The following is a 57,671-nucleotide window of genomic DNA, read 5'->3' on the forward strand; positions in this document are numbered from 1 at the left end:
CGTGAGCAGGCCGTCAACGCCGCCGCCACCCGTCAATCGCTGTTGCCGTTCGACCTGGAACACGGCCCATTGCTGCGCGTGCAACTGCTCAAGCTTGCCGAGCAGGAACACGTGCTGCTGCTGACCCTGCACCACATCGTCTCCGACGGTTGGTCGATGAACGTGCTGATCGACGAATTCATCCGTTGCTATGACGCCCATGAGCGCAACGAAGCGCCCCAACTGCCAGCGCTGCCCATCCAGTACAGTGATTACGCCCTGTGGCAGCGCCGCTGGCTGGAAGCGGGCGAGCAGGCGCGCCAATTGGAATATTGGCAGGCTCGCCTGGGCGATGAACATCCGGTTCTGGAGCTGCCCACCGACCACCCGCGCCCGGCCATGCCCAGCTACCAGGGCACACGGCATAACTTCGCGATTGAGCCGGCACTGGCCGCGCAACTGCGCAGCTGCGCGCAAAAACACAACGTTACCCTGTTCATGCTGCTGCTCGGCGCTTTCAATGTGCTGCTGCACCGCTATACCGGCCAGGGCGACATCCGCGTCGGTGTGCCGATTGCCAATCGCAATCGCACCGAAGTCGAGGGGCTGATCGGGTTCTTCGTCAACACCCAGGTGTTGCGCACCGAACTGACCGGGCAAACGCGGGTTGCCGAGTTGCTGCAAGGTATCAAGGAGCATGCTCTGGGCGCCCAGGCCCATCAGGAGTTGCCCTTCGAACGGCTGGTGGAAGCGCTGAAAATCGAGCGCAGCCTGAGCCACACGCCGCTGTTCCAGGTGATGTATAACCATCAGCCGGTAGTCGCCGACATCGCCTCGGTCAGCACCGCATCGGGGCTGGAATTGGCCCTGGTGGAATGGCAAGGCCGCACCACCCAGTTCGACCTGACCCTGGACACCTATGAAAAGTCCGGCACCCTGCATGCCGCGCTGACCTACGCCAATGACTTGTTCGATACGCCCACCATCGAGCGCATGGCCCGGCATTGGATCAGCCTGTTGCAGGCCATGGTGCTCGATGGCGAACAGCGCATTGGCGAATTGCCCATGCTTGACGCGGCTGAACAGCAACGGCTGGTCCACAGCTGGAACCAGACCACCGAGGCGTACCCGACCGAGCGCGGGATTCAACACCTGATCGAAGACCAGGCGCGGCGCAGCCCCGATGCACCGGCACTGGTGTTCGGTACCACCACCTTGACCTACGCCCAACTGGATGCGCGCGCCAACCAGTTGGCCCATGCCCTGGGCGAGCAGGGCGTGGGGCCCGACGTGCTGGTGGGTATCTGCATCGAGCGCTCCATCGAAATGGTGGTTGGCCTGCTGGCGATTCTCAAGGCCGGTGGCGCCTACGTGCCTCTCGACCCTGAGTATCCCCAGGAACGCCTGGCCTACATGATCGAAGACAGCGGCATACAACTGCTGCTCAGCCAGCAGAGCCTGCTGGCGTCGCTGCCCGTCGCCGGTATCCAGTTGATTGCCCTGGACCAGCCGGCGCTATGGCTCGACGGCTACAGCAGCGAATCGCCGAACGTGGCCTTGCATGCCCTGAACCTGGCCTACGTGATCTACACCTCGGGCTCCACCGGCAAGCCCAAAGGCGCCGGCAATAGCCATCGCGCCTTGGTCAACCGCTTGAGCTGGATGCAACAGGCGTATGGCCTGGTTGCCAATGACGCGGTGTTGCAGAAAACCCCGTTCAGCTTTGACGTGTCGGTGTGGGAGTTCTTCTGGCCGCTGATGACCGGCGCCCGCCTGGTGGTCGCGGCGCCTGGCGAACACCGTGAACCGGCGCGCCTGATCGACACCATTGGCCGGCACGCCATTACCACCTTGCACTTCGTGCCGTCGATGTTGCAGGCGTTTATCCATGAGCCGGGCGTACAGGCGTGCGCAAGCCTCACGCGCATTATGTGCAGCGGCGAAGCCTTGCCCCTGGACGCGCAACAGCAAGTGTTCGCCAAGTTGCCCGCTGCGGCGCTGTACAACCTCTATGGCCCGACCGAGGCGGCTATCGACGTCACGCACTGGACCTGCATCGACGAAGGCGCCGACAGCGTGCCCATCGGCCGCCCCATCGCCAACCTCGGCACCTACGTGCTGGACGCACAACTCAACCCGGTGCCGGCCGGTGTCAGTGGCGAACTCTACCTGGGCGGCGTTGGCCTGGCGCGCAGTTACCACCGACGCCCGGCGTTGACTGCCGAACGTTTCGTGCCCAGCCCGTTCGTGACGGGCGAGCGCCTGTATCGCACCGGTGACCGCGTGCGCCAACGCGCCGATGGGGTGATCGAATACCTCGGCCGCCTCGATCATCAGGTCAAATTGCGCGGCTTGCGTATCGAGCTGGGCGAAATCGAAGCACGCCTGATGCAGCATCCACACGTGCGCGAAGCCGTGGTACTGGTACAGGGCGGCAAGCAGTTGATCGCCTATCTGGTGCACGCAGGCGAGGCGCCAACGGACCTCAAGGCCTGGTTGCTCGGCAGCTTGCCGGAATACATGGTGCCGACGCATTTCATTGCGCTGCCCAAGCTGCCGGTGACCGCCAACGGCAAGCTCGACCGCAAGGCGTTGCCAGCGCCGGATGCGGCTCAGCCGCAGGCATTTGTCGCCCCCCAAGGCGACCTGCAAACAGCCCTGGCTGCCATCTGGAGCGACGTGCTGGGCGTTGAGCAGGTCGGCCAGGACGATAACTTTTTCGAGCTGGGCGGCGATTCGATCATCTCCATCCAGGTGGTCAGCCGCGCCCGTCAGGCCGGCATTCGCCTGAGCCCGCGTGACCTGTTCCAGTACCAGAGCATCCGCAGCCTGGCCCTGGTGGCGCGCTTCGAGCAGGTCAGCCTGATCGACCAGGGCCCGGTCAGTGGCGAGGTGATGCTGACGCCCGTGCAACACAGTTTTTTCGTCCAACCGATCCCGGCGCGGCATCACTGGAATCAATCTTTGTTGCTGGTGCCCGGTGAGGTGCTTGAGCCTGCACGGTTGGAGGCCGCGCTGGCGCGGTTGATCCAGCATCACGACGCTCTGCGCCTGCGCTTTGTGCAGCAGGCTGACGGCTGGCAGCAGAGCCATGCCGCCGATGTCAGCGAACCGCTGTTGTGGCAATGCCAGGCCAGCACCGACGCTGAACTGGCGGTGTTGTGTGATGAAGCCCAGCGCAGCCTTGACCTTGCCCAAGGCCCGCTGCTGCGCGCCGCGTTGGTGAATTGGGCCGATGGCAGCCAACGTTTGCTGCTGGTGATCCATCACTTGGTGGTGGATGGCGTGTCTTGGCGCATCCTGCTTGAAGACCTGCAACAGGCTTACCGAGAACAGGTGCTGCCGGCAAAAACCAGTGCCTACCAGCGCTGGGCGCAACAGCTGCACCGCCACGCGCAGACCGTCGAGGAGCAACTGCTGTACTGGCAAGCCCAGTCCATCGACGCCGAACTGCCGTGTGATCACCCCGAAGGCGGCCTGCAAAACCGCCTGGGTGCCAAGCTGGAAACACGCCTCGACGTCGAGCACACCCGCCGACTGCTGCAAGACGCGCCAGCGGCCTATCGCACCCAGGTCAACGACCTGCTGTTGACCGCCCTGGCGCGGGTGATCAGCCGTTGGAGCGAGCAACCTGCTGCGCTCATTCAATTGGAAGGCCATGGTCGGGAAGACCTCTTCGACGACATCGACCTGAGCCGCACCGTCGGCTGGTTCACCAGCCTGTACCCGGTGCGCCTGCATGCCGAAGGCGAGTTGCCCGAGGCGATCAAGGCGGTCAAGGAACAACTGCGCGCCGTGCCCGACAAAGGCCTGGGCTACGGCCTGCTGCGCTACCTGGGCGCGCCACACGCGCAGGAAAGCCTGGCGAACCTTACCGCGCCGCGCATCACGTTCAACTACCTGGGCCAGTTCGACCGTCAGTTCAACGAGTCGGCACTGTTCGTGCCGGCCAGTCAGGGCAGTGGCCAGGCCCAGGATCCAGAGGCGCCGCTGGCCAACTGGCTGACGCTGGAAGGTCAGGTATATGGCGGCGAGCTGTCGTTGCAATGGGGGTTCAGCCGGGAGATGTTCGAGGCGGCGACTGTGCAGCGGTTGGCGGATGAGTACGCAGCCGAACTCAAGGCGTTGATCGAGCATTGCTGTGCCACGCCGGCAGGCCAGGTGAGCCCGTCGGATTTCCCGCTGGCACGTCTCACCCAGCAGCAACTGGATGCCTTGCCCGTGGCCGGGCCGGCCATCGCCGACCTTTATCCGCTGTCGCCGATGCAGCAAGGCATGCTGTTCCACACCCTGTTGGAACCCGAGGCACAGGCCTATATCAACCAGTTGCGCCTCGACATCGAGGGCCTTGATTTGCTCGCCTTCGGACGTGCCTGGCAGGCTGCACTGGATCGTCACGACATCCTGCGCAGCAGCTTCCATTGGCTGGGCCTGGACAGTGCTCATCAGCTGATCCAGCGCCAGGTCGACCTGCAACTGCAAGTGATCGAAGACCCCGACGCCGATTTCGACACCCTGGCCCAGGCCGAACGCGAACGCGGTTTTGCCCTGAATGCCGCGCCGCTGTTTCGCCTGACGCTGGTGCGCGGTGCTGGTGCGGCCTGGCACTTTATCTTCACCAGCCACCACATCCTCATGGACGGCTGGAGTAACGCGCAGTTGCTCGGTGAAGTCATCGCTCACTATGCGGGGCAGGCAGTGCTGGCGCCGCTCGGGCAGTTCCGCGATTACCTCGCCTGGCTGCAACAACAGTCCTCGGGCGAAGCGTTCTGGAAAACAGCCCTGGCGGCATTGCCGGCGCCGACTCTGCTGGCGCAAGCGCTGCGCACGCCGGTAGCCGGGGTGGGCATGGCTGACCATCACGTAGCACTGGAGAGCGACTTTACCCGCCGCCTCGGCGAGTTCGCACGCCAGCACAAAGTCACCCTCAATACCCTGCTGCAAGGGGCTTGGAGCCTGTTGCTGCAACGCTACACCAGCCAGGACTGCGTCGCCTTCGGTGCCACCGTGGCCGGGCGTTCCGCACCGCTGCCGGGGATCGAGCAGCAACTGGGCCTGTTCATCAACACCTTGCCGATCATCAGCGCAGCCTCGCCAGCCCAGTCGGCCGCGACGTGGCTCAGCGAACTGCAAGCGCTCAACCTCAGCCTGCGCGACCATGAACATGTGCCGCTCTACGACATCCAGGGCTGGGCCGGCCAGCAGGGCGCGCTGTTCGACACCTTGCTGGTGTTCGAGAACTTCCCGGTCGCCGAGGCGCTCAAGCAAGGCGCGCCGGCCGGCCTGACCTTCGGTCACCTGCACAACCATGAGCGCACGCACTATCCATTGACCCTGGGCATCGAACTGGGCGCCAGCCTGCGCCTGGAATTCAGTTATGACCGTGCCCAGTTCAGCGAGGCGCACGTGGCGCAGTTGAGCGCCAACCTGCAACACCTGCTGGCGCAATTGCTCGCAGACGCTCACATGCCGCTGGGCAACCTGCGCCTTCTCGACGCCCCTGCGCAACGGCAGATGCTCGCTCTGAGCCGCTCAGCCGCAGCGCCCCAGGCCAACGAACGCGTGCACCAGCGTATCGCAGCCCAGGCCGAGGCGACGCCAGACGCCCTGGCTGTACAGGCCGGTGACGCCAGCTTGAGCTACGCCCAGTTGAACCAGCGCGCCAACCGCCTGGCCCATCGCCTGTTGGCGCTTGGCGTCGGCCCCGGCCAACGGGTGGGCCTGGCTTCGCGGCGTGGCCCGCAATTGATCGTCAGCCTGCTGGCAGTGCTCAAAAGCGGGGCGGCCTACGTACCGCTGGACCCTGAATACCCAGCGGAACGTTTGGCCTACATGCTCGCCGACAGCCGCCTGGACGTGCTGCTCAGCGAAACCGGCTTGCTCGCCGACTTGCCTTTGCCCCGCGGCCTGACCCGCGTGGATTTCAGCACCAGTGGCGACGAACTGACCGGCTACCCGACGACCAATCCGCCTAATCACGCGGCGGCGGCTGACCTGGCCTATGTGATCTACACCTCTGGCTCCACCGGCCAGCCCAAGGGCGTGGCCATCGACCATGCCGCCCTCGGCCAGTTTTGTGACAGCGCCACGCTGTACAGCCGACTGAGCGCCGAAGACCGCGTGTTGCAGTTTGCGACCTTCAGTTTCGATGGTTTTGTCGAACAGTGCTTCCCGCCCCTGTGTGCGGGCGCGGCGTTGATCATGCGTGGCGATGAACTCTGGGATGCCGGGCAACTGGCGCAAGAGATTGTCGAGCAGGGCGTGACCCTGGCCGATTTGCCCGCCGCCTACTGGTACCTGTTGGCGCAAGAGTGCGCCGAGCACCGTCGCTCCCTGGGCAAGCTGCGCCAGGTGCATGTGGGCGGTGAAGCCATGTCAGTGGAGGGCGTGCGTGCGTGGTACGCCGCGGGCTTGGGCAATGTGCGCCTGGTCAACACCTACGGGCCGACCGAAGCCACGGTGGTCTCCAGCGTGCATGAGTGCCAATTGGCCGATGCCAACGACGCCTACGGCGTGCCAATCGGGCAGGCGATTGCCGGGCGCGGCCTGTATGTACTCGACAGCGGTTTCGAACTGTTGGCCACCGATGGCGTGGGCGAGCTGTGCATTGGTGCCGAGGTTGGCTTGGCGCAACGCTATTTCGACCGCCCGGCGCTGACCGCCGAGCGCTTCTTGCCGGACCCGTTTTCCGCCATGCCCGGTGCGCGGCTTTATCGCAGTGGCGACCTGGCCCGGTACAACCCGGCGGGTGCGCTGGAGTACGTCGGGCGTATCGACCATCAAGTGAAGATTCGTGGCCTGCGTATCGAAATGGGCGAAATCGAAGCCAGCCTGCAAGCCTTGCCAAATGTGCGAGAAGCCGCCGTGCTTGCGCAGCCGAGCGCGACCGGCGTGCAGTTGGTGGCGTACGTGGTGCCCGCCGAAGGCCAAGCGCTGGAGGCACAGGCACTGGCGGCGCGCTTGCGCCAGACGTTGCCGGACTACATGGTGCCGGGCCATTGGGTGTTCCTCGATGCCTTGCCGTTGAACCACAACGGCAAGCTCGACCGCCGTGCGCTGCCCACACCCGACCTGAACCAGGCCAGCGCCGCCTACGTGGCGCCGCAGAGTCCATTGCAAATCCAGTTGGCGGCGATCTGGCAAGCAGTGTTGCAGGTCGAGCAGGTTGGCCTGGAAGATCACTTCTTCGAACGCGGCGGCCACTCCTTGCTGGCCACCCAAGTGATCTCCCGGGTGCGCCACGACCTCAAGCTGGAAGTGCCGTTGCGGGCCCTGTTCGAACAGCCGACGCTGGCCGCTTTCGCAGCGGCGTGCGCAGGCGTGCAGGCCGATACCGCGCCTGTGATGCAGGCGGTTGGCCGTGACCAGCCGCTGGCGTTGTCCTTTGCCCAGGAGCGGCAGTGGTTTCTCTGGCAATTGGATCCCACCAGCGCGGCCTATCATGTGCCCACCGCCTTGCACCTGTGCGGTGAACTCGACATCGCGGCGCTGGAGCGCGCCGTCGAGGCCCTGGTGCAGCGCCATGAACCGCTGCGCACCACCTTTGTGGAGGCGGGCGAGCACACTGTGCAAGTCATCCACCCAAGCCTGGCCGTGCCGGTTGAACAACAAGAGGTCGACGCCGGCGCTATCGAGCAGGCGGTCACCGAAGAGATCCAGCGCCCGTTCGACCTGCGCAACGGCCCGCTGATGCGCGTCAAGTTGCTGATCGTCGCGCCTGATCACCATGTGCTGGTCATCACCCAGCACCACATCATCTCTGACGGCTGGTCGATGCAAGTGATGATCGACGAGTGGGTGGCGCTGTACCAAGGCAGCGCAGGGTTGCCGGCCTTGCCGATCCAGTACGCCGACTACGCCCAGTGGCAGCGCGACTGGATGGCGGCTGGGGAACAACAACGCCAGCTCGATTACTGGTGCGCTCGTCTGGGGCACGAACATCCGTTGCTGGACCTGCCCCTGGACCATCCACGCCCTGCAGTGCAGAGCCATCGTGGCGCGCGCCGCCAGATTCATCTGGAGCGTGCGCTGCTGACTGAACTCAAGGCCCTGGCCCAGCGTCAGGACGTGACGCTGTTCATGCTGTTGCTGGCGTCGTTCCAGACCTTGCTGCACCGCTACAGCGGCCAGGCACAGGTGCGTGTCGGCGTGCCGGTCGCCAACCGTAATCGCTTCGAAACCGAGCGACTGCTGGGCTTTTTCGTCAATACCCAGGTGCTGCAAGCTGACGTGCACGGGCAGATGCCGTTCGACCAGTTGCTGGCCCAGGTCAAGCAGCGTGCCCTGGAAGCGCAGGCCCATCAGGACCTGCCGTTCGAGCAGCTCGTGCAAGTGTTGCAGCCCGAGCGCAGCCTCAGCCATAACCCGCTGTTCCAGGTGATGTTCAACCATCAGGACAGCCTGCGTTCAGCCCCGGTACAACTGCCCGGCCTGGCTTTGCAGCCCGTGGATTGGGCCGGTCACAGCACGCAGTTCGACCTGAACCTGGAAACCGAGGAATCGGTGGACGGTCTCTGGGCCTCGCTGACTTACGCCACGGACCTGTTTGACGCGGCGACCGTGGAACGCCTGGCCGAGCATTGGCAAAACCTGCTGCGCGCGGTCCTGCAGGATGCCTCGGTGGCCTTGGACGACCTGGCGATGCTCAGCCCGTCGCAATGGCAGCACATGGTGCACGACTGGAACCGCAGCGACACCGACTACCCACGCGAACGCTGCGTACACCAGTTGTTTGAGGCCCAGGCCGCGGCGCAACCCGACGCCATCGCGCTGCACTTCAATGACGAGCACCTGAGCTACGGCGAACTCAACCGTCGCGCCAATCGGCTGGCCCATCGTCTGATCGACATGGGCGTCGGCCCGGACGTGCTGGTGGCGGTGCACGTGGAGCGTTCCCTGGACATGGTGGTTGGCTTGCTCGCGACCCTCAAGGCCGGTGGTGCCTATGTGCCGCTCGACCCGCAATTCCCGGCAGAGCGCCTGGCCTACATGCTTGAAGACAGCCGCGCCCGGGTATTGCTGACGCAACCGCACCTGCTGGGGCACCTGGCGCAGCCGCACGGCGTGCAGGTGCTGATGGTGGAGGAGGCCGGCACAGCGCAGCACAATCCCCAGGTTGCGGTGACACCGGAGCATCTGGCCTACGTGATCTACACCTCTGGCTCCACTGGCAAGCCCAAAGGGGTGATGGTTCGTCACAAGGCGCTGTGCAGCTTCACCAGCGGCATGGCCGGCACGTTGAGTATCGGCCAGGATGCGCGGCTGTTGTCGCTGACCACCTTCTCGTTCGACATCTTCGCCCTGGAGCTGTACGTGCCGCTGAGTGTCGGCGGTACCGTGTTGCTGAGCACCCAGGCAATGGCCCTCGACCCCGAGGCGATCCTTGATCTGGCCCAGCGTCAGGCGGCGAATGTGCTGCAAGCCACGCCCTCGACCTGGCGCATGTTGCTCGACAGCCCACGGGCTCATTCACTGCGTGGCATCGCCTGCCTGTGCGGTGGCGAAGCGTTGCCCGTCGATTTGGCCCAGCGCATGCTCGACCTGCAAGGCCCGCTGTGGAACCTCTATGGCCCGACGGAAACCACCATCTGGTCGGCGGCTCATCGTTTGCATCAGGCATTGCCGTTCGTTGGACGGCCCATCGCCAATACCGGCTTGTTCATTCTCAATGCCGGTCTCACGCCATGCCCCCAAGGTGTGTCCGGTGAGCTGCTGATCGGTGGTGTCGGCCTGGCGCGCGGTTACCACGGGCAGCCGGCGCTGACCGCCGAACGCTTCGTGCCCAACCCGTTTGGGGCTCCGGGCGAACGCCTGTACCGTACCGGCGACCTGGCACGCTATCAGGCGAACGGCGTGGTGGAATACATCGGCCGTGTCGACCATCAGGTCAAGGTCCGGGGTTTCCGTATCGAGCTGGGTGAAATCGAAGCCTGCCTGCGTGAGTTCGACGGCGTACGCGAAGCCGTGGTGCTGGCCGATAACGACCGGCTGATCGCTTACCTGGTCAGCACCGCGCCGCAGGCACCGCAGGTGTATAAAGCCGCGCTGCGCGAGCGTCTGCCGGACTACATGGTGCCCGCGCAGTGGCTGTTCCTTGACAGCCTGCCGCTGACCCCCAACGGCAAGCTCGACCGCAAGGCACTGCCCAAACCGGATGCCAGCCTGTCGCTCAAAGGCCATGTAGCGCCCGTCACCCCGCGCGAGCAGCAGGTGGCGGCGATCTGGGCCGAGGTACTGGAATTGCCCCGTGTGGGCCTCGACGATCATTTCTTCGAGTTGGGCGGGCATTCATTGCTGGCCACGCGGGTGGTGTCACGGGTGCGTCAGGCCCTGGCGCTGGAGGTCCCACTCAAGGCCTTGTTCGAACAGCCGCTACTGGGTGATTTCGTGCAGGCCTTGGGCGAGGAGGGCGTCACCGCGCCGGCGCTGATCAAGGCCGATCGCACGCAGCCTCTGCCGCTGTCTTATGCCCAGGAGCGCCAGTGGTTCCTCTGGCAACTGGACCCGGCCGGCGCCGCGTATCACATCCCCAGCGCCTTGCGTTTGCACGGGCCGCTGGACCTGACCGCGCTGCAAGAGAGCTTTGATAGCTTGCTGGCTCGCCATGAAAGCCTGCGCACGTATTTCCGTCAGGACGCCACCGGCGCGGTTCAAGTCATTGACGCCCAGGGCCGGGTCGATATCGAGCAGGTCGACAGCGACTATGCCGGCCTCAAGGCGCGGGTCGCGCAGGTGGTCGCCCAGCCTTTCGACCTGCTGCATGGGCCGCTGCTGCGGGTCACCTTGCTGCGCCTGGCCGAGGACGACCATGTGCTGGTGCTGGTGCAGCATCACATCGTCTCTGACGGCTGGTCGATGCAGTTGATGGTCGAGGAGCTGGTGCAGGCGTATGCCGCTAACAGCCAAGGCCAGGACGTGCAATTGCCGGCGCTGCCGATCCAGTACGGCGATTATGCCGTGTGGCAGCGCGGTTGGATGGAGGCGGGGGAGCAGGCGCGTCAACTGGCCTACTGGCGCGAGCAGTTGAGCGGCGAGCAACCGGTGCTGGAGTTGCCGTTCGACCATCCGCGCCCGGCACAGCCAAGCCATCGCGGCGCACGCTTGGGTATCGAGTTGCATCCGGAGTTGTTGGGCAGTTTGCGCGCATTGGCGCAGCACGCTGGCGTCACGCTGCCGATGCTGCTGTTGGCGTCTTACCAAGCGTTGCTGCATCGCTACAGCGGCCAGGAAGATGTGCGCGTGGGCGTGCCGATTGCCAACCGCAATCGCCTGGAAACCGAGGGGTTGATCGGCTTCTTCGTCAACACCCAAGTGCTCAAGGCCGATATCCACGGGCAAATGAGCAGCGAGCAATTGCTGCACCAGGTGCGCCAGCGTTCCCTAGAGGCCCAGGCTCACCAGGACCTGCCGTTCGAACAGTTGGTGCAGGCATTGCAACCGGAGCGCAGCCTTAGCCTGAGCCCGTTATTCCAAGTGTTGTTCAACCACCGTGTGAGCGCTGCCGACAGCCATCTGCATCGCCTGGCCGACTTGCACGTCGAAGTCCTGGATCTGGACGAAGGCGTGGCCCAGTTCGACCTGGCGCTGGATGTGGAAGAAAGCCCGACGGCCCTGCGTGCCTCCCTGAGTTATGCCACCGACTTGTTCGCCGTGGCGACCATCGAGCGCATGGCCGGGCATTGGCAGAACCTGTTGCGGGCGATGGTGGTCGACCCACAGCAGCCCATCAGCCAATTGAGCCTGCTGGGCGAGGATGAGCAGCAGCAGATTCTTGAGCTGTGGGACCAGACCGACGCCGGTTTTTCAGCCGAGCGCCTGGTGCACGAATTGGTCGGCGATCGCGCCCGGCAAACCCCGGACGCAGTGGCGGTTAAATTCGACGCGCAAACCCTGACTTACGGTGAACTGGATCGCCAGGCCAACCGCCTGGCCCATGCCTTGATCGCCCGTGGCGTCGGCCCGGAAGTGCGGGTGGCTATCGCCATGCCGCGCAGTGCCGAGATCATGGTGGCGTTCCTGGCGGTGATGAAAGCCGGTGGCGTGTATGTGCCGCTGGATATCGAATACCCACGTGATCGCCTGCTGTACATGATGCAGGACAGCCGTGCGCAACTGCTGCTGACTAACAGCCGGGCGCTGCAGCAACTGCCAGTTCCCGAGGGCCTGGCTACCCTGGCGATTGATCGCACCGAAGAATGGGCCGGTTATAGCGATGCGGCCCCGACTGTGGCGCTGGACGGCGACAACCTTGCCTACGTGATCTACACCTCCGGCTCCACCGGTTTGCCCAAGGGCGTGGCGGTGTCACACGGCCCGCTGGTGGCGCATATCATCGCTACCGGCGAGCGCTATGAAACCTCGCCGGCCGATTGCGAGCTGCACTTCATGTCGTTCGCTTTCGACGGCTCCCACGAAGGCTGGATGCACCCGCTGATCAACGGCGCCAGCGTGTTGATCCGTGACGACAGCCTGTGGCTGCCGGAATACACCTACGAGCAGATGCATCGCCATAACGTGACCATGGCAGTGTTCCCACCGGTGTACCTGCAACAGTTGGCCGAACATGCCGAGCGCGACGGCAACCCGCCGGCGGTGCGGGTGTACTGCTTTGGCGGTGATGCCGTGGCTCAAGCCAGCTACGACCTGGCGTGGCGCGCGCTGAAACCCAAATACCTGTTCAACGGCTACGGCCCGACCGAAACCGTGGTCACGCCGCTGCTGTGGAAGGCACGCAAGGGCGACCCCTGTGGCGCCGTCTACGCGCCCATCGGCACTTTGTTGGGTAACCGTAGTGGCTACGTGTTGGATGCGCAACTGAACCTGCAACCCATCGGCGTGGCCGGCGAGTTGTACCTGGGCGGCGAGGGCGTGGCCCGGGGTTATCTGGAGCGTCCGGCGTTAACCGCCGAACGCTTCGTGCCGGACCCGTTCGGCAAGCCTGGCAGTCGCGTGTATCGCAGCGGCGACCTGACCCGTGGGCGTCCGGATGGCGTGGTGGATTACCTGGGGCGTGTGGACCATCAGGTGAAGATCCGCGGTTTCCGTATCGAACTGGGGGAAATCGAAGCGCGCTTGCGTGAGCAAACCAGTGTCGGTGAAACCGTGGTGGTGGCCCAGGAGGGGCCGACCGGCAAACAACTGGTGGCCTATGTGGTACCGGCCGACGCCAGCCTGGCCGACCAGGTTGAGTTCCGTGACACCCTGCGTCGTGCCCTGAAAGCCGACCTACCGGACTATATGGTGCCCAGCCACTTCGTATTCCTGGCGCAGATGCCGCTGACCCCCAACGGCAAGCTCGACCGCAAGGGCTTGCCGCTGCCGGATGCGAGCCAGATGCAGCAGCAGTACTTGGCCCCGCAAACCGAGCTTGAGCAGCAGATCGCCACGATCTGGGCCGACATCCTGCACCTGCCGCAAGTGGGCCTGAACGACAACTTCTTTGATGTCGGTGGCCACTCCTTGCTGGCGATCCAGATTACCTCGCGGGTGCAGGCCGAGCTCGGCCTGGACGTACCGTTGATGGAACTGTTCCAGACTGAATCGCTGCGCGCCTACGTGCAGGCCGCAGCCACTTTCCGCGCCGGCAGCGTGGAAGATTTTGATGACCTTCGTGACTTCTTGAGCGAACTAGAGGCGATTTGAACCATGCTTTCCAACCCTAATATCGACCTGGTGTCGCGCTTTCTTCGCTTGCCTCTGGAGCAGCGCCAGCAGTTTTACCAGCGCCTGCAAAGCCGGGGCATGAGTTTCGCTCAACTGCCGATTGCTCCCACCCGCCACGACAGCGACACACCGACGTTGTCTTACGCCCAGGAACGCCAGTGGTTCCTTTGGCAACTGGACAAGGACAGCACCGCCTATCACATCCCAGGCGCCCTGCGTTTGCAGGGGCACTTGGACCTGGCAGCGTTGCAACGGAGTTTCGACAGCCTGCTAGCCCGGCATGAAAGCTTGCGCACGCAATTGGTCGATGACGGTCAACGCCTGTGGCAGGCAGTGATGCCGCAGGCACGGGTGCAGATCCAGCAGGCGCACGTCGACCAAGCGCAGTTGATGGCGCGGGTGGAAGAGGAGGTGGCGCGGCCGTTCGATTTGCACCAGGCCCCGTTGTTGCGTGTGACGCTGTTGCAACTGGCCGAGGATGAGCATGTGCTGGTGATGGTGCAGCACCACATCGTCTCCGATGGCTGGTCGATGCAGGTGATGGTGGAGGAACTGGTGCAGCTCTACGCCGCCCATAGCCAGGGCCATGACCTGCAACTTCCGGAGCTGCCGATCCAGTACGCCGACTACGCGCTGTGGCAACGCGGCTGGATGGAAGCCGGGGAACAGGCGCGCCAACTCGCGTATTGGCAGGCCCTGCTGGGCGGCGAGCAACCGGTGCTGGAATTGCCGCTTGACCGCCCGCGCCCGGCGCAGCAAAGCCATCGCGGTGCAAGCCTGCAGGTGCATCTGCAACCGACGCTGGTGGCGGGGCTCAAGCGCCTGGCGCAGCAAGAGGGCGTGACCGCGTTCATGCTACTGCTGGCGTCGTTCCAAGCCCTGTTGTATCGCTACAGCGGGCAGTCGGATATCCGCATTGGCGTGCCGAACGCCAACCGTAACCGTGTCGAAACCGAGCGGCTGATCGGCTTCTTTGTCAACACCCAGGTACTCAAGGCTGACCTTGACGGGCAGATGAGCTTTGCCGAGCTGCTGCAACAAACCAAACGCCGCGCCCTGGAGGCCCAGGCCCATCAGGACCTGCCGTTCGAGCAACTGGTGGTGGCATTGCAGCCTGAACGCAGCTTGAGCCATAACCCGTTGTTCCAGGTGATGTTCAACCACCAGACCGAGGCCCAGGGCGGCCGCGAAGGCCAACAGTTGCCGGGCCTGCGTGTGGTGGAACTGGACTGGGACAGCCAGACCACCCATTTTGACCTGAGCCTGGACACCCATGAATCCGCCGACGGGCTTTGGGCCGCGCTGACCTACGCCACCCACCTGTTCGACGCCGCCACCATCGAGCGCTTGGCGCAACACTGGCAACACCTGCTGCAGGCGGTGGTGAGCGCACCCCGCAGCCGCCTCTGTGAACTGCCAATAGTGGGTGCCGCTGAGCAACACAGGATGCTCCAGGACTGGAACACCCCGGCCGGTGTCACCCCCTTTGAGGCTGTACACCGGCTGTTTGAAGCCCAGGCTGATCAGCAGCCGGAACGTCAAGCCCTGGCCCTGGATGAGCAGACCCTCAGCTATGGGGAACTGAACCGTCAGGCCAACCGCCTGGCGCATTATCTGCTGGCTCAGGGCGTCGGCCCTCAAGGGCTGGTGGGGATCGCCGTGGAGCGCTCCTTTGCCATGGTGGTCAGCTTGCTCGCGGTGCTCAAGACAGGAGCGGCCTATGTGCCGCTGGACCCTGAGTACCCCCGCGAACGCCTGGCGCATATGCTTGAGGACAGTGGTGTGGGCCTGGTGTTGACCCAATCGCACCTGCATGGGCGCCTGCCGTTGCCGGCCCAGGTGCTGGCGGTGGACATCGACCGGGTCCAGGCGCAGTTGGCGTTGCGTGCCGACGATAATTTGCCGGTTGAGGTCGAGCCCCAGAGCCTGGCGTATGTGATCTATACCTCCGGCTCCACAGGCAAGCCCAAGGGGGTTGCCATCAGCCATGCAGCACTGAGTGAGTTCGCTGGCATCGCGGCGGATTACTCGCAGTTGGTTGCCCAGGACCGAGTGTTGCAGTTTGCCACCTTGAACTTCGACGGTTTCGTCGAGCAGCTGTACCCGGCGCTGACCCTTGGTGCCACCGTGGTACTGCGTGGCCCGCAGTTGTGGGACGGTGCCGAGCTGTATCGGCAGATCATTGCCCAGGGCATTACCCTGGCCGACTTGCCCACGGCCTACTGGAAGCTGTTCCTGCAAGATTGCCTGGCAGCAGGCCCAAGGACCTATGGTGCCTTGCGCCAGATCCATATCGGCGGCGAAGCCATGCCGTTGGACGGCCCGCTGTTGTGGCAGCGCGCCGGGCTCGGCCATGTGCGCTTGCTCAATACCTACGGGCCTACCGAGGCCACCGTGGTTTCCAGCGTGCTGGACTGCACTGACCCGAGCGCCGTCAGCGCCGGCGGTGCCAGCCCCATTGGCCGGGCGCTACCAGGGCGTGGCCTGTATGTGCTGGACCGTGACCTGAACCTGCTACCGCTGGGCGCCGTGGGTGAACTCTATATCGCCAGCGCCAATGGCTTGGCCCGTGCGTATTTGCAGCGGCCAGGCCTGACCGCCGAGCGCTTTGTCGCTGACCCGTTCAGCCCATCCGGCGAGCGCCTGTACCGCACCGGCGACCTGGCGCGCTATCGCGCCGATGGTGTGGTGGAGTATGTCGGGCGGGTCGATCACCAGGTCAAGGTCCGTGGTTTTCGCATAGAACTGGGTGAGATCGAAACTGTGCTGCTGGCCCAGGACAGCGTGCGTGAAGCGCTGTTGCTGGCTGCCGACAACCAACTGCTGGCCTACCTGGTACCTGCGCAGACGCTGTCTGAAACCGAGCGCGCCGAGGTGGGCGAACAGCTGATGGCCACCTTGCGCGACCACCTGCCGGACTACATGGTGCCGGCGCACCTGATCTTCCTCGAGCGCATGCCGCTCAACCCCAACGGCAAGCTGGATCGCCAGGCCCTGCCCAAGCCAGATGCCAGCGTGGAACAACAGGATTGGCGAGTGCCGGTCACCCCGTTGCAACAACAGGTGGCGGCGATCTGGGCGGCTATTTTGGGGGCCGAACGGGTGGGCTTGAACCAGCACTTCTTCGAACTGGGCGGGCATTCCTTGCTGGCGATGCAGGTGGTGTCACGCATCCGCCAGACGCTGAGCCTGGAAGTGCCGCTCAAAGCCGTGTTCGAACACCCGCGGCTGGAGGCGTTTGTCGCGGCCATGCAAGCCCAGGAGAGCTCATCGCCAACGGCGCCGGCCCTGCTGTCGGCCGGGCGCGTGCAGCCGTTGCCGCTGTCTTACGCCCAGGAGCGACAATGGTTTCTCTGGCAACTGGAACCCCACAGCGCGGCGTATCACATTCCCAGCGCGCTGCGCCTGAAAGGGCAATTGGACCTGGCTGCGTTGCAACGCAGTTTCGATAGCTTGCTGGCGCGTCATGAAAGCCTGCGCACTTATATCCGCCAGGATCACGACGGCGCGGTGCAAGTGATTGAGCCGCCAATGTCCTTGCCGATCACCCAGGCCGATGCCGATGAAGCCCAGCTCAACGCCAGGGTGCAAGCGCTGATCGCCCAGCCGTTCGACCTGCAAGAAGGCCCGTTGCTGCGTGTCACGCTGTTGCGCCTGGCCGCCGACGAGCATGTGTTGGTGTTGGTGCAGCATCACATCGTCTCTGATGGTTGGTCGATGCAGTTGGTGGTCGAGGAACTGGTGCAGTTGTATGCCGGTTACAGCCAGGGCCAGGACGTGCAGTTGCCGGCGCTGCCGATCCAGTATGCCGACTACGCCGTATGGCAGCGCAGCTGGATGGACGCCGGTGAGAAGCAACGTCAACTGGCCTACTGGCGTGAGCTGTTGGGCGGTGAGCAGAGCGTGCTGGAGTTACCGTTCGATCACCAGCGCCCGGCTGTGCAGAGCCACCGCGGCGCACGCCTGGCATTCGAGCTGACGCCGGAACTCACTCAGGGGCTCAAGGCTTTGGCCCAACAGCAGGGCGTGACCCTGTTCATGTTGTTGCTGGCATCGTTCCAGACCTTGTTGCACCGCTACAGCGGCCAGGAAGAAATACGTGTCGGCGTGCCGATTGCCAACCGCAATCGCAGCGAGACCGAGCGCTTGATTGGTTTCTTCGTCAACACCCAGGTGCTCAAGGCCGATGTGCATGGGCAGATGAGTGTCGAGCAGTTGCTGCAGCACGTTCGGCAACGCGCCCTGGAAGCCCAGGCCCACCAGGATTTACCGTTCGAACAACTGGTCGAAGCCCTGCAACCTGAGCGTAGCCTGAGCCACAACCCGCTGTTCCAGGTCATGTTCAATCATCAGACTGACGTCGGCCAGGCTCAGGTTCAGCACCAATTGCCAGGGCTGCGGGTAGAAGGCCTGGACTGGGACAGCAAGACCGCACATTTCGACCTGGACCTGGATATTCAGGAGTCCACCGAAGGTATATGGGCCACCTTGGGTTATGCCCAGGACCTGTTCGAAGCCAGCACCGTGCAACGCATGGCGCGTCACTGGCAGAACCTGCTGCAAGGTATGGTCGCCAACCCACGACAGCAGCTCAGCCAGTTGAGCCTGCTGGACGCGACCGAACAACAACAGATCCTGCAACTGTGGAACCGCACGGAGTCTGGCTTTTCGGCCGAGCGCCTGGTGCACGAATTGGTCGGCGATCGCGCCCGGCAAACCCCGGACGCAGTGGCGGTTAAATTCGACGCGCAAACCCTGACTTACGGTGAACTGGATCGCCAGGCCAACCGCCTGGCCCATGCCTTGATCGCCCGTGGCGTCGGCCCGGAAGTGCGGGTGGCCATCGCCATGCCGCGCAGTGCCGAGATCATGGTGGCGTTCCTGGCGGTGATGAAAGCCGGCGGTGTGTATGTGCCGCTGGATATCGAATACCCACGTGATCGCCTGCTGTACATGATGCAAGACAGCCGCTCGAAATTGCTGTTGACCCATTCGGCCGTGCAACACCGGTTGCCGATCCCGGACGGCCTCGAAGCCTTGGCGGTGGATCAGGTGCAAGCCTGGTCGGATTACAGCGATGCGGCCCCGACTGTGGCGCTGGACGGCGACAACCTTGCCTACGTGATCTACACCTCCGGCTCCACCGGTTTGCCCAAGGGCGTGGCGGTGTCACACGGCCCGCTGGTGGCGCATATCATCGCCACTGGCGAACGCTATGAGACCTCGCCGGCCGATTGCGAGCTGCACTTCATGTCGTTCGCTTTCGACGGCTCCCACGAAGGCTGGATGCACCCGCTGATCAACGGCGCCAGCGTGTTGATCCGGGACGACAGCCTGTGGCTGCCGGAGTACACCTACGAGCAGATGCATCGTCACAACGTGACCATGGCGGTGTTCCCACCGGTGTACCTGCAACAGTTGGCCGAACATGCCGAGCGCGACGGCAACCCGCCGGCGGTGCGGGTGTACTGCTTTGGCGGTGATGCCGTGGCTCAAGCCAGCTACGACCTGGCGTGGCGCGCGCTGAAACCCAAGTACCTGTTCAACGGCTATGGCCCGACGGAAACCGTGGTCACGCCGCTGCTGTGGAAGGCACGCAAGGGCGACCCCTGTGGCGCCGTCTATGCGCCGATCGGCACCTTGTTGGGTAACCGCAGTGGCTACGTGTTGGATGCGCAACTGAACCTGCAACCCATCGGCGTGGCCGGCGAGTTGTACCTGGGCGGCGAGGGCGTGGCCCGCGGTTATCTGGAGCGTCCGGCGTTAACCGCCGAACGCTTCGTGCCGGACCCGTTCGGCAAGCCTGGCAGTCGCGTGTATCGCAGCGGCGACCTGACCCGTGGGCGTCCGGATGGCGTGGTGGATTACCTGGGGCGTGTGGACCATCAGGTGAAGATCCGCGGTTTCCGTATCGAACTGGGGGAAATCGAAGCGCGCTTGCGTGAGCAAGCCAGTGTCGGTGAAACCGTGGTGGTCGCCCAAGAGGGGCCGACCGGCAAACAACTGGTGGCCTATGTCGTACCACTGGACCCGACGCTCCTGGATGATGCTGTCGCTCAATCCACCGGTCGCGAAACCTTGCGGCGCGCCTTGAAAACCCGCTTGCCGGACTACATGGTGCCGACGCATTTGATGTTCCTTGAGCGTATGCCGCTGACCCCCAACGGCAAGCTCGACCGCAAGGGCTTGCCGCTGCCGGATGTGAGTCAGATGCAGCAGGTGTATGTGGCGCCCGAGAGCGAGTTGGAGCAACAGGTGGCGGCCATCTGGGCCCAGATCCTGGGCGTGGAGCGTGTCGGTCTGGCCGATCACTTTTTTGAATCGGGGGGGCATTCATTATTGGCGATGCAGGTAATTTCGCGCCTGCGTCAACTGTTGGGTCGGGAAGTACCCCTCAGAACAATGTTTGAGCAACCGCGACTGCAGGGGTTTGTCGAGACCCTGTGCAACTCCCATGAATCACAGGCAAGTGTGCTTCAGATCCTGCCGGTCAGCCGTCAACAGCCGTTGGCGCTGTCTTATGCCCAGGAGCGCCAGTGGTTTCTCTGGCAATTGGATCCGCACAGTGCGGCCTACCATGTACCCAGCACCTTGCGCTTGCGTGGCTGGCTGGATCATGCGGCTTTGCAACGCAGTTTCGACAGTCTGGTAGCCCGTCATGAAAGCCTGCGAACGCAGGTACATCAGGACGAAGGGCAGGCCTTCCAGATAATCCGTGAAAACGGCACTGTGGCCATCCTTCATGAGCAGGTCAATGAGGCGGACATGCAGCGTCGGGTAGAGACCGAGATCGCGCAACCTTTCGATCTGCAGCAAGGGCCGTTGCTGCGCGTAACCTTGTTGCGCCTGGCCGAAGACGACCATGTGTTGGTGCTCGTGCAGCACCATATCGTTTCCGATGGCTGGTCAATGCAGGTGATGGTGGATGAGTTGGTGCAACTTTATGCCGCCTACAGCCAGGGCCAGGACCTGCAACTGCCGGCATTGCCGATTCAATATGCTGACTATGCCCAGTGGCAGCGTGACTGGATGACGGGTGGTGAACGCGATCGGCAAATGGGTTACTGGCAGGCTCTGCTTGGCGGTGAGCCGTCAGTGTTGGAGCTACCCCTTGATCGGCCGCGACCTTCGGTGCAGAGCTTTCGTGGTGCAAGCCTGGAGATCAAGCTTGCACCGGCACTAGTGGCGGGGCTCAAGGCCCTGGCGCAGCGTGAGGATGTCACGCTGTTCATTGTTTTGTTGGCGTCGTTCCAGGCTCTACTGCACCGCTACAGCGGGCAGCAGGATATTCGCGTGGGTGTGCCTATTGCCAATCGTAACCGGGTCGAAACCGAGCGCCTGGTAGGTTTTTTCGTCAACACCCAAGTGCTAAAGGGCGATATCGATGCGCAGCTGACGGTCACCCAGCTGTTGCAGCAGGCCAAGCACCGGGCGTTGGACGCCCAAAGCCATCAGGACTTGCCGTTCGAGCAATTGGTCGAAGCCCTGCAACCTGAACGCAGCTTGAGCCGCAATCCGTTGTTTCAGGTGCTTTTCAATCATCAGAGTCAAGCGCGTCTAGCCAGTACGAGCCAGCAACTACACGACCTGAGGATTGAAAGCTTGGAGTGGGGCACGCAAACCGCTCAGTTCGATTTGAGCCTGGACACACAGGAAACCGTCGATGGGCTATGGGCAACCCTGACTTATGCGACCGACCTGTTCGATGCCGCCACGCCCAATCGCATGGCGCGCCATTGGCAGAACCTGTTGCAGGCCATGTTGGATGACCCTCACCAGCGTGTCGCTCAGCTACCGCTATTGGAACCTCTTGAGCATCAGGTGATAGTCGAACAGTGGAACGACACGGCGCAGGATTATCGGTTGGAAGACAGCGTGCAGAGGCAGATCGAAGCGCAAGTGCGGCGCACACCGAATGCCCAGGCTTTGGTGTTTGGCGCTCAGACACTGAGTTATACGCAGTTGAATGCACGAGCCAATCGATTGGCGCACCGCTTGATCCAGGCCGGTGTCGCGCCTGATGTGTTGGTAGGTGTGGCGATGGAACGCTCCATTGAAATGGTGGTAGCACTTCTGGCTGTGCTTAAGGCAGGTGGCGCCTATGTGCCGCTGGACCCGGACTACCCGCGCGAACGCCTGGCCTACATGCTGCAAGACAGCAACGTACCGCTGCTGCTGACGCAGGCGCATTTGTTACAGGCCTTACCGGTCAGCACGCCCTCGCACTGTCTGGTGATCGAGCCCGACGATCACTGGCTGAGCGAGTATGCCGATACCGATCCTGATGTGGCCGTAGACGCGGAAAATCTCGCTTACGTCATTTACACCTCCGGTTCCACCGGCCAGCCGAAAGGGGCGGGTAACCGTCACTGTGCGTTGACCAATCGGTTGCTATGGATGCAACAGGCTTATACGCTCGGCGCCGAAGATACGGTGTTGCAAAAGACACCGTTCAGTTTTGACGTATCGGTATGGGAGTTTTTCTGGCCCTTGATGACCGGTGCACGGCTGGTGGTAGCGGCCCCTGGAGATCATCGGGATCCATCGAAGTTGGTGGAGTTGATCAATCGGCACCAAGTGACCACCCTGCATTTCGTGCCTTCCATGCTGCACGCATTCCTGCAGGATTCACAGGTGGCCAGCTGTCAGGGGTTGCGCCGTATCATCTGTAGTGGCGAAGCCTTGCCGGTGGGGGTGCAGCAACACGTATTCGCCGAGCTGCCGAATACGGGCTTGTTCAACCTGTATGGACCGACTGAGGCTGCGATTGATGTGACTCACTGGACGTGCGTCGATGAGCATCGTGACAGCGTGCCGATTGGCAGACCCATTTCCAATCTGCGCACTTACGTGCTGGATGCGCAGTTGCAGCCAGTCGCGGTGGGCGTTGCGGGCGAGTTGTACCTGGGGGGCGTCGGGCTGGCACGCAGTTACCATCGACGTCCCAGCCTGACCGCAGAGCGGTTTGTACCGTGCCCGTTCCAGCCTGGCACGCGGTTGTATCGTACCGGCGACCGGGTGCGACAGCGCAGGGATGGCGTGATCGAATACATTGGGCGCCTGGATCATCAAGTAAAACTACGCGGTTTGCGCATAGAGCTGGGTGAGATCGAGGCGCGCTTGCTGGAGCATCCACTGGTGCGCGACGCCTCGGTGCAAGTGCATGAAGGCAAGTATCTCGTTGGGTATGTGGTGCTGCAGGATTCGACACTCGCCTGGCGTGATGCACTGAGCACTCATTTATTGGCACATGTGCCGGACTACATGGTGCCTGCGCAGTGGGTACTGCTGGACCATATGCCACTGAGCCCCAACGGCAAACTGGATCGCAAGGCGTTGCCTGCGCCGGATTCAAACTTGCACGAACGGCACTTCGTCGCAGCGCGCAATACGCTGGAGCAAACACTTGTAGCCATTTGGCGCGAAGTCCTGGAGCTTGAGCAGGTGAGTGTCGAAGATAACTTCTTCGAGTTGGGCGGGCATTCGTTGCTGGTCCTGATGCTCAAGGAGCGCATCCGCAAAGCTGTTGGCGTGGAGTTGTCGGTGAGTCAGTTGATGCTCAATCCGAGCGTCGCAGGGCAGGCGGCTTGCCTTGAGGGAAGCGCTGGCAGTTCGTTGATCGTGAGGCTCAACAGTCAAAGCCGTGGAACACCGTTGTACCTGTTCCATCCCAGCTATGGCTCGGTGCATTGTTACAAGGCGATTGCCCTTGCGTTGCGTGAGCACAGGCCGGTGATGGGGGTGATGTGTCGCGCCTTGGCCGAGGAGGGCAGCGAGGTGCCTGCCTGGGCTGCAATGGTCGAGGACTACACGACGCAATTGTTGAAGGCTCAGCCCGAGGGTCCGTTCCGTTTGGCCGGTTGGTCGCTGGGGGGCAACCTGGCGATGGAAGTCGCCTATGGCCTGGAGCAGGCGGGCCGACAGGTCGAGTGTGTTGGCTGGATCGACGCATCCCCGCCGCAGTGGGTCAAGCCGTTTTGGGATACGACGGTGATGGTTGACGAAAGAGATATTTCTGCCAATGAACGGCGTGTGGAACTGTTGGAGGTGATGTTCCCTGAGTTCTCCCAGCAGATTCATGCCCACTGGTCCGAGCTGCAATGCTTAGAGGCTGCAGAAGGCGAGCAATGGACTGCATTCAGCCACTGGGCCGAGGAAACCCTGGGCTCGCGTTTTGGCGAGCTCAAGGATGAGTTGCTCAGTGGCCACGAAGCGCAGATTTCCTGGGAGGTTGACCGCATTCTCGGGCAGCGCCTGCACGATGCCGACTTCAAGGCGATCAAGGCACCGATAAGTTGCTGGTGGGCGACCTTGAGTCGTACTGGGGTACATCATCAATTGATTGAGGCGAGCATGCTGGAAGTTGCAGTGCAATCAACGATCGAGCGCTCAGTGTTGATCGAGACCAGCCATGACCGATTAATCGATAACGCAGAGTTCGTCCATAGCTTCGCTGCCGCGATGAGCTGACCAGAGGCCAATATGAAAAGCCCCCAGTCACCTTGAGCGACTGGGGGCTTTTTTATGGCCCTATCTATAATTCGGACAAACAAACCGCCCCGGGCAGTCATTGCCTCGGGGCGTCTGATCCTGCTTTAGAAGTCCCAGCGAGTGCTGAGCATGAAGTTACGGGGTTCACCATAAGCGGCAGAATTGTAGAAGCCGATGTTGGTGTAATAGGACTTGTCGAAAACGTTGTTGATGTTCAGCGTCGCCGACACGTTTTTAGTGAATTGATAACGGGTCATCAGGTCCACCAACCAGTACGCTTCTTGAGAGAACTCCTCGTAGCCACCACGGGGAGAGTTATAGATATTCTGCCAGCCTACGCTCTGCCAGCGAGCGCCACCGCCAACGGTCAACTTGTCAAGATTACCCTTGAGCTTGTAAGTGGTGTACAGGCTGACCTGGTCTTCGGGTTCGAAAGTGGAAATCTTGACGTCTTTGTCGTCACGCACAATCTTGTGCGTATAGCCAGCCTGGAGCTGCCAGCCCGGAGCCAGTTCGCCGGACATCTCCAGCTCGTACCCCTTCGTCACGGCCTGGGTGCCTTTGAACGCGTAGTTCGAGGGGGTAGGTTTCAAGTTGTTGTAGTCATCGTCCGAAACGGAACGGTTGTCTTCATGGATCTCGAAGTAGGCCGCACTGGCGTTTACACGACCATCCAGGAAGTCGGCCTTTACACCCAACTCCCAATTCTGGCCTTCGTCCGGCTCAAGCAGCTTGTTGTCCCTGTCGCGGTTATAGCTTTCTTGGGGCATGAAAATATCGGTGTAGCTGGCGTAAACCGAGTAGGTGTCATTCAGGTCGTACACCGCACCGACATAAGGTACAAAGCGTCCTGACTCGCGATAGGTAGGGTTGTAGCCGGTCACCGTGTAGTTGACTACCCGGCCACCGAGCAGCAGCTTCAGGTCGTCAGCAAGGTTCAGTCGTGTTGTCATGTACATGCCGGTCTGGCGGACGGTGTCGTCGATTTTCGATTGTGGTTTGCCCCAATCAGGTTGCGGTGCGTTGCCGTGCCAGTTATTGAAGTCCACCAGGTTGGGGGCGAGGTTCCAGTAACCATTGCCATTCCATTCCGAAGCGCTGATGGAACCGCCGAATACCAGTTCATGCTCCCTGCCTCCCAGGCTGAAGGGGCCGCTCACATACAGATCGGCGGAGTCACTGACGGTTTCACCGGTGTATTTGCCCGAAGTCAGCTGTGACTTACCATCCAATCCCGGGGTGTCACCCTGAATGGAACCCATGAGTGCGTGGTAGCCGTTGATCTTGTGATCCAGTTGCAGTTTGGTTATCCAGCCATCCCCCAGGTCGTGCTCCAACATGGCGAAGACGGTGCGGGTGTATTGCTCCCAACTGCTCCAGTCGGCCGCGTTGTTGAACGAGCGCTTGACGTCGTTGCGATTACCCTGGGCGTCGATCAATGGGAAACTGCCCGACCAGGATGAGCCTTTCGGCAGGCTGTCCTGATAATCGCCGCCGACTGTCAGCAGGGTATCGGGAGACAGGTCGAACTCCATGATGCCGTAGTAAGTCGGGCTTTTGCGCTCGTAACGGTCCATGAACGAGTGTTTGTCCTGATAGGCGGCGACGGCCCGGCCACGGATATTGCCGGTCTCGGTCAGCGGGCCACTCACATCCAACTCGCTGCGGTAGTTGTCCCACGAACCGGCACCCAGCGTGGCATGACCTTGGAACTCAGAGGTCGGCTTTTTGCGTACCAGGTTGATGGTGGCCCCCAGTGAACCAGCACCGGTCAGCAGGCCAGTCGCGCCCTTGAGTACTTCAACACGGTCGTAGATCGCCATGTCGCTCAGCGTGTTCCCCGCCGAGTAAGCCACGTTGCGTGCGGTGGAAGGGATCCCGTCATATTGGAAGTTGTTGATAGAGAAACCACGAGCGTAGTAGTTGCTGCGCTCAGTATCGAAGGCTGAAACGGTAATGCCCGGCGTGTGGCGCATCACGTCGTCGACACTGTTCAGACCAAAGTCGTCCATGTGCTGACGCGTGACCACGGTCACCGATTGCGGGGTTTCCTTGGGCGTCAGGACCAGGCGCGTTGCGGTGGCAATCGAGCCTGGCGTATAGGAGCCGGTATTCTCGGTGACGTTACCCAGCATGTTGCCAGTGACTTGCGTCGGGCTCAGCTCCAGCCCGCCACCGCTACCAGCAGCAGTGACGGTCAAGGTATTGCCATTGAGGTTATAGGTAGTCTGGCTACCGGCCAGCAATGCAGCTATGGCCTGCTGCGGCTGCATCTTGCCCTTGACGGCGGGGCTGTTCTTGCCCTGCACATCGCCCGGGCTGTAGAGCACTTGCACATTGGTCTGGCGGCCAAATTCCTGCAGTGCGCTCCCCAGCGACTGCGCAGGAATATTCAACTCGATCTCCTGGGCCTGCACATAGCCTGCAATCGGCATCGACACAGCCAACGCCAGGGTACTGGGCAAGAGGTTGATGTTCAGGGCCCGGCGCATGGATAGCGCTTTGCTCAGGGGGCTGAGACCGAGTCGTGCTGGCATGGATGCTTTCTCTTCTATGTTTTAAGTGGGCAATTCTAAGTGTTTATTGAGTTTAGTTCTCATTACCACTAGTGAGACGTTCCTACTTCGCAAAACCGGAAAAAATTATTCCGGTACTTCATGCAGGCTCCATCTCATGCACCACCTGACCGGCGCGCAGGCGCACCAAATGATCGGCGATGTCGAAATAACGGTCGTCGTGGCTGATCACGATGATGGTCTTGCCCAGGCGTTTGAGGTCCGGCAGCAGCTCGGTGTAGAAGATGCGGCGGAAGGCCGGGTCCTGGTCGGCGGCCCATTCGTCGAATACCAGTACCGGGCGCTCCTCCAGCCAGGCATTGACCAGGGCCAGGCGCTTGCGTTGGCCGGTGGACAGGTCAGTGGTGCTGAACACACCGTCCTTGACGCTGACCTTGTGCGCGATTTCCAGGCGCTCAAGGTATTGGGTGGCGCTGTCCAGGGACTGGGTGGCACTGCCTTGTACCAGGTCATCGAACAGGTAATAGTCGGAAAACACCGTGGTGAACAACTGGCGATAATCGTCGCGCGCTGGGTCGGTCACCGCTGTACCGTTGAGCAGGATCTCACCCGCCTGAGGCGGATACAGGCCCAGCAGCAATTTGATCAGGGTGGTCTTGCCGCTGCCGTTCTCGCCGACGACAAACACGATATCGCCTTGTTTGATGCTCAGGTTGATCGGCCCCAGGTGGAACGGTTGGCTGCCTTCAACCGCTGGCGGGCTGTAGCTGACGCCGCGCAGTTCGAGGCTGTTGACCACCGGCTTCGGCGCTTCACTGTCGTCCATCAACAAGTGGGGCTCGGGCGAAGAAAAGCGCTCCGACAGTTCGCTGATGCGCCCAAAGGCAATCTTCGCCTTGCCAACGACGGGCAAATAGCCCAGCAGGTGTTCCAGCGGGCCTTTCATATACAGCAGTACCAGCACGAAGCCGGTAATCACGGTGGGATCGGGGTTGGGATTGTAGGCCTGCATCGCCAGGGCCAGGCCGATGACCACGAAGAACAGCATCGAGCCAAAGGTCTTGGCCAGGATATAGATGTTGACCGAACGCACCTGGATATCGCTGATGCGGTCTGCGGTTTCCTGGATGCGGTGGGTGTTCATGCGAAACCGCCGCGGGCGGTGCATGCGCAGTTCCTTGGCGCCAGAAGCAATCGCATTGTAGTAACGCTGCAATTCATCTTCGTGGCTGCGGGCCAGATCGAAGCCCTGAATGCCTTTGCCACCGGCGATGAATTGCACGGCGCTGCCGATGATGATTGCGACCACCATCATCAGGAACATCGGCACGGACAGGTAGGCCAGGTAACCCAGGCATCCCAGGGTAACGGTGGCGGCGATGGCCAGGGGCGTGAAGGCAAAGGAAAAATCGCTGATGGTGTCCACGTCGTGGGTCAGCACCGGGATCAAGCGGTGCGAGCGATATTGCTCGATCTGCCCGATGGGCGCTGACAGCACCTTTTCACCCAGGTCCTTGCGCAGGGCGGCAATGATCCGTTGCCCGACGTAGTTGGTGCCGATGTCGGAAATGATCGAGCTGACCAGCGCCACCACGCACAATGCGGCGAAGGTCAACACCACACCCTGGGTCATGCCCCCCGCCGAATGCAGGGCATTGTTAATCGTCGCCAACAGCAAGGTAATGGCCAGGCCGCCCGCCATGCCAAGGGCGACGGACACCGTCACGATGGTGCGAAAGGGCCTGAGCAATGCGAGCAAACCTTTGAAGGCGCCGCGCTTGGGGTCGGTCATAAATACTTCCCGGAAAGTGAAAAAGAGGGGGCTGGGCACACAGACCCTTACCCATGACAAACGAAGCTGTGGCGTGACTATTTAGCGCGGCGTGCCGGGCGGTGGCAGTGGGCGATAAATTGCCCGGGGCCTGGTTCGTTCTTGTTCTGTAGGCGCACGTGTATCAATGCCGTGCGTGGCCCTTTGAGCGAGAGCGAAACACATGACGAAAAAGAACCTGGTGTATGTCTGGTCCCTGAGAAACGCCGCCGCCGACAAGGCGGGGCAACCGGTGGCCTATAAAGACCACGAGCGCTATATGAAATCGGTGCTGGAGTTTCTGGTGGGCTCGCTCAACGACACGTCGCTGGGCGAGGCTTACAACCTCGTAGGCGTGGTGTATGACGACGATGAGCACAACCCGCGGGACCAGCAGTTGGTGGCGGACTATGGCTTTGCTTACCAGCCGGGTCGCCAGTGGTTGTACCCGGCGGATTTGCGTGTGCAAGGCACGTTGGTCAATGACCTGCTGCTCAGCGTGCCGTCGACCTATCGTCGCCTGCCACGGGGCAGCGCCGAACATGTCGCCGGCAAGCAGGATTTCGAGCGTCGGCTGCATGACACCCTGGTGGAGTTGAAGGCTGACATCGTGGTGCTGGATGGTTTGCTGGTGATCCTCGACGAACTGGTGCGCCCGGGTGCGCCGTTTGCACGGCGCATCATGAACATTCATCCGGGCATCACCCGCCTCGAGTCGCCTTACGAACGCCGTGGGGCGTACGCCACCTGGAATGCGCTGTACGGCGCACGTGGGCAGGCGATTACCGACTGGGCAACCAAGGCGACTCAGGCGTGCGAGCCGTTGTATTGGACCGGTGCGTCATTCCACTACGTGGATAACGGCATCGACTCGGGAGAGGTGTTCCACGACGTGCTCAAGACCGAGATTTCGCCCGAGGACACCATCCTTGAGCTGCGCTGGAACAACTTCAACAACAGCCTGTTCCCGGCATTGCATGAAGGCTTGGAGCTGTTGGCCAAACAAGGCTGAACCCTGTAGGAGCGAGCAAGAACTAGGCGTCCCCTCGCTCCTACAAGGTATTAGAGTTCGCGTACTACCCGGAACCCAATCCAATCCCCCCGTGTTTGCGGGTAGATGTTGTTGCGATTGCCCGAGCGTGAAAACACCGGCGCCTCGCCCCAGTCATTGCCGCGAATCTGGTAGGCCTCGCAGTTGGGCTCCACCCAGGCACTGCCATCAGTTGGCGCGCCGACGTAGTTCGGATGCTCGCAATCAGCCACCCGCTCATACACATTGCCGTGCATGTCATACATGCCAAAGGCATTCGGTGGGTAGCTGCCCACGGGCGACGAATAGCTGTAGCCGTCCGCCGGACCGTAGGTGTTGGCGTGCTGGGCGATGCTGTAGCCCTTGCCTTCGTCGAACGGGAAGGGGAACGGGCCGGTGGTGCCGGCGCGGGCGGCGTATTCGCGTTGGGCTTCGCTGACCATTTGGTACGTGTGCCCGGTCTTCTTCGACAGCCAGCTCACGTACTGCTTGATGTCGTCCATGTCCATGCACACCGCCGGCTGACGTGGCCCCTGGGGGTAGCGCGGCTTGCTGGCGATGCATTCGCGGCCGGGGCGGTCGTCGCCATTGGCGATCTTGACTCCGGTCTGGCGCACGTAGCTGTCCCATTCGCCGGCGGTGATGTGGAAGCGGCTCATGGCGAACGGCTTGGCGAAGGTCACGGCATGCATGGGGCCTTCGTCGGGCTCGCGGCCCACTTCGTCTTCCGGGGTACCCATGGTGAAGGTGCCGGCGGGCAGCACCACCATTTCCGGGCAGTCCTTGCAGTCTTTGAAGACCTTGCCCGGTTGTGGGGCGGCGGCATGGGCCAGGCCGGGCAGCAGGGCGCCGCACAGGGCGGTGAGTGCCAGTGCGGTGAGCGGTTTGAGTCGGGATGGCGTCATGGAGGCGTCTCGTTCAAAGGGAAAAGGGGTCATAACCGCTGGCTCAGCAGGGTCATGAAGCGCTGGATCTCATCGGAGTTGTTAAGCAGGCCCGGCGAGGTGCGAATCACCGGGCCAACGTCACGCTCCACCGCGTCCACCACCACGCGGTTTTTCATCAGGTAGGCCGCGACGGCATCGCTGTCCCGGTTCTTGACCCGAAAGAAGGTGAATCCGGCTGACAGCTCGGGGCTGCGCGGTGTCACCAGTTCGATCTGCGGGTGGGCCAGCAGTTGGTCCTTGAGTTCGGTATTGAGGGCATGGATACGTGCCTGCACCGGCGCCTTGCCCAGTTGCAGGTGCAACTTGAAGGCTTCGTCGGCGGCCCAGCGATGTTCGAAGGCGTGGTAGCCGCCGGGCGTCATGGTCGTGGCGAAGTTTTTGTCTTCGGAGAAGGTCGGAATCATCGGTGTGACGTATTTGTTTTCGGTCTCGCGGGCGCACACCAGGCCGGTGCCCCGCGGGCCGAACATCCACTTGTGGGTGCCAGCGATGAAGAAGTCGCAGTGCATAGCGGGGAAGTCGAGGTCTTCCACGCCGAAGCCGTGCACACCATCGACGATATAGAGCAGGCGGTCCGGCTCGTCGCGGTTGCGGTTGTGTTCGTCCACCAGCTTGCCGATCTCACCGATGGGCAGTTTTACGCCGCTGCCGGATTGCACCCAGGTCATGCCCAGTACACGGGTGTTGGGGCGAATGTTGCGCTGGATATTGCCCAGCACTTCATCGGCCGAGACCTGATTGGGGTTTTTGAACAGGCGTATCTTGCGAACCTGGGTCTGCTCCTTGCGTACCCGGAAGTCCAGGCTGAACTCGGTAGCGTAATGCTCATGCACCGTGGTGAGGATTTCCTGGTCGGCGCGCACCTTGATCCCGCCATAGATCATCGCCAGCCCTTCGGACGTGCTGCCGGTCAGGGCGATCTGCGCTGGCGTGGCGTTCAGGTAGCGGCCGGCCCACTCGCGTACCTGGCCTTCACGCTTCCAGGTTTCCTGCAGGTCCCAGTCCATGGCCAGGCCAGGGTTACGGTCGATCTGTTGGCGGTAGCGTTCGATGGCCTCGCGCACGGGCCTGGGGTGCGAGGCCACCAGGAAGTTGGAAAAATGCAGGTAATTGGGGTCCTGGTTGAACAGTTGTTTCAATCCCGTCCATGGGTCGTTCGTGGCGGCGGCTACTGCCTGAGGCAGCAACGCGGTGCCCAGCGGCAGGCTCGCGGCAAAGACGCCGGCCTGCTTGAGAAATGTACGGCGGTCGGTCATGGACTTACTTCGTGAGTAGTTAGCGGTTGGCCAAGGGTTTGGCGGCTTTTTGGACCTGGTCCCACACCCGCAGGAAGTTGCCTCCCCACAGCTTGGCGATATCGGCTTCGGAGTAGCCGCGCTGGATCAGTTCGGCGGTGACGTTGCGCACCTCGCCGACGTTCTCCCAGCCCTGGAGGCCGCCGCCGTCGTTGAAGTCCGAGGCAATGCCGACATGATCGATGCCGATCTTGCGCACGGTGTAGTCGATGGCGTCGCCGAGGTCCTTGAGGGTGGCCTTGGGCTCTTCCTCGAGAATGCCGTACAGCGCGCTGGCGTATTGGCCGAAGCGTTGCTCGGGCCAGGCGGCAATGATTGCATCGCCGGGCATCAGGGCCATGGCCAGATTCGGCAGTGGCGGCAGGTCGAACCGTGCGCGCAAGGTATTGAGCTTGTCCTGGGTCGGCTGGCTCAAGGGGCGCAGGTAGGCGGGGAAGCCCACCACCTGCACCACGCCGCCACTGTTCTTGATCAGTTGCAGTTCCTTGTCGCTGAGGTTGCGCGGGATATCCACTGACGCCCGAGGCGCCGAATGGGACGCCACCATCGGCGTGCGGCTCAACTGCGCGACCTGCTCCAGGGCCTTGGTCGACATCTGCGACACGTCGATGATCACCCCCAGGTCATTGAGGCGATGCACCGCTTGCTGGCCGATCGGCGACAGGCCTTCAAGGGCGTCGGGGGAGTCATTGAAAAACGGCAGCGGGCGCGACGAGTCGGACCAGGCGTTATTGCCGATGTAGCTGAACCCGAACATGCGCATGCCGCGTGCGGCCCACAGGTCCAGCTGGTTCAGGTCATTGCCCAGGGGGTAGGCGTTGAGCATGCTGATAAAAATCGCGAACTTGCCTTCGCCGTGCAAGCGGCGCATATCGTCCGGGGTGTAGGCGATGCCCACCTGGTTGGGAAAGTCGCGCACCATGCCGGAGATGATCTTATAGCGCACCTCCTGCTCGTGGCGGGCCTCTTCGACAAAACCATCGGTGGGTTTGTGCGGAGCGTTATCGCCGTTCCAGATTTCCGGCCAGCCGAAGATCGTCAGCGCGGCGCCCGACAATCGGCCGCGGGCGGCCTTGGCCAGGTCGAACTGGCCGCTGCCATCCTTGTCGGCCTCATTGCCCGCCGTGCCGAAATCCAGGGGCAGGGTGATGTGGCTGTCAAATGACAACAGGCGATCCTGCATTTCATTGGCCTGCTTGATCACCTCCAGCGGGTAGCCGGCGTTGCCCTTGAACCACTGATCCCAGACCAGCAAGCCAGCCCCGGCGCCGATAGCCAGGGCCAGCGGCAGGCCGATATACAGCGCCTTTTTCGAACGTGATTTTGTCATTGCCATCTCAGTCAGTTGAGGCCTTTGCTATCAGGGAAGGACGAGCGATGACGGGGGAAATTTAGGTGGCGGGGGCAGGGCGGTAAATTTCATCGGGTTGCAAACGTTCTAGCTCTGATCAAGCCGTTTCCTAAGGTAGCCAATGACAATCTCTCGACGTGGGTTCATCGCAGGCCTGGCGCTGACCGGTGCAGCGGTGCCCGCGGCCTTTTATGCCCATCGCGAGTTGACACGGGAAGACGAGTTTCCCATCACCCCCGGCGAAGCCACGGTCGACCTGGCCGACATCCAGGGCCAGCATCTGGCGAACACCCTGCGGGGCGTCTGGAGCCTGCGCCTGGAAGGCCGCGATGCGGGCCTTGCGGGCCTGCCGCTGCATGGCCTGGAGTTGCTGCTGGACATCGCTCCCCGTGGGCGTGGCCTGCGCGGTTACCTGGATACCGCCGAGCAGCTGCGCGCTGAAGGCGAACCGCGCTACCGCGTCTTGGGCGACCTGCTGACGGGCGAGGGCGCCGTGCTCTATTGGCGCTTGATCGACCGCGATTCCGCCGGCGCCGTGCCGGCCTATGAATTCAAAATGACCCTGGATGAAGTCTGGGCCGATTTCGGCAATGCCGGCAGCGCCACCCTCAGCGGGCACATCCTCGATCTTGAGCGGCCCTTGGCGCTGCCCGAACGTGACAACCGTTTTATCGCCCACAAACAACTGTTCCCCGAAGCCCGCCAGCGCATCGGCCTTAACCCCACCTTGCTGGCCTGGCTGGTTTCCCCCGAGCATCGGCTGTTTCACCAACTGTGGCACGCCACCCGCGATCAGTGGCACAAGCTCTCCGAAGAAAAACGCGAGGCCCTGCGTGGCATCGGCTGGCAACCGGGGCCCCGTGGCCAGGAACGCGACGCCCGCGGCAAGCGCAAGGACCGCAATGGGTCGGGCATCGACTTCTTCTTCATGCACCGCCACATGCTCGGCACCGCACGTTCCATGCAGGACTTGCCCTCCTGGCCGCAATTTCCCGAGCCGCAACCGCCGTTGGAGCGCGATCGCCTGGGCTTTGTACGCTACTTTGACAACCACGACGGTTTCGCCCTGCCGCCCTGTTGGTCAGCGCCGGATGATGCCGACTACACCCAGTGGGTCAGCGATATCAAGGCCGCCGAGACCTACCACAGCAATTTCCAGGTGTGGGAATCCCAATACCGCGACCCGCGTTACCTGGCCAAGTTGAGCCTGGGCCAGTTGGGCTCGGAAATGGAACTGGGCCTGCACGACTGGCTGCATATGCGTTGGGCCTCGGTGCCTCGCGACCCGTCCAACGGCGCCCCGGTACCCTTCGCCCGTGACCCCGCGGACTTTTCCCCACGTTGGTATTCGCCGGAGAACGACTTTCTTGGCGACCCGTTTTCATCCCACGTAAACCCGGTGTTCTGGCATTTCCACGGCTGGATCGATGACCGCATCGAAGACTGGTTTCGCGCCCACGAACGCTTCAACCCTGGCGAGGTGAACCGCCTGGAAGTCAACGGCATAGCCTGGTTTGCACAGGGCCGCTGGGTTGAAGTAGGCGACCCTTGGCTGGGACCGGACACCCATGGCTGCAGTACCACACCGGGACTGCAACAAGGGCGTTCGATGGAAATGGATCCGGAAGTCATGAAGCTGGCCCTGCGCATTACCTTCGGCGCCGATGAGGAGGTGCTCAAGGGCTTGTTCAAACGTGTACCACGACGGCCTTGGTACGCGCGCCATTTGAAAATCACGCGTACGCTGTAAAGGCGCTGGAGGCGTTCTAGGTTATGGCTATCTCTGCCCTATACAGGCCGCTGACACTTCGAGGATCACCCATCTTATTGATCAGGTATAACTCGTTGAATTCAGAAACGATGTAGCCATCGGCCCTTTTGAGCGGCTGGAATAAGTGGCTGGTCTGTCCACTATTGAGCGCACGTTCCATGCCACTGCGCATGGCGGCCTCAGTGGGAAATTTGGCGAGCCCAAAGTTGGGGTCATAGTAGAACCAGGTCTTATGGCCGTTTATGACTCTGACGCCGGCTGTGACGCCATGCTTCGAATTGCTGATCAACAAGGCTTTGGAGGTGGTGGCGGTTGCCAACTCCGAGATAATCTTGTCGTACGTGGCATGGCGGGTGAGCTGCCCGGAGTGAAAGTCATTTGTGAGGGTGTGCTGGAATTTCTCCAGGCTGTCGCGGAATCGCTCAGTATTGGGATGCTTGGGGTGCGCCATACTGATAAAGAAATTCTTGATCAGGGTATCTTCCGCGTTTTCGAGAATGGCCAGTGCCATACCATTCGACAACGCCGCACAGTCTCCCTTGGACGTAAGGTTGACCTGGCTCAGGTAGAAGCCTTGCGGCATGGCGATCACCGCGCCACCCGCTGCGGTCATGTCATCAATGAATTTTCTGCTGCTCGTGAAGCTGGCCTCCATCGCTCGGCGTTGCATATGCTTGAAAAGCGCCCCGAGGTCGGCAGGTGTCAGGTTCGGGTTCAATATCAATTCGCGCAGTTGGTGCATTTTCATTGTCGGCGAGAAGCCGTCGATCCCGTCCGGAGTCCCCCTTGCGAACGCCTCTTCAAACTGCAATTGTTCTGGCGTCGCGGGCTTGCCGGGCAATGGCTTTGTGGGCGGAATGAGTTTTTCGTAGAGTGTTTTGACTTTGCCTGGCAGCGCCTCCAGCTCGTCGATACGCCTGGACAGGCTACCCAGTACCTCGGGTGACGCGGTGGCGTCCGTGGCCAGTTTTTTCAACTGAGTGATGCCCAGCTCTGCTGAATAGCCAGAAACGCTGGCCGGGGCGAGCGTGTTGTACCCCTGATTGAATGCCGCGTGGCCTGTGGTGGTTGCTTTTGCTGCGTCAACTGCGTCGTTGAAGGCCTCCGGTATGGGTATGCCGGGTTTTGCCGGGTTGAACCAGTTGGCGACCCACTCGCTGAGGGTGCCGTTGATTTCACCCTGGGTTGCCAGGACTCTGGGCGTGAAGCCATTCACCGGCGTGCCGTAGGGTTGGCGGGTGATGGGGTCGTAGTGGTGCCACTGATCGTTTTTGAATACCACAACACTATCAACCGAGCGCCCGCCGGAGGTGATCGAACCGAGCAATGCATTGCCATGCTCCTGGCTGATAGCCTTCAACCAATCATGGGCTTTATCCGTGTTTCGTATGTTGGCCAGCCACGCGGTGCTTTTGGTCAACCCTTTGCTCAGCAGGTTTGCGCCGCCAATGGCCAGGTCAGCCAGCCCGTCCAGAGGGTTGAAGTTGCTCAAGGTGACCATGCCGATGACTTTGCCCGTTCGCGCGACCTTGGTGGCAAGGGATGCGGCACTGCCGGCGACCTTGGTGAGTTTGCCGATATTGGCCGCGCCCGCTGTGAGAAAGCCAAACACATCCAGGGCCAAGTCAAACCCGCCCTCGACGTTGTTGCCTTTTTTAAAGTTTTCAATTGCCGAGCGGAAAGGAATCAAGTTCATGAAGAAATCGTTTACCTGATTGATTTTCTCGTTCGCCAGGTCCTGGGTCGTCTGCCCTCTGGCGTATTTCTTGATATCCGGGTCATCGAGATTGAAATGCTCAACGAAGGCATCAGCAATGTCTTGCGTGCGGTCGGTAGCAAAACTATCAATAGCTGCGTCCGTTGCGCCGGCGCGTTCGTTTGCGTGGTCGGCACTGACGCTTTTGGGGACGAACACGCTGGTGTTGAACGCTACATTCGCCTCCCTGGATTCACGTTCTTTCAGCGCCCACATTTCAATGGGCACGATTTCGCCTTTGGTCGGGTCGATACGGTAGCCGCTGGATTGCCCGTCGCGTTCAATTTTCACCAGAAGGTTTTTTTCATACACCGGGTCGGACTTGCTCCAGAAACCCAACTCAGTGGACGAGTTTCGATAATACGTAACTTTGCCGTACTCAAAGTTTCTACGGTCTTCCAGGGGGAGCTGCGCGATCAGGTGTTTGACCGTCGTGGCGAGGGCGATCTTTTTCTTCTTGATTGTTTCCTCAAAGCGCTTTTCGAAGTTATCGCTCACACCAAATCGGTAGCGGGCGTTCAAGTCGTTGATCGGTACACGTTTGTTCGCGGCTTCAAAGAGATAGGGCAATCTCAGATCCATCATTGCGATGTCGAGCATCGAATGCAGGCCGGGTAGCCATGTGTGTGCCTTGTTCTGCCCTCTGCGCGGAATGTTGCTGGTCTTGATCAGTTTTTGTTTGAACAGATCACCCAGGTCGCCATACCGTTCCACCAGTACGGCCATGGCCATCTTTTCTCGGGTGGGCAGTTCCAGATCCAAGGCGGCAGAGGCGCCTAGCATGTCCTGCTGTCGGGCTGTGAAGGTGGTTTTCAGGGTTTCCAGCTCTTGCACGGTGTATTGCGTGTCGTCCTTGCGGGCAATTACGTTATGGCAAACCCCCCAATCTACCAGCGCTGCTGTACGAGCCTGCGCAGCCGCCTCGGGTTGCGCCAGCCTTGCATGTTCGCCTTCCTGCATCACTTGGGCAAACGTCATGTTCGGGACTTTCCCCGGCGTACTCGCTTCAATGCTCGCCACGGTAATGACCAGGTTCAGCCAGGCTGGGCTGCCGTGCCTCACGGAGGGCGGTATGTCTTTGATCAGGTAAACAGGGGCCTTCTTGGCCAGCAACACATACGCAGCCACTTTGGACAGCACAGGGCTGATCCTGCCACTGTCGACCAAATGCTTGCTCAACGTATCCAGCACTGTAGACGCGGGTTTGCCCCAGTGGCGCGCGTGCGCCAGGTCAAACCCCGCCACGTTATTACGTTGAGGGGCGGTAATGGATTCGGGGTCCAGTTGCAACTGAATGGCAGCCATCAGGTAGTCGGTGGCGCTGTTGGCAGTGGCGATACCGCCGGATTGCTCCTGCAGGTGTTTACCCAGCGTTTGGCCTGCGGAGGAACTGAGCAGGGCCTCCAGTGCTTGCGCGGGGTCACTTTGTACCTCGGGGGTTAGCGGGTGCTGGGCCAGCAAGGCATCCAGGGCGTTCAGGTAGTCAGACCTCATGGAGATAATGCGTAGTCGGCTCTGCTCAGCCTGGCTCAGGGGTATTGACCACGACAACGCGCCACCAAAATTACCCATCGGCTGCGTCAGGGCTTCCTGTTTCACCGTCTTTATCAGCTCGGTCAGCGAAAGTTGGGTGGTAGGTATCGGCCAGCCCTTGGCCCTGATAAAGCTCTCCAGTGTCGCGCCTTCACTGGGGCGCACAGGGAACGATGAGTCAGGATGAATATCCAGGGGGGCTCTCAAGGCAGCCAGTATCGCTTGAGGCGTGGTGTTCACATCCAATTGCTTCGCGATGTCTCCGAGTTTCGTGGTCAGCGTTTGCAGGTCGTGTCTGTCGCCGAACCCTTCCTTGTAGGTTTTCGGTGCAGGCGCGTGCGTGGCGCCAGCCAAGGCAGGGGGAGTGGTTAGCGGCTCGATCAGCGGTGGCTGGCGAGGTGGCCCATCGGGCTTGGTAGAGTGGAAAGGGACGTCATACCAGTGGGGGTTGGCTTGCTTGGTCGTACTGAGCATGGGCGGGGACCTGTAAGGCGAATATCCAATAGGCAAGTTTCCTGAGGAGTGCGTCTGAATTTCAGACGCATTGTTGGGTGAAGGAAAAAGCTGCGAGAGTTCCGCTCGGGCAAAGGATGGAGTGTGACCAATAGCGACATGCGGTTAGTCGCGTTTCGGTGGTCTGGACACCCTTCAGGCTCGCTCTTGTTCCCGTAATTGCGCACTCATCTCATCGCAACTGCATGACCAGTCGCTGAGCCATTGCGGCATCGGCGGCGAGGTGTCGTCCAACCCCAGCTCGCGGACGAACTCGGAAGGGGGCAGGGTGCCCTTGGCGGAGCGAAACAAACCACGCATCACCACCACGCCGACCACTCGCCCATTGCTGACGAAACGGTGCTCCATCAGGTTCCACTTGTGGTCCCAGCCGAGAATGCGAGTGTGCACTTCGAATGCTTCGAACAGCTTCAATTCCCGGCGAAACTTGCCCCAGGTATCGCCGACTATCGGCATGGCCTTGTGGCGCAGGGCCACGCGAAAGGCGCCGGTGCGCAGCACAAAATCCATGCGCGCCACGTCGGCCAGGGTGAAATATCGGCCATTGGTGACATGCCGGTTCAGGTCCAGATCCAGGGGCCAGACCCGCATGCGCACCACTGTGGTGGCCAGGCCATGGACCGGTTTGCGCCAGGGGCGGCGCAACAGCATATGCAGTAATCGAAACCAGAGATTCATAAAGACGCCAGACAGTTGATCAATGGCTGCACTGTACGGAGCCGGAATCGGCTAAGGTAGATGCGTAAATGACTTATTACATGCGAAAAGTGCAAGCTGGAGTTTTTACATGCACGTCACCTTGCTCCTGGCGGACCAATGCTCCGCTGCCAGTGCCACCCTGGCCATGGAAATGCTCAGCGCGGCCAATCTCTTCGCCGACAGCCCGCCCTTCGAGGTGACGCTGGCGTCCCTGGACGGCCTGCCGGTGACGGCGTGGGGCGGGCAATGCCTGCAAGTGCAGGGTTCACTGGCGCAGATCGCGCATACCGACCTGGTGCTGATTCCCGGTTTTCTCTTTACCCTCAAAGAAGCCATGCCGACGTTCGCCACCTACGGCCCCTGGTTGCGTGAGCAGCATGGGCAAGGCGCTGTGTTGGCTTCGATGTGCACGGCGGCGTTCATGCTGGCCGAGACGGGGTTATTACACGGCTTGCGTGCGACGACCCACTGGGCATTTGCCGGGTTCTTCCGGCGTCGATATGCCCAGGTCAGCCTGGATGAGCGGCAGATCCTCTGCGAAGAGAATCGGCTGGTCACGTGCGGTGGCGCCACTGCGGCGATGGATTTGATGCTGCACCTGATCCGCCGTTTCGGCTCGCCGGAGCTGGCTCATACCTGCGGCAAGTACTTGCTGATCGATGCCGGGCGCACCGAACAGTCGGCCTATGCGATGTGGTCGTTGCCCAAGAGCCACGGTGATGCGCAGATCCTGCGTGTGCAACATTGGTTGGAGCAGCACTTTGCGCAGTCGTTGGTGATCGACGAGGTTGCCCAGCGCTTTGGCTTTGGCGTGCGTAATTTCAAGCGGCGCTTCAAGGACGCCACGGGCTCTACACCGATTGGTTATCTGCAGAGCCTGCGTCTGGAGCGAGCCAAGCAGATGCTTGAGTCGACACGTATGACGCTCGATAGCATCACGTATGCGGTGGGTTATGAAGACAGTAATTCGTTTAGGCGGTTGTTTCAGCAGCGGGTGGGGATGCTGCCGGCGGCGTATCGCAAGAAGTTCCTGATCGCCCAGGGTGTGAAGACGACCTGATACACCCACGATCCCAATGTGGGCGTTGGCTTGCCTGCGATGGCGGCCTGACAGCGTGTGATGTAGAGACTTTGCAAATCGAAGACGAAAAAAAACCGGCTGATCAGGCCGGTTTGGGGTGTCCCGCCAACAGTGCGGGGTTATACGTGGGTGCTCAGCAGACGCTCGGCACCCCCTTCAGCGAGACCACGTTCCTGCAAGCGATCAGCACCGCCTTCAGCCAGACCACGTTCCTGCAAGCGATCAGCACCGCCTTCAGCCAGGCCACGTTCTTGCAAGCGATCAGCGCCGCCTTCAGCCAGACCACGTTCCTGCAAGCGATCAGCACCGCCTTCAGCCAGGCCACGTTCCTGCAAGCGATCAGCGCCGCCTTCAGCCAGACCACGTTCTTGCAGGCGATCCGCGCCACCTTCGGCAACACGGGTTTCTATCAGGCGATCCGCGCCGCCTTCAGCGACAACCGGGTGGGCAAAAGCGTTTGCAGCGAGTACCGAGAAAGCGAGGCTAAGCAGGATTTGGCGTTTCATGATGGTGTGCTCCGAGTATTTAAGTTGGGTGCCGTTTGGCATGGGTTTGATGTTACGCGTTGCATTTTTTAAGAGAACTTCATTGCGCTGATGGTGACTATCGATGCCAACGATGGTCCCGCTGGCGGGACCATCACTGCGACCGTCATGGCATTTGCGGCAGTTCGTTGGGGCGCAGGTCAAACACCAGCACTTCGGCGTCTTCGCCATGGCTCAAGCGGATCTGGCGTTCGTCCCGTACGCGTACACCGTCGCCTTCCTGCAAGCGCTGGCCATTAAGCTCAATGCTGCCGCGCGCCACATGGATGTAGGCGTAGCGATCCGGTGCCAGTTCCAGGCGGGCACTTTCGTCAGCGTCGAACAGGCCGGCATACACCCGTGCGTCCTGGCGCACTTTCAGCGAACCGTTGGCACCCTCTGGCGAGATGATCAACTGCAAGCGCCCACGTTTTTGCGCTTCAGTGAAATGCTCTTGCTGATAGCGCGGTTTGGCGCCGGCTTCGTTGGGCACGATCCAGATTTGCAGGAAGTGCACGCCGTGACGCTGGCTGTGGTTGAACTCGCTGTGGGCCACGCCGCTGCCCGCGCTCATCAGTTGCACATCGCCGGGGCGGATCACCGAGCCGGTGCCCAGGGTGTCTTTGTGCTCCAGCGCACCTTCGAGCACGTAGGAGAAGATCTCCATGTCGCGGTGCGGGTGCTGGCCGAAGCCTTTGCCTGCGGCGACGCGGTCATCATTGATCACCAGCAGGTCGGAAAAACCCTGTTCCTTGGGGTTCCAGTAGTTGGCGAATGAGAAGGTATGAAACGACTTCAACCAACCGTGATTGGCGGCGCCGCGTTCGGAAGCTTTGCGAAGGGTCAGCATGGTCCAGTCCTCAAGTGAGCGCGGGCTGCGAGATGCAGGGCGCTTGCGTTGAGAAGAAGGTTAATGGTTAACGAATGATTGATTAAGAAGATGAAAATAGAATAACTGTCGCTTTCAGGTTGACAGTTAAAGTCGTGCCATAATGCTCGCCGCACTCCTTCTCGATGGACATTTCCCGCTTATGAAAACCGTGGCCATGGCGCTGTTCCCGGACTTCCTGCTGCTCGACATGGCCGGGCCGCTGGAAGTGTTTTCGATTGCCAACCGCTACCTGCCAGCGGCCGATCACTACCAGATCCTGACCATCGGCACTGAGCCCGGCCCGTTGCAGGCCTCCAATGGCGTGAGCGTGCAGACCGACCTGCTGTTGGAACAGGCCCAGGCGGCTTATGACTTGCTGTTGGTGCCGGGCGGCCCCGGCGCCTATAACGAATGCCACCCCGCGCTGTTGCCGTGGCTCAAAGCTGCGGCGCCACGGGCTCGGCGTATTGGCTCGATCTGCACCGGCGCTTTTGTGCTCGGCCACGCAGGCTTGCTCGACGGGCACCGCGTGACCACCCATTGGCACTACACCGAGCGGTTGATCAAGGCGTTTCCCAACGCCATCGTCGAAACCGACCGCATCTATTTGCAGGACGGGCGCCTGATCACCTCTGGGGGCGTCACTGCGGGTATCGACCTGGCCCTGTCGGTCGTTGCCCAGGACCATGGCAAGCAAGTGGCGGTGGACGTAGCCAAGGTGCTGCTGGTGGTGATGAAACGCCAGGGCGGCCAGGCCCAGTTCAGCCCGATGACTGCCGCCGTGGCGCCCCAGGAAACCCCGATCACCCGTGTGCAGAACCACGTCCTGGCGCATCTGGATCAACCCTTTACCATCGAGTCCATGGCTGAGTTGGCCGGGATGAGCGCGCGCCACTTTGCGCGGCTGTTCGCCAAGGACGTGCAGATGACGCCCATGGCGTTCCTGCAGGGCGCGCGTATCGACCGGGCCCGGCACCTGCTGGAAACCACCGACCTGCCGCTCAAGACCGTGGCCTTCCACGCCGGCTTTGGCAGCGTGCGGCATATGCGCTTTCTGTTCAGCGAAAAGCTCGGGCTGAACCCTACCCAATACCGACAACAGTTCAGTTAACGACACCCTGTCCGTCTCAGGCACCCGATTGTCCGTATTGCTCCCCGTGCCAGCATTGTCCTGTCATCGCCAACTGGCAAGATAGCGTCGAGCCCATGGAAAAGGATGCGCAGGCACTCAAGCACGGGTGTTTCAGCGCTGTGACGGACATGCAAAATGGTACGGCGGTGAGCTTTGGCCCCTACACCTTTCATCGGCAGCAGCGCCTGGTCAGCAAGGCGGGTTGGCCGGTGCCGCTGGGCGGGCGAGCCTTGGATATTCTCGCGGTACTGCTTGAAGCGCCCGGGCACTTCATCAGCAAGGCGACCTTGATCGAACGGGTGTGGCCCAAAAGCGTCGTCGAGGACAGCAACCTGCGCGTGCACATCGCCGCGCTGCGTCGTGCGCTGGACGGCCAACGCTGGATCCTCAATCACCCCCAGCGCGGTTACTGCTTCGCTGCGCCTGCGCAGGACGCGCTGCCGACGCTGCTGCCTCAGCACAACCTGGCTGCACGGCTCAGCCCGGTGTGGGGGCGTGATGAACTGGTGGGCGTGCTGGCGCGACGGTTGGCCGCGCAGCGGTTGCTGACCCTCACCGGTGTGGCCGGCATTGGCAAGAGCACGCTGGCCCTGGCCCTGGCCGAGCGGGTATTGCCGCGTTATCGCGACGGCGTATGGTGGGTCGATATGGCCGCTGTGCAAGCGCCAAGCGAGCTGCTCGATAACCTGGCCAGGGTCTTGCTGTTGCATTCGGCGCCCGCCAGCCTCAACGAACTGGGCCGGCGTCTGGCATCGCGTCAGTTACTGCTGATACTCGATGGCGCCGACCTGCTGCTGGGCGCGTGTCGACAGCTACTGCGTGCGCTGCGTGGGATGGCGCCTGGCATCAGCGTGCTGATCACCAGTCGTGAAGCCTTGTTGGCCCCTGGCGAGTGGGTGGTGCGCGTGCCTCGGCTGGCGATGCCGGCGCCGTCGGCCAATGTCGAACAGGCGATGGCCTGTCCTGCGGTGCAACTGTTCGTGGCGCGCGCGCGTGCCAATCAGCAGGGGTTTGATTTGCGGCCTCAGGATGTGGCGCCGCTGCGCGACCTGTGTCGGCGCCTGGATGGCCTGCCGTTGGCCCTGGAATTGGCGGCGGCCCAGGTGGATGCGTTGGGCATCGGCGGTGTGCAGATGCAAGTACGCACGGGCTTGCAAGTGCTGGCCCGTGGGCGCCGCACGGCGGTGGCGCGCCATCGATCACTGACCGCGGCCCTGGATTGGAGCTACGAGCGCTTGAGCCTGCCGCAGTGCTGGCTGTTTCTGCAATTGAGTCTGTTCAAGATGGCAGTCACCTTACCCACCCTGAGTGACCTGGTGGCCGGTACCGAGCTCGAACATGCCGACCTGTCTTACCTGCTGGCGCGCCTGGTCAACGTCTCGCTGCTGCATGTCGAGCCCGGCCTGGGCCCGCCGCGCTATCGCCTGCTCAACTGCGTGCGCAGCTACGCCTTGGGGCAACTGCGGGACCCGCGCCAGGTCGAGCGTTTGCAACAAGGCTATGCGCCTTGCCTGGGCGCGTTCTCAGGCCGGCCGCTTGTCCTGCAACTCGTCGAGCAGGCAGCGCACGCGCAGTAGATCCCGGGTGGCGAAGCCTTCGCTGAAGCGTGCATGGATTGAACTGAGCAAGTCCCTGGCGAGCTGAATGCGCCCTTGCTGTTGCCACAGTAGCGCCAGGGATGCGCCGCAGCGTAGCTCCCAGGCCAGAGCGCCTTGCTGGTGCGCCAGGCCCAGCGCCTCCAGCAGCAGGGTTTGCGCGGCGTGCTCATCCTCTAGCTGCAAGGCGTACACCCGCAGAATCTCCGGGGCGCACCAGCCCGCAGCGCCACTGCGCGCGCGTTCCAGGGTTGGCACATCCACAGCATGGGTGCCGAAGGTGATCAAGGTGTCTTGGATCAGGCCCAGGCCCTGCCAATCCGGTTGGCCAAGAATACCGGCGTAATGCCCGGCCCAGGTCTGGAACAACTGCACAGAATGCTTGTGCGACTGCTCCAGCAGCAGCCTTTGCAGGGCTTGGGCGTCGTCTTCGGCGCCGTTGTAGCGGGCGATCACCACTCCAGCCAGGGCCAGGGTGTAGCAGATCGAGGTGCCGTGGTTGATCTGTAGCGCAAGCTCCAGCGCCTGGCTGGCGGTGCGCCAGGCGCGCTCGGGAAAACCCTGTAACCACAGGATTCGCGCCAGCACGGTCAAGGAGGCGACGCTCTGGTCGTATTGCACGCCAACCCCGAGGGCAAAGCGGTTCACGTGACCACTTTGGGACATACGCTGCAGCACCTGCTCGGCGTGGTGCCTGGCAAGAGCCTGGTTCCCGGTGTAATGCTGGCCCAGCGCACGCAGCCGCTGGGCGCTCAGGTCCAGCAACGGCTCGGTGCGTGGGTCCAGGCGATCGAACTGCAGGCTCAGCTCCTGCGCAGGGCCATAGCGCCCGGCGCACAGGTTCACCGCCATCAGCCCGGAGACCGCGCGCAACTGGCCTGCACGGTCCTGGTGCATCTCGGCCAGGCGCGCAGCCCCCTCAAACGCCGCGATGGTCCGAGGCGCAGCGCCCATGGCGTGATAGGAGAGGCTGCCCAGCGCCAATTGCAGTTGCAGGGTCAATTGCGTGCAGGGCGCGCTGACCTGGCCGATCAGCGCCAGCGCCTGGTCCACATAGCCGCCGTGCTCACGCAGCAACGACAATTCTTGCCACAGCGGCATCGCGCTGACCGTCAGGCGGATAGCCAGCAACTGCGCACCGCCCTCGGCAAAGCCCCAGTCGAGGGCGGCACGCACGTCTTCGCGCAGCGGTGCGTAACGGTCGATCCACGGCTGTGTGGCGATCAAATCCCAATCGCCCTGGGCCTGTTCCATCAGTGCCAGGCAGCGGGCGGCGTGGCGCTCTCGCGTGGCATGCAGCTCGCAGGCTTGGCTGAGCTTTTCCAGGGCATAGGTGCGGGTGATGTCCAGCAGGCGATAGACCATCTCGTCATCGCTGGCCTCCACATTCAACAACGACTTGGCCACCAGTTGCGTAATCGAGCCCAGCACTTCGGCGGGGGCCACCTGCTCTCCGGCGATTACCGCCGCTGCGCTGGCCAGGCTGAAGCCGCCACGAAAGACCGCCAGGCGGCGCAGGCAGATTTGTTCGCACGCGGTGAGCAGGTCAAAGCTCCAATCGAGCGTGGCGCGCAGGGTCTGCTGGCGAGGCAGGGCACTGCGTCGCCCACGGGTCAGCAGGCGAAAGTTGTCTTCCATCTGCACCAGCAGGCCCGGCAAGCCAAACCGTTCGATTTGCGCGGCCACCAGTTCTATCGCCAGGGGAATGCCGTCCAGGCGCTGGCAGATATCAATCGCCAGGGGCAGTTCAGCGTCGCTGAGGGCAAAGCTTTCCTGGTGGGACATGGCGCGCTCGATCAGCAATTGCATGGCCGGGTAACCCAGGGCCTGGGCGCGGTTGCCGGTGGCGGGCGGGCAGGCCAGCGGTTCAAGGCGCTGCACATGCTCACCTTCGGCGCGCAGGGCTTCGCGGCTGGTGGTGAGGATGTGCAGGTGCGGTGCATGGCGCAACAGGGTTTCACTGATGAGGGCAATGTCGTCGAGCAGGTGCTCGCAGTTGTCGATCACCAGCAGCATCTGGCGTGCCTGCAGGCTGCGGGCGAGGCTGGCCAGGGACGCATTCTCGCCCGGCGTCAGGCCGAGCAGGGCGGCCAGGTTGGGCAGGATCATGGACGCTGCACTGAGCGGCGCCAGGTCCAGCAGGTGAATACCGTCGCGGTAATGCCCAATCAGCAATTCCGCGACGCGCAGGGCGACGGTGGTCTTGCCGATGCCACCGGCGCCGGTCAGCGTGATGAAGCGTTGCTGCGGCAGTTGTTGTACCAGGGCGTCGATCAGCGCTTGGCGGCCGATCATGCGTGTGCGGCGCAAGGGCAGGTTATGGCTGGGGCGTTGGGGCGCGCCGTCGGTGGGCAGCGTCATGGGTTCGATGCTCAGTGGCGCAACAAAACTGTAGCCGCGCTGGGCGACCGTGACGATATAACGCTGCCCGGCCTGGCCGTCCCCCAGTGCCTTGCGCAACGCCGCCATGTGCACCCGCAGGTTGCCGTCTTCCACCACGCTTTTGGGCCAGACCCGCGCGATCAACTCCTGTTTGCTCACCACATTGCCGGCGTGTTCCAGCAGGATCAGCAGAATGTCCACCGCCCGCCGCCCCAGGCGCAGCGGCCGGCCGGCCTCAAGCACCAGGCGTTGGCGCGGGTGGATGCGGTAGGGGCCGAAATGCACGGCCTGGTCGCTCAAGTCATTCATGGCTGCCCAGGTTCTGGAGGAAGGGAGCGGCCAGCATATTCCAGGTACGTGCAGACCACTAGGCAGCGATCACATCAGGTTTGCTACGCGAGTGGTGGTTTCGCCAGGTCATGGGGTTGACGCCTTCGCTGCGGGTGAACATATGGCAAAAGTGCGCCTGGTCGCAAAAGCCACATTCCAGGCTGATCTGCGTGAGGCTCAGGGACGAGCCGGTAATCAATTCCTTGGCGCGCTGGATGCGTTGCTGGCGAATCCATTCCTGGGGCGACAGCCCGGTGGTGCACTTGAAGGCGCGGGAAAAATGGCTGCGCGACAAGGCGCAGGCCTGGGCCAGGTCGGCAATCGCCAGGCTTTCGCCGAGGTTGGCGAGGATCAGTTGCTTGGCGATACGCTCACGCCGGGGGCACAGGCCGCCGGTGGGAGATAACCGGGGGGCATATTGCTCGAGTCGGGCCATGACAAATATCCGCAGTCGATGGGAACGTTCCCGGTGGATGGGTGCAGTGTAGACGCGCTTTATCTTGTTGCCCGAGTGCCTGGCTGACGAGTTAATCGTTGTTAATTTCGCCAGGTGCGGTGCTGGAAAAGACAGCACAGCTATGCAATCCCAGGCGTGCAATGCATGCTTCCCTGGCCCTCTGGAAAACGTTTGGATAGCACCCATGAACCGCAACGATCTGCGCCGCGTCGATATGAACCTGCTGGTGATTTTCGAAGCCTTGATGTTCGAGAAAAACCTGACCCGGGTCGCCGAAAAACTGTTTATCGGCCAACCGGCAGTGAGCGCTGCATTGGGCCGCTTGCGCGATTTGTTCGATGACCCGTTGCTGCTGCGCAACGGCCGTGCCATGGAACCCACGGCGCGTGCACTGGCGATACTCAAGGAGCTGCAACCGGCCATGGACACCATCTCGGGCGCCGTCAGCCGTGCCAAGGATTTCGACCCCTCCACCAGCTGCGCGGTGTTTCGCATCGGTTTGTCCGATGATGCGGAGTTCGGGCTGTTTCCGTCGTTACTCAGCCGCCTGCGCGAAGAAGCGCCGGGCATCATTGTGGTGGTGCGCCGGGCCAATTACCTGTTGATGCCTTCGCTGCTGGCCAGCGGAGAAATTTCCGTGGGGGTCAGCTACACCACCGACCTGCCGGCCAATGCCAAGCGCAAGAAGCTGCGCGATATCCCCTGCAAGGTCCTGCGCGGGGATGACGGCGAGGCGCCGCTGACCCTGGATGATTACTGCGCAAGGCCCCATGCGATGGTGTCGTTCTCTGGCGACCTGAGCGGCAATATCGACCTGGACCTGGCCCGCATCGGCCGCTCGCGTCGGGTGGTGCTGGCGGTGCCGCAGTTCAGTGGGTTGCGGGCGTTGCTGGCGGGGACGCAGATTATCGCGACCGTGCCCGATTACGCCGCGTGCGCATTGACCGAAGGCACACGCCTGCGCGCCGAGGACCCGCCGTTTGCGATTGATGCGGCGGAGCTGTCGATGGTGTGGAGCGGGGTGCATGACAACGACCCGGCGGAGCGTTGGTTGAGGGGCAGGATTGCGGAGCATATGGCGCGGGACGTGTGATGGAGCTGACTCCTCTCCACCTGACACCTCACAGGGCTATGTACTGCCCGCAGAATCAGCGCCAGACGAAGTCCTTGTGGGAGCGGGCTTGCCCGCGAAGGCGGCCTGATGGTCGACACAGTTATACCGAGTACATGCCCCCACCACTCGGCTCCCCGCCTGCGTTCGGCCAGCGTGGTTTAACGGGGCGCCTGAGATCAAGCTCAAAAGCAGCTCGCTTACGCGGGAGAAAAAGGCCGTAGGTTTAATCGCCTACTCAATGCATCTTGCTATGGTCCATTTTGCTATGGTCCATGCCATCCAACCCACGGGCTGTCGCTTTCACTTCGACAGCCTGCTTTTCCCCCTTGGCATCTTGCACCGTCAGGGTCAGCGGTACCTGGTCGCCTTCCTTGATCTGGCCGGTCAGGCCCATCAGCATCACGTGGTAGCCGTTCGGGTCGAGCTTGACGGTTTTGCCGGCAGGCAGGGCCACCGAGTCCACTGGGCCCATGCGCATCACGTCGTCCTTCATGCTCATCTCATGAATCTGTACGTCTTTGGCGACCGGCGAGGCGACGCTCAGCAGTTTGCTGTCGCTGTCGGCGGTGAGGGTCATGAAGGCGCCGCTGGAAGGCTGGCCGGGTACGGAAGCGCGTACCCAGGCGTCGGTTACTTGTACTTGGGCGCTGGCGTGGGCGGCGAGGCCCAGCAGGGTGAGGCCGAGGGTGAGACGCTTGAGGTGTTGAACGGCAGTCATTAGCAGACCTCCATGACGGTGAGCAGATCTTCGGCGCACTCTTGAGCGGTAAGGGATGCCTGCAAGCCAAGGCGCAGGTTGCCACGGGTGTCGAATACGAAACTGGTGGCGGTGTGGGAGAGGGTATAGGTGTCGCCGGCGGGGATCTTTTCATAAAAGATCCCGAACTCCTTGGCGGCCACGGCGATTTCTTCCGGGGTGCCGTAGAGCGCTTCGAAGCTGGGGTCGAAGGCCTTGACGTAATTGTTGAGAATCTCGGGAGTATCGCGCTCGGGGTCCAGGGTGATAAACACCACCTGCATGATCTTGCCATCGCGGCCCATCAGTTTCTTGGCTTGGGCGGCGCGGGCCAGGGCGGTCGGGCAGACGGCCGGGCACTGGGTGAAGCCGAAGAACACCACCGGCATCAGGCCGCGGTACGAGCTCAGGGTGACGGTTTCGCCGTCGGTGTTCTTGAGCTTGAAGGTACGGCCCATGATCTTGTCACTGAGGTCCTTGCCGTACTTGAAGTTCAGCTTGGGGCTGTAGTCACAGCCGCCCAGCAGGCTGCCCAGGCCCAATAGGCCCATGCCGGTCAGCACTTTGCGGCGGGTGAATAACGTACTCATCAACTGTGCATCCTGTGAAACGCCTGTAGGGCCGTGGAGCTGCTCCGCCAGGCTTTGAAAAGGAGTAACGAGAAGGGTGCAGAGTCTAGCAACCCTGGCCGGTGCGCGTAATCTGCGACGTTCTGCCACAGGGGCGTGGCGCATTTCGTCCTTTTATGGCTTCGGTGGTAGAGTCGCCGCCATGAAATTGCGCCACTCTGACCGCTCACTGATCGCCTGGGCCCTGTACTTCTGCGTGCTGATGAACCTGTTCGCCTGCGGTTTGGGGCATGGTCAGATGATGGGGCAGCAGCTCAACGGCATCGGCGGGCTGTTCTGTTCGGTGGACGGCGGGCAGTCGCCCATTTCCGACAAAGGGTTGGCAAACCCGTCTTCCAGCAACATCTCGAACTACTTTGCCTGCCCGGTGTGCAACGCGGTTACCGTCGCCCTGGTGTTCCTGATCGGCCTGGCCTGGCTGCTCGGTCTTACGCAAACCCCACGTGTCGCCCATGAGCGGCGCAACAAGGCGCCGCCGCGCTATTCCTGGCCCTCGGCCAACCCCCGCGCTTCTCCCGCATCCTGACGTGTGCCTTGGGCTTCCTGTGACCAGGAGGCATTCTCTCGTCACGATTGTGAGAACACTCTATGAACCCTCAATTGCCTGCCGGCGCCAGCCGCCTGGTCAGTAAGGCGTCGCGGCGCCTGCGTGCGCAACCGGCGCTGCCTGATTACCCGAGTAATTCGCGCTGCTTCGTGCACCTGGATGCACGCCTGCTGCCTCACTGGCATACCTTGTTCGACATCTGTCCGGCGTTGCTCAAGCTCGACCCACCGGAGGGCTTGAACCTGTTTCGCGCCTTCATGACCTGGGCCTATCGCAACCAGCCGCCGCTGGACTGGACGTACCATCTGAACGTATGCCGCTGGTTGCTGAGTTCGGCGTACCGCACACAGATTGATGAGGAACCGATCGAAGCCTTCATGGCCGCCGCTGCTGCGCGCTGGGTGCTGACGGACGACAGCCCGTCGGCAGGCATTGTCCTGAGCTGGCGCGATTGCACGCTGTTCGACTGGAAGCATCACCCTTCGATAGCCGCGCCGCGACCGGCATTGCCGCCGCCCGCCTGGGATTTTGCCTGGTGCCCGCTGGATGCCCAAGGCGCTTTCAGCGGTTGGCTGCCCGTGCCATGAAGCGCCGCGTCCGGTAAGCCTCACGACACCTTCGGAAGCGCCGCACACGGCGCAGCGTGCGGGGCCCGCAGGCTGGCACCGACTTGATGACTAGGCTCTAGGCTTCTTTGGTTTTCAGGTCATCAGGTTATGTCTTCTTTGCATCACAACACGCCCACGCTGACGGTGGTCGACCCGCGAGGGTTGGCCGTGCGCAGCGTGGCGTACCCTCGCAATACCGCGCAGCAATCACCCACCGCGCAGGTCACGCGGCAGGTGTTCGACGCTCGCGGCCTGTTGCAGCAACAGTGGGACCCCAGGTTGTTTGAGTTGCACGCTGCCGACCCCGACGTGCCGCCCAATCTGTCTCATCGTTATAGTTTGGGCGGGCAAGTGCTGAGCACCGACAGCGTGGATGCGGGCCGTCAGACGCGCTTGCTCGGCAGTGGCGGCCAGGTCGTGCAACAGTGGGACAGTCGAGGCACGCGCCAGCGGTTCGAATACGACCCGTTGCTGCGCCCCGTGGCGGTATTCGAGCGCACGGAGGAGGTGGCGGTTGAACGCTGTGTCGAGCGCATGAGCTACGCGGGCATGACGTCTACGGAGGCGGCGCGCAATCGTTGTGGGCGCATGATTCGTCACGATGACCCGGCAGGCACTTTGCTCGTTGAGCGCTACGACGTGCAAGGCAACATCACCGAGCAAACCCGGCGCCTTTGCACGTCGCACACCGCGCCCGACTGGCCGCTGCCCATGAGTGAGCGGGATGCACAGTTGCAAGCCCAGACCTTCACCACCACTTGGCAGCACGATGCGCTGGGGCAACGTCTGGAGCAGGTCGACGCGCGCGGCAATCGCCAGCAATCTCAATACGGTGTCGACGGCCAATTGACGAAAAGCGAGATTCTGTTCAAAAGCGGAGCGCGCAAGACCCTGGTGGATCAACGCAGCGTCAACGCCTCGGGCCAGGTGTTGAGCGAACGCCTGGGTAATGGCGTGGTCAGCGTTGCCGAGTATTCGGACACCCATGGACGTTTGACACGCTTGAGCGCCCACCTCAAGGATTCGGCAGGCAAGCGCCTGCAAGACCTCTTCTATAGCTACGACCGGGTCGGCAATGTGTTGCGCATCCGCGATGCGGCGCAGCCGACCCGCTGGGCCAGCAACGTGCAGGTGGAGGCAGTAAGCACATTCGAATACGACAGCCTGTCGCGATTGATCAAGGCCACTGGCCGTGAAAACGCGCGCAATACTGGCGCATCCGCACTGCCGGGCCGAATCACGTTCGGCGCCACAGACGACAGTCTCTGGGGCAGCTACACCCGCCACTATGCCTACGACTCGGCCGGTAATCTGACGCAGATGCGCCATGTGCCCAGCACCGGCAGCGGTTATACCCAACGGATGCAGGTGGGCGAACACAGTAATCACAGCGTGATTGCCCGCGAGGGCGCAAAGGCGCCGGGCCTGGGTAACGGCTTTGACCAACGTGGCAATCTCCAGGCTCTGGCGCCTGGTCAGGCATTGACCTGGAATGGGCGCAACCAGTTGGTTCGCGTCGCGCAGGTGCTGCGTGACAATGGCGAACATGACGATGAGGTGTATCTGTACGACGGCGCCGGCCAGCGAGTCATCAAGCGTCGCGTGGCACATGGCAAGACGCAGACTCACACCCATGAAGTGCTTTATCTGCCAGGGCTGGAGCTGCATCGCCACGGGCCGGATGGCGAGTGGTTGAACGTGGTGCTCGCTCCGGGCGGGCGCCATTCGGTCAGAGCGCTGCAGTGGGAGCAGCAGCGCCCCGAGGAGATGCGGGACGAGCAACTGCGGTTCAGCCTCGACGACCATTTGGGCAGCGGCACCCTGGAGCTGGACGAGGCAGCCGGCCTGTTGAGCCAGGAAAGTTATTACCCTTTCGGCGCAACCGCCTGGTGGGCGGCAAAAAGCGCCTTGGAGGCGAACTATAAAACCCGACGTTATTCGGGCAAGGAGCGCGACGCCAGCGGGTTGTATTACTACGGCTTCAGGTACTACGCGCCGTGGTTGTTGCGGTGGATCAGCGCTGACCCGGCGGGGGATGTGGATGGGTTGAACCTGTATACGATGGTGGGGAACAACCCCATGGGTTATGTAGACGAAGACGGTTTGCAGCGCCGCTCGATGCTGGAGGTGGTGACGGTTCTGCTCCTGGTGTTGTTGATCGGGCATGGGATTGGTATAGAGGTTGGATACAGGGTTGAGCTGGCTTACTTTGGGCTGATTTCAGGAGTGGTGGGTGTCGCCTTTTACGCGCATCAACGGCTCAGCACTACTGAAGTTCGGCGCAGAGCGTTCTATGCGCAGTCCGCATTGGCCGGTGCGCAAGAGCTGGGCCATCGGCATGGCGCTACCGAACATGAAGTCAGCGAGTTGGCGGACTTTTTTCTGGAACACCGACTGGCCACCGCAGACACTAAGCGCCTGTCCTACGGACTGACGCCGGCAGCGCGGGGCGGGCTCTATGGGTACATTGGGCCCACCGAGCACCGGGAGCAGGCTGAAATAGCCTCACAAACGGAGCGTAACCCTAGTTTTACGCTTGCGAGGTTGGGGTTTGTCGGGATAGAACTTCGTGCCCCGGCACGCAAGGTGGGCGCCGGCCCGCTTCCTGCGGCTGGGCTGACCCACACCGAAGTACAACCGCAAACCAGGGTCACGAGCGTGGGTCGCCGAGGCTCCGCTTCTGAAGAGCCCGCCGCGCCACCGGTAAGCTCAGGACCTTCCTCCGGGCTGGAACCTGAGCGACTCGTGATTGACGTTGAGCCTGTTCTCAATGAGCTGCGTGGCGTAGGGGGAGGGATTATCAGGAATGTGATCAACCGCCTGGAAGCCCGCACCCTGGACTTTCATACCGGGCATGCCATGGCGGGCGGGCAGAATGTCCGTAGTTTTGACTTGCCGGGCTATCGCGGGCAGCGCGGTCGTGGCGCCTATCGAGTGATGATTCAGCACATCAGCGGGCTCAATTATCGGGCGGTCAGGGTGATGAACCCTCACCGCCGTTAATACGCTTAACGTCAGCCCAAAGAGCACGGGCCGTGTAACGGCCCGGCTCTGTTGTCAGTCCGGCGCGTGCGTGTCGTTTTCGTCCTCAGCGATGCTGTACCAGGCGCAGTAGGTCTGGCGCCGTGTGTCGCCGTTGGCATTGACCACGCGCACCGGGCGTCCCAACGCGTCATGAAAATGTTGCTCGCTGGGGCGCAAGGTGTTGAAGGCCGCATCGTCGATATAGCCAGCACGGTCGGCAAAGTAAGGTCGCCAGGTGCGCGCCAGGCAACCTTGATTGTCATACTCCACACGGCCGCTGATCCGCCAACGGCGAGTGGCGTCGATTGGCTCGGCACCCGCGCTCAACATACCGGCGTCATCGACTGCAAAGGCCGGGCCTGGTTGCGCCTTTTCCTGGGTTTGCCGCACGCGGCCAAAGCCGTCGCTGAAGGCGAGAGCGATCTGAATCTGCGGGGTTGGCGACGTGCCTTGCCAACGGTCGGCGTGCAGTACCACGACGTGCACCGGCACTTGCCTGGCCGCCTGAATCAGGCGCTTGAGGGTTTGATGATGGGGGAGCGCAGCGCTCAGGCTGTTCAGGCGTGCCAACGCCGAGGCACGAATGTGCCCGCTGGGCAGCAGGTAACCGCTGCTTACCCATTGCGCCTGGATGCTGGCGGATGGAATGTGCCCCATCCAACTGAGCACGTCGTAGAAGCACGCGCTTTGAGCGTTGAGCAACGCCGCCTTCGGATCAGCCAGGGCCTGCGCCGGGCCTGTATCGGGCGTGCGGATGAAGGGCGTTGGGGCGTCACGGCCGACGGGCTTTCCTTGCTCCTCTCCCTTGAGGCCGGTCGCCAGCAGCTGCCCGTGGGCGTCGTAGTGCGCATAGCGTTGCGTACGCTGTGCGTCAGTCACCGTCACCGGCAGGCCAAGACGGTAGTCGTACTGCGCCTGGGTCGTGCAGCCGTCCGCCAATTGCACCTTGATGATGTACAGCCCATAGCGGTCGTACTCGGACTGCGTGAACCCATGGCTCAGGCTCGCCTGATGCCGACGAGGCCGATAGAACATTTCAGCCGGGCCGTAACGGGTGTACCCCTGGCCGAGCGACCACAGGGTGATGGCCTCGTCCTGCCCGGGGGCCGGTGACAGGAACGCGGCCATGGCCCGATAGTGCTGTGCACTCAGCGTGGCAGCGATAGGGCGGCCCTCATACACCAACAGCGCTTGCTGATCGAGTTCGGCTGTCTCGATATAGGCGGGCAGCGCCTGAAAACTCGCGGTGCCGGCCGGCAAGGGTTCGGTGTGCTCCGCCACGCAGTAGTGCTGCACCGACATCCCCCCCAGCCTGCGTTGGGCAGCTGTTCCCAGTGGAGCGGACGGGCCCTGCGCAATGAAGTGTTCATAGCTTATTTTTTCAATTGCTAACGCCTCCTTGCTCAGTACCAGCACGTTGCGTCGTTGCTGGTAGGGCAAGTGCAAGCGCCAGCGCTGCGCGGCGTCCAGGTGAATGAAGCCGGCACGGGTTTCGTTGAGGTAATACACCTGCTGCGCCGAATCGTGCGCGTCACGCCACCACTGCTGCTCGTGGGCTGGCCCCGGCGGTGGGGCGTCGCTGACCGTCTTGCGACGGGCATAGTCGACCACCACGCTGTGCAGATTGCCGGCGTAGCGGTCCCAGCGCAGATTGAGGATGTGCCGACAGCATGGGTCGTGCGGTTGGCGCTCGTAGCGACAGGTCAGCGACTCCAGCAACAGTGGCAGCAGCACCGCCGGTTCGCCGGCCTTGGCCGACGGGCTTAGTTGGCGTATTAGATAGCGCTGTTGCTGCACCGAATACGGCACTGCCTGTGGTGGCGCATCGGCGGCTGCATATACCTCTTCACGCAGCAGGCTACCCGCCAATGCACGCTGCATCGCGCGGCGGGTGGTTGCGCCGGGCGTAGCGATCAGCGTATCTCCTGTGCGCCCGGCCTCCAACTGGCCCAGCAGGGTTGGCCCCAGCGCGGGCGCCTGCGGGTCGCCCGGGTAAAAAGCCTCCTGCGAGGGCTCAAAGGTGTGGAACCAGCGTTTGGTCAACACCCCAGGCGGCGCATCGGCCGTAGGAGGTTGTTCGGTGTGCAACACCAGGCCAAAGCCGATGAACTGGCGTTCCTCACGGTCGTAGCAGGCTTGCCGGTAACGAAAATACTGGGTGGAGCGGTTACGGCTGACCAGATCCTTTTGCTGTTGCCGCTTGACCACCTGTACCGGGAACGCAAGGCTACTGCCTCGCGGCACTCCCAGGGTTTGCCCGTGCTGTTTTTCGTCGAGCCATTCCTGGGCGCTGCTGCGGTAGCTCAGTTGGGTGGTGGCCCCCCGGTTGTTGAGCGTGGCGGTTAACAAATACGGTTTGAGACTGACGAAGTCATACCGCCAGTGCTGGGGTGTCATGTGCGGCACGCTCAGGATCAGGCTGGAACAGCCCAGGCCTTGAAGGTCGGCAAAGCTGACCTGGCATGTCGCGTCATGGCGCACGCCCTCGGGCCAACGCAGTGTCAGTGGCTCCGATGCCAGCCCGCTGCCGGCGCGGTTCATATAGATCTGTATGTGTTCAGGCGCCAGGTAAATCAGGTCCACCGCGCCTGAGCCGTCCAGGTCGGCGAGGCGAATATGCTCGGCATCGAAGCTGGCGTGGTCGAACGCCAGCGTGGCGAAGACAAACCCTTTGCCGAAGCGTCCACGGCCGAGGTTGGGCCAGCACTTGATTTCGTTACGGCGGATGCGCACCAGGTGTTGTTGGCCGCTGCCCAGGGGGTCGCAAAAGGCGATCAATTCGGCCGGCGAATGGCTGAGGGTTGGCAGTCCCTCATCGTCGGGCGCATGGCGCACCTGCTGGCCAGGATCAAACCCGCCGTCCTGGCGCTGAGCGTACAGGCGCACGCTGCGGCTGCCGATCAGAACCAGGTCCAGCCTTCCGCTGCCCATCAGGTCGGCCAGTTGCCCGTGGGGATGGAAAAACTCCTGGGGCATCGCCGCAAAAGGCACGAAACCCGACCATTGCCGCTGCGAGTCGAGGCTGAAAAAACCGCTCAGCCCTGGTTGCGCCACCACCCATTCCAGATGCCCATCGCCGTCAAGATCCGCCAGTGCCTGGCGCGTGGCTTGGGCGGTATCGGCGAGGGGGATGCGTGGCAGGGCCTGCCATGGACCATAGATCAGCGCATTGCTGCTGGCCCGGCCGGGGGCCCTGAGCGGCTCGCGGTAGTACCAGCTTTTATCGGTGCGGTGCAGGATGCCCGGCAAACCGTCGCGGTACAGGTCGACCAGTTGATAACGCTGCCC

Annotated in this window: 25 protein-coding genes (2 of these 25 running past the window's edge); 11 read left to right on the top strand and 14 right to left on the bottom strand. The window is 62.2% G+C overall.

Features of this window, described 5'->3' with window-relative positions; all coding sequences use genetic code 11:
* Both BMH52_RS17500 and BMH52_RS17505 read left to right on the top strand, forming a co-directional pair.
* Positions 1-13,620: the 3' portion of a non-ribosomal peptide synthase/polyketide synthase gene (locus BMH52_RS17500; protein ID WP_073844472.1), read on the top strand. It extends 414 nt beyond the left edge of the window; only the last 13,620 of its 14,034 coding nucleotides appear in the window; its start codon lies beyond the left edge, outside the window; the stop codon is at positions 13,618-13,620.
* 3 nt (positions 13,621-13,623) lie between these two features.
* The gene (locus tag BMH52_RS17505) at positions 13,624-24,111 is read left to right on the top strand and encodes a non-ribosomal peptide synthetase (RefSeq protein WP_073844474.1); all 10,488 of its coding nucleotides are present in this window, start codon (positions 13,624-13,626) and stop codon (positions 24,109-24,111) included.
* Positions 24,112-24,236: 125 nt separating this feature from the next.
* Here BMH52_RS17505 and BMH52_RS17510 read toward each other — a convergent pair whose 3' ends face one another.
* Both BMH52_RS17510 and BMH52_RS17515 read right to left on the bottom strand, forming a co-directional pair.
* Entirely contained in the window at positions 24,237-26,669 is a 2,433-nt protein-coding gene (locus BMH52_RS17510) for a TonB-dependent siderophore receptor (RefSeq protein WP_014718820.1), read from the bottom strand.
* 118 nt (positions 26,670-26,787) lie between these two features.
* Entirely contained in the window at positions 26,788-28,440 is a 1,653-nt protein-coding gene (locus BMH52_RS17515) for a cyclic peptide export ABC transporter (protein ID WP_014718819.1), read from the bottom strand.
* Positions 28,441-28,642: 202 nt separating this feature from the next.
* On the opposite strand from BMH52_RS17515, the gene BMH52_RS17520 reads away from it, so the two are divergent.
* Entirely contained in the window at positions 28,643-29,470 is an 828-nt protein-coding gene (locus tag BMH52_RS17520) for a N(5)-hydroxyornithine transformylase PvdF (protein ID WP_014718818.1), read from the top strand.
* Between the two features lie 50 nt (positions 29,471-29,520).
* Here the strand turns inward: BMH52_RS17520 and BMH52_RS17525 are convergent, their stop codons facing one another.
* Genes BMH52_RS17525 through pvdM form a run of 3 tightly spaced genes read right to left on the bottom strand, consistent with a single transcriptional unit; the run spans position 29,521 to position 33,060 of the window.
* On the bottom strand, positions 29,521-30,393 hold the full coding sequence (locus tag BMH52_RS17525) for a formylglycine-generating enzyme family protein (RefSeq protein ID WP_014718817.1): 873 nt from the start codon (positions 30,391-30,393) through the stop codon (positions 29,521-29,523).
* Positions 30,394-30,422: 29 nt separating this feature from the next.
* Positions 30,423-31,691, bottom strand: coding sequence for an aminotransferase class V-fold PLP-dependent enzyme (locus BMH52_RS17530; protein ID WP_072434035.1), 1,269 nt, complete (start codon positions 31,689-31,691; stop codon positions 30,423-30,425).
* A gap of 19 nt (positions 31,692-31,710) precedes the next feature.
* Positions 31,711-33,060 carry a pyoverdine-tailoring dipeptidase-like protein PvdM gene (pvdM, locus tag BMH52_RS17535; protein WP_019816836.1) on the bottom strand — a complete coding sequence of 450 codons (1,350 nt, stop codon included), beginning with the start codon at positions 33,058-33,060 and terminating at the stop codon, positions 31,711-31,713.
* 142 nt (positions 33,061-33,202) lie between these two features.
* On the opposite strand from pvdM, the gene BMH52_RS17540 reads away from it, so the two are divergent.
* On the top strand, positions 33,203-34,831 hold the full coding sequence (locus BMH52_RS17540; protein WP_073844476.1) for a PvdJ/PvdD/PvdP-like protein: 1,629 nt from the start codon (positions 33,203-33,205) through the stop codon (positions 34,829-34,831).
* A 16-nt stretch (positions 34,832-34,847) separates the two neighbouring features.
* Here the strand turns inward: BMH52_RS17540 and BMH52_RS17545 are convergent, their stop codons facing one another.
* Together BMH52_RS17545 and BMH52_RS17550 are read right to left on the bottom strand one after the other, a co-directional pair.
* Positions 34,848-38,615, bottom strand: coding sequence for a hypothetical protein (locus BMH52_RS17545; RefSeq protein ID WP_073844478.1), 3,768 nt, complete (start codon positions 38,613-38,615; stop codon positions 34,848-34,850).
* Positions 38,616-38,789: 174 nt separating this feature from the next.
* The gene (locus tag BMH52_RS17550; protein WP_014718812.1) at positions 38,790-39,332 is read right to left on the bottom strand and encodes a thioesterase family protein; all 543 of its coding nucleotides are present in this window, start codon (positions 39,330-39,332) and stop codon (positions 38,790-38,792) included.
* 109 nt (positions 39,333-39,441) lie between these two features.
* Here BMH52_RS17550 and BMH52_RS17555 point away from each other — a divergent pair, with 109 nt between their 5' ends.
* Positions 39,442-40,413 (top strand): GlxA family transcriptional regulator, encoded by a 972-nt coding sequence (locus BMH52_RS17555; RefSeq protein ID WP_014718811.1) that lies wholly within the window; start codon positions 39,442-39,444, stop codon positions 40,411-40,413.
* A gap of 140 nt (positions 40,414-40,553) precedes the next feature.
* On the opposite strand, the gene BMH52_RS29410 is transcribed toward BMH52_RS17555, so the two are convergent.
* Together BMH52_RS29410 and BMH52_RS17565 are read right to left on the bottom strand one after the other, a co-directional pair.
* Positions 40,554-40,940 carry a hypothetical protein gene (locus BMH52_RS29410; RefSeq protein ID WP_073844480.1) on the bottom strand — a complete coding sequence of 129 codons (387 nt, stop codon included), beginning with the start codon at positions 40,938-40,940 and terminating at the stop codon, positions 40,554-40,556.
* A gap of 145 nt (positions 40,941-41,085) precedes the next feature.
* Positions 41,086-41,808, bottom strand: coding sequence for a pirin family protein (locus BMH52_RS17565; protein ID WP_014718809.1), 723 nt, complete (start codon positions 41,806-41,808; stop codon positions 41,086-41,088).
* Between the two features lie 181 nt (positions 41,809-41,989).
* Here BMH52_RS17565 and BMH52_RS17570 point away from each other — a divergent pair, with 181 nt between their 5' ends.
* Both BMH52_RS17570 and BMH52_RS17575 read left to right on the top strand, forming a co-directional pair.
* Positions 41,990-42,940: a GlxA family transcriptional regulator gene (locus tag BMH52_RS17570; protein WP_019816841.1), complete on the top strand. Its 951-nt coding sequence runs from the start codon at positions 41,990-41,992 to the stop codon at positions 42,938-42,940.
* A gap of 95 nt (positions 42,941-43,035) precedes the next feature.
* Positions 43,036-44,538 (top strand): winged helix-turn-helix domain-containing protein, encoded by a 1,503-nt coding sequence (locus tag BMH52_RS17575; protein ID WP_073844482.1) that lies wholly within the window; start codon positions 43,036-43,038, stop codon positions 44,536-44,538.
* On the opposite strand, the gene BMH52_RS17580 is transcribed toward BMH52_RS17575, so the two are convergent.
* The gene (locus BMH52_RS17580; protein ID WP_019816843.1) at positions 44,485-47,247 is read right to left on the bottom strand and encodes a winged helix-turn-helix domain-containing protein; all 2,763 of its coding nucleotides are present in this window, start codon (positions 47,245-47,247) and stop codon (positions 44,485-44,487) included. The two genes, BMH52_RS17575 and BMH52_RS17580, sit on opposite strands and share 54 nt — an antisense overlap.
* 58 nt (positions 47,248-47,305) lie before the next feature.
* Positions 47,306-47,704, bottom strand: a complete 399-nt coding sequence (locus BMH52_RS17585) for a helix-turn-helix domain-containing protein (RefSeq protein ID WP_014718805.1) — start codon at positions 47,702-47,704, stop codon at positions 47,306-47,308.
* A gap of 205 nt (positions 47,705-47,909) precedes the next feature.
* Here BMH52_RS17585 and BMH52_RS17590 point away from each other — a divergent pair, with 205 nt between their 5' ends.
* Positions 47,910-48,818, top strand: a complete 909-nt coding sequence (locus BMH52_RS17590; protein WP_014718804.1) for a LysR family transcriptional regulator — start codon at positions 47,910-47,912, stop codon at positions 48,816-48,818.
* A gap of 256 nt (positions 48,819-49,074) precedes the next feature.
* Here the strand turns inward: BMH52_RS17590 and BMH52_RS17595 are convergent, their stop codons facing one another.
* Together BMH52_RS17595 and BMH52_RS17600 are read right to left on the bottom strand one after the other, a co-directional pair.
* Complete coding sequence (locus tag BMH52_RS17595) at positions 49,075-49,557, bottom strand: copper chaperone PCu(A)C (protein WP_014718803.1); 483 nt, start codon at positions 49,555-49,557, stop codon at positions 49,075-49,077.
* Positions 49,557-50,165 (bottom strand): SCO family protein, encoded by a 609-nt coding sequence (locus tag BMH52_RS17600; RefSeq protein ID WP_003191741.1) that lies wholly within the window; start codon positions 50,163-50,165, stop codon positions 49,557-49,559. The genes BMH52_RS17595 and BMH52_RS17600 overlap by 1 nt, the downstream gene beginning before the upstream one ends.
* Positions 50,166-50,346: 181 nt before the next feature.
* On the opposite strand from BMH52_RS17600, the gene BMH52_RS17605 reads away from it, so the two are divergent.
* The 3 genes from BMH52_RS17605 (at position 50,347) to BMH52_RS17615 (ending at position 54,362) form a co-directional block, all read left to right on the top strand.
* Entirely contained in the window at positions 50,347-50,730 is a 384-nt protein-coding gene (locus BMH52_RS17605) for a DUF2946 domain-containing protein (RefSeq protein ID WP_003191740.1), read from the top strand.
* Positions 50,731-50,792: 62 nt separating this feature from the next.
* Positions 50,793-51,338 (top strand): putative natural product biosynthesis protein, encoded by a 546-nt coding sequence (locus tag BMH52_RS17610; protein WP_014718802.1) that lies wholly within the window; start codon positions 50,793-50,795, stop codon positions 51,336-51,338.
* A 129-nt stretch (positions 51,339-51,467) separates the two neighbouring features.
* A complete protein-coding gene (locus BMH52_RS17615) occupies positions 51,468-54,362 on the top strand; it encodes an RHS repeat-associated core domain-containing protein (RefSeq protein ID WP_072434040.1) in 2,895 nt (964 codons plus the stop codon).
* Positions 54,363-54,416: 54 nt separating this feature from the next.
* On the opposite strand, the gene BMH52_RS17620 is transcribed toward BMH52_RS17615, so the two are convergent.
* Positions 54,417-57,671, bottom strand: partial view of a SpvB/TcaC N-terminal domain-containing protein gene (locus BMH52_RS17620; RefSeq protein WP_073844484.1) — the 3' portion only. Its footprint extends 1,176 nt past the window's final position; the window shows 3,255 of its 4,431 coding nt (coding positions 1,177-4,431); its start codon lies off the right edge, out of view — the gene reads right to left on this strand; it ends in the stop codon at positions 54,417-54,419.

It is taken from the genome of Pseudomonas sp. BTN1, assembly GCF_001907715.1.
In the GTDB taxonomy this organism is placed as follows: Bacteria; Pseudomonadota; Gammaproteobacteria; order Pseudomonadales; family Pseudomonadaceae; genus Aquipseudomonas; species Aquipseudomonas paracarnis.

Coding starts and splice junctions, on each gene's coding strand:
- BMH52_RS17505 (WP_073844474.1), top strand. CDS start 13,624: ATGCTTTCCAACCCTAATATCGACCTGGTGTCGCGCTTTCTTCGCTTG.
- BMH52_RS17510 (WP_014718820.1), bottom strand. CDS start 26,669: ATGCCAGCACGACTCGGTCTCAGCCCCCTGAGCAAAGCGCTATCCATG.
- BMH52_RS17515 (WP_014718819.1), bottom strand. CDS start 28,440: ATGACCGACCCCAAGCGCGGCGCCTTCAAAGGTTTGCTCGCATTGCTC.
- BMH52_RS17520 (WP_014718818.1), top strand. CDS start 28,643: ATGACGAAAAAGAACCTGGTGTATGTCTGGTCCCTGAGAAACGCCGCC.
- BMH52_RS17525 (WP_014718817.1), bottom strand. CDS start 30,393: ATGACGCCATCCCGACTCAAACCGCTCACCGCACTGGCACTCACCGCC.
- BMH52_RS17530 (WP_072434035.1), bottom strand. CDS start 31,691: ATGACCGACCGCCGTACATTTCTCAAGCAGGCCGGCGTCTTTGCCGCG.
- pvdM (WP_019816836.1), bottom strand. CDS start 33,060: ATGACAAAATCACGTTCGAAAAAGGCGCTGTATATCGGCCTGCCGCTG.
- BMH52_RS17540 (WP_073844476.1), top strand. CDS start 33,203: ATGACAATCTCTCGACGTGGGTTCATCGCAGGCCTGGCGCTGACCGGT.
- BMH52_RS17545 (WP_073844478.1), bottom strand. CDS start 38,615: ATGCTCAGTACGACCAAGCAAGCCAACCCCCACTGGTATGACGTCCCT.
- BMH52_RS17550 (WP_014718812.1), bottom strand. CDS start 39,332: ATGAATCTCTGGTTTCGATTACTGCATATGCTGTTGCGCCGCCCCTGG.
- BMH52_RS17555 (WP_014718811.1), top strand. CDS start 39,442: ATGCACGTCACCTTGCTCCTGGCGGACCAATGCTCCGCTGCCAGTGCC.
- BMH52_RS29410 (WP_073844480.1), bottom strand. CDS start 40,940: ATGAAACGCCAAATCCTGCTTAGCCTCGCTTTCTCGGTACTCGCTGCA.
- BMH52_RS17565 (WP_014718809.1), bottom strand. CDS start 41,808: ATGCTGACCCTTCGCAAAGCTTCCGAACGCGGCGCCGCCAATCACGGT.
- BMH52_RS17570 (WP_019816841.1), top strand. CDS start 41,990: ATGAAAACCGTGGCCATGGCGCTGTTCCCGGACTTCCTGCTGCTCGAC.
- BMH52_RS17575 (WP_073844482.1), top strand. CDS start 43,036: ATGGAAAAGGATGCGCAGGCACTCAAGCACGGGTGTTTCAGCGCTGTG.
- BMH52_RS17580 (WP_019816843.1), bottom strand. CDS start 47,247: ATGAATGACTTGAGCGACCAGGCCGTGCATTTCGGCCCCTACCGCATC.
- BMH52_RS17585 (WP_014718805.1), bottom strand. CDS start 47,704: ATGGCCCGACTCGAGCAATATGCCCCCCGGTTATCTCCCACCGGCGGC.
- BMH52_RS17590 (WP_014718804.1), top strand. CDS start 47,910: ATGAACCGCAACGATCTGCGCCGCGTCGATATGAACCTGCTGGTGATT.
- BMH52_RS17595 (WP_014718803.1), bottom strand. CDS start 49,557: ATGACTGCCGTTCAACACCTCAAGCGTCTCACCCTCGGCCTCACCCTG.
- BMH52_RS17600 (WP_003191741.1), bottom strand. CDS start 50,165: ATGAGTACGTTATTCACCCGCCGCAAAGTGCTGACCGGCATGGGCCTA.
- BMH52_RS17605 (WP_003191740.1), top strand. CDS start 50,347: ATGAAATTGCGCCACTCTGACCGCTCACTGATCGCCTGGGCCCTGTAC.
- BMH52_RS17610 (WP_014718802.1), top strand. CDS start 50,793: ATGAACCCTCAATTGCCTGCCGGCGCCAGCCGCCTGGTCAGTAAGGCG.
- BMH52_RS17615 (WP_072434040.1), top strand. CDS start 51,468: ATGTCTTCTTTGCATCACAACACGCCCACGCTGACGGTGGTCGACCCG.